At 42.3% G+C, this 57,671-nt stretch carries 33 protein-coding genes (2 of these 33 running past the window's edge); 21 read left to right on the forward strand and 12 right to left on the reverse strand.

Annotated elements, in window-relative coordinates; genetic code table 11:
* The 4 genes from QL995_RS04510 to QL995_RS04525 all read right to left on the reverse strand — a co-directional run.
* Positions 1–534, reverse strand: partial view of a polysaccharide lyase family 7 protein gene (locus QL995_RS04510; RefSeq protein WP_182672508.1) — the 5' portion only. Its footprint begins 339 nt before the window's first position; only the first 534 of its 873 coding nucleotides appear in the window; it begins with the start codon at positions 532–534; its stop codon lies beyond the left edge, outside the window.
* A gap of 315 nt (positions 535–849) precedes the next feature.
* Entirely contained in the window at positions 850–1,782 is a 933-nt protein-coding gene (locus tag QL995_RS04515; RefSeq protein WP_024609032.1) for an exopolyphosphatase, read from the reverse strand.
* Positions 1,783–1,927: 145 nt separating this feature from the next.
* Positions 1,928–3,376, reverse strand: a complete 1,449-nt coding sequence (locus tag QL995_RS04520; RefSeq protein WP_039484710.1) for a dihydrolipoyl dehydrogenase — start codon at positions 3,374–3,376, stop codon at positions 1,928–1,930.
* Between the two features lie 82 nt (positions 3,377–3,458).
* The gene (locus tag QL995_RS04525) at positions 3,459–4,187 is read right to left on the reverse strand and encodes a glutathione peroxidase (protein ID WP_010553231.1); all 729 of its coding nucleotides are present in this window, start codon (positions 4,185–4,187) and stop codon (positions 3,459–3,461) included.
* A 112-nt stretch (positions 4,188–4,299) separates the two neighbouring features.
* On the opposite strand from QL995_RS04525, the gene QL995_RS04530 reads away from it, so the two are divergent.
* Complete coding sequence (locus QL995_RS04530; protein ID WP_010553232.1) at positions 4,300–5,199, forward strand: LysR substrate-binding domain-containing protein; 900 nt, start codon at positions 4,300–4,302, stop codon at positions 5,197–5,199.
* On the opposite strand, the gene QL995_RS04535 is transcribed toward QL995_RS04530, so the two are convergent.
* Complete coding sequence (locus QL995_RS04535) at positions 5,196–6,389, reverse strand: flagellar assembly protein FlgT (protein WP_101217123.1); 1,194 nt, start codon at positions 6,387–6,389, stop codon at positions 5,196–5,198. The genes QL995_RS04530 and QL995_RS04535 overlap by 4 nt on opposite strands.
* 140 nt (positions 6,390–6,529) lie before the next feature.
* On the opposite strand from QL995_RS04535, the gene QL995_RS04540 reads away from it, so the two are divergent.
* The 3 genes from QL995_RS04540 to QL995_RS04550 all read left to right on the forward strand — a co-directional run bounded on the left by QL995_RS04540 (position 6,530) and on the right by QL995_RS04550 (position 9,798).
* Entirely contained in the window at positions 6,530–6,988 is a 459-nt protein-coding gene (locus QL995_RS04540) for an LPP20 family lipoprotein (RefSeq protein ID WP_290293217.1), read from the forward strand.
* Positions 6,989–7,135: 147 nt separating this feature from the next.
* Complete coding sequence (locus QL995_RS04545; protein WP_290293219.1) at positions 7,136–7,843, forward strand: transglutaminase-like cysteine peptidase; 708 nt, start codon at positions 7,136–7,138, stop codon at positions 7,841–7,843.
* Entirely contained in the window at positions 7,843–9,798 is a 1,956-nt protein-coding gene (locus tag QL995_RS04550) for a LapD/MoxY N-terminal periplasmic domain-containing protein (RefSeq protein WP_197188904.1), read from the forward strand. The genes QL995_RS04545 and QL995_RS04550 overlap by 1 nt, the downstream gene beginning before the upstream one ends.
* A gap of 22 nt (positions 9,799–9,820) precedes the next feature.
* Here QL995_RS04550 and QL995_RS04555 read toward each other — a convergent pair whose 3' ends face one another.
* From QL995_RS04555 to QL995_RS04570, 4 genes are all read right to left on the reverse strand, one after another.
* Positions 9,821–10,408, reverse strand: coding sequence for a response regulator transcription factor (locus QL995_RS04555; protein ID WP_010553236.1), 588 nt, complete (start codon positions 10,406–10,408; stop codon positions 9,821–9,823).
* 23 nt (positions 10,409–10,431) lie between these two features.
* Positions 10,432–11,853 (reverse strand): HlyD family type I secretion periplasmic adaptor subunit, encoded by a 1,422-nt coding sequence (locus QL995_RS04560; RefSeq protein WP_024608819.1) that lies wholly within the window; start codon positions 11,851–11,853, stop codon positions 10,432–10,434.
* Positions 11,850–13,988, reverse strand: coding sequence for a type I secretion system permease/ATPase (locus QL995_RS04565; RefSeq protein WP_290293226.1), 2,139 nt, complete (start codon positions 13,986–13,988; stop codon positions 11,850–11,852). Before QL995_RS04565 ends, QL995_RS04560 begins: the two co-directional genes overlap by 4 nt.
* Before the next feature lie 120 nt (positions 13,989–14,108).
* The gene (locus tag QL995_RS04570; RefSeq protein WP_290293228.1) at positions 14,109–16,085 is read right to left on the reverse strand and encodes a TolC family outer membrane protein; all 1,977 of its coding nucleotides are present in this window, start codon (positions 16,083–16,085) and stop codon (positions 14,109–14,111) included.
* 239 nt (positions 16,086–16,324) lie between these two features.
* Between QL995_RS04570 and QL995_RS04575 the strand changes: the two genes are divergently transcribed.
* Together QL995_RS04575 and QL995_RS04580 are read left to right on the forward strand one after the other, a co-directional pair.
* Positions 16,325–19,240 carry a retention module-containing protein gene (locus QL995_RS04575; protein WP_290293231.1) on the forward strand — a complete coding sequence of 972 codons (2,916 nt, stop codon included), beginning with the start codon at positions 16,325–16,327 and terminating at the stop codon, positions 19,238–19,240.
* On the forward strand, positions 19,240–40,119 hold the full coding sequence (locus tag QL995_RS04580) for an Ig-like domain-containing protein (RefSeq protein WP_290293435.1): 20,880 nt from the start codon (positions 19,240–19,242) through the stop codon (positions 40,117–40,119). The genes QL995_RS04575 and QL995_RS04580 overlap by 1 nt, the downstream gene beginning before the upstream one ends.
* Positions 40,120–40,266: 147 nt before the next feature.
* On the opposite strand, the gene QL995_RS04585 is transcribed toward QL995_RS04580, so the two are convergent.
* The 3 genes from QL995_RS04585 to flgA form a co-directional block, all read right to left on the reverse strand.
* Positions 40,267–40,698, reverse strand: a complete 432-nt coding sequence (locus QL995_RS04585; protein WP_165726470.1) for a flagellar protein FlgN — start codon at positions 40,696–40,698, stop codon at positions 40,267–40,269.
* Positions 40,691–41,011: a flagellar biosynthesis anti-sigma factor FlgM gene (gene flgM / locus QL995_RS04590; RefSeq protein WP_007581856.1), complete on the reverse strand. Its 321-nt coding sequence runs from the start codon at positions 41,009–41,011 to the stop codon at positions 40,691–40,693. The genes QL995_RS04585 and flgM overlap by 8 nt, the downstream gene beginning before the upstream one ends.
* Before the next feature lie 76 nt (positions 41,012–41,087).
* Positions 41,088–41,795, reverse strand: coding sequence for a flagellar basal body P-ring formation chaperone FlgA (flgA, locus tag QL995_RS04595; RefSeq protein ID WP_165729499.1), 708 nt, complete (start codon positions 41,793–41,795; stop codon positions 41,088–41,090).
* Positions 41,796–41,935: 140 nt separating this feature from the next.
* On the opposite strand from flgA, the gene QL995_RS04600 reads away from it, so the two are divergent.
* The 15 genes from QL995_RS04600 to QL995_RS04670 all read left to right on the forward strand — a co-directional run.
* Complete coding sequence (locus QL995_RS04600; RefSeq protein ID WP_007581858.1) at positions 41,936–42,868, forward strand: chemotaxis protein CheV; 933 nt, start codon at positions 41,936–41,938, stop codon at positions 42,866–42,868.
* Between the two features lie 20 nt (positions 42,869–42,888).
* The gene (locus QL995_RS04605) at positions 42,889–43,719 is read left to right on the forward strand and encodes a protein-glutamate O-methyltransferase CheR (protein WP_007581859.1); all 831 of its coding nucleotides are present in this window, start codon (positions 42,889–42,891) and stop codon (positions 43,717–43,719) included.
* A gap of 145 nt (positions 43,720–43,864) precedes the next feature.
* Entirely contained in the window at positions 43,865–44,272 is a 408-nt protein-coding gene (flgB, locus tag QL995_RS04610) for a flagellar basal body rod protein FlgB (RefSeq protein WP_002959431.1), read from the forward strand.
* Between the two features lie 5 nt (positions 44,273–44,277).
* Entirely contained in the window at positions 44,278–44,709 is a 432-nt protein-coding gene (gene flgC / locus QL995_RS04615) for a flagellar basal body rod protein FlgC (RefSeq protein WP_007581860.1), read from the forward strand.
* A 13-nt stretch (positions 44,710–44,722) separates the two neighbouring features.
* Positions 44,723–45,403 carry a flagellar hook assembly protein FlgD gene (locus QL995_RS04620; protein ID WP_007581861.1) on the forward strand — a complete coding sequence of 227 codons (681 nt, stop codon included), beginning with the start codon at positions 44,723–44,725 and terminating at the stop codon, positions 45,401–45,403.
* 59 nt (positions 45,404–45,462) lie between these two features.
* Entirely contained in the window at positions 45,463–46,830 is a 1,368-nt protein-coding gene (gene flgE / locus QL995_RS04625; RefSeq protein WP_197183154.1) for a flagellar hook protein FlgE, read from the forward strand.
* A 157-nt stretch (positions 46,831–46,987) separates the two neighbouring features.
* Positions 46,988–47,731 (forward strand): flagellar basal body rod protein FlgF, encoded by a 744-nt coding sequence (locus QL995_RS04630; RefSeq protein ID WP_007581863.1) that lies wholly within the window; start codon positions 46,988–46,990, stop codon positions 47,729–47,731.
* Positions 47,732–47,752: 21 nt separating this feature from the next.
* On the forward strand, positions 47,753–48,541 hold the full coding sequence (gene flgG / locus QL995_RS04635) for a flagellar basal-body rod protein FlgG (protein ID WP_002959420.1): 789 nt from the start codon (positions 47,753–47,755) through the stop codon (positions 48,539–48,541).
* Between the two features lie 16 nt (positions 48,542–48,557).
* Positions 48,558–49,241, forward strand: a complete 684-nt coding sequence (gene flgH, locus QL995_RS04640) for a flagellar basal body L-ring protein FlgH (protein WP_010553251.1) — start codon at positions 48,558–48,560, stop codon at positions 49,239–49,241.
* 11 nt (positions 49,242–49,252) lie between these two features.
* The gene (locus QL995_RS04645; protein WP_024592771.1) at positions 49,253–50,347 is read left to right on the forward strand and encodes a flagellar basal body P-ring protein FlgI; all 1,095 of its coding nucleotides are present in this window, start codon (positions 49,253–49,255) and stop codon (positions 50,345–50,347) included.
* A 166-nt stretch (positions 50,348–50,513) separates the two neighbouring features.
* On the forward strand, positions 50,514–51,530 hold the full coding sequence (gene flgJ, locus QL995_RS04650; protein ID WP_290293277.1) for a flagellar assembly peptidoglycan hydrolase FlgJ: 1,017 nt from the start codon (positions 50,514–50,516) through the stop codon (positions 51,528–51,530).
* Between the two features lies 1 nt (position 51,531).
* Positions 51,532–53,535 (forward strand): flagellar hook-associated protein FlgK, encoded by a 2,004-nt coding sequence (gene flgK, locus QL995_RS04655; RefSeq protein ID WP_290293280.1) that lies wholly within the window; start codon positions 51,532–51,534, stop codon positions 53,533–53,535.
* A gap of 2 nt (positions 53,536–53,537) precedes the next feature.
* Positions 53,538–54,791, forward strand: a complete 1,254-nt coding sequence (flgL, locus tag QL995_RS04660) for a flagellar hook-associated protein FlgL (protein WP_290293283.1) — start codon at positions 53,538–53,540, stop codon at positions 54,789–54,791.
* A gap of 288 nt (positions 54,792–55,079) precedes the next feature.
* On the forward strand, positions 55,080–56,552 hold the full coding sequence (locus tag QL995_RS04665) for a flagellin (RefSeq protein ID WP_290293287.1): 1,473 nt from the start codon (positions 55,080–55,082) through the stop codon (positions 56,550–56,552).
* 306 nt (positions 56,553–56,858) lie between these two features.
* Positions 56,859–57,671 carry the 5' portion of a flagellin gene (locus QL995_RS04670; RefSeq protein ID WP_356947982.1) on the forward strand. Its footprint extends 657 nt past the window's final position, so only the first 813 of its 1,470 coding nucleotides appear in the window; the start codon lies at positions 56,859–56,861; its stop codon lies beyond the right edge, outside the window.

The raw sequence follows: 57,671 nt of genomic DNA on the forward strand, positions 1-57,671 counted from the left end.
CCCTTCAGGTGAATTGTTGTATGCGTCTTTTTGTTCGCCTGCTGCAGCCCATTTAAGTGCGGCTAATGGCCCTTTTTGTCCGCTTTCATCTACGTGCACTTGCGCAAAAATGGCTTTTCCTAGGTTTGATGATTTAGATACAAACTTTGAATTAATTCGGATGTAGCGGCTTGATGATGTATTTTCGCTAATTTTAAACTCGCGTTCCTCACGAAGCTCTGATCTATTACTATCACCCGATTCATAAAAGTAAAGAACGGAGCCATCTGAAGTTGTATAAAAATGGTCGTTTTTCGAACTGCTGTTTTTTATTTGGCTTTGTGAGTAGCAAGTTGTTGAGCTTGGACCAACCTGTAACTTAGCTTTTCGTACTTCTGTACGTTGATTGCCAGAAACATATCCAGGTGCGTAAGAGCCGCTAGGGGCGTTACCACTGTAGTTACATGATGCCATTGCTTTGCCAGATGAAGCACCTAACAAAAGCACGGCGAGTACCGATATTGCAGATATAGTTGTTGTGTATTTGTGTTGCATTGTATTTTCCATAATTGGTAATAATTAATTTTTATTTTTGGTAAGGCTTCAAGTGAAAACCTTACTGTCCAATATGTTAGCTTCTCATTTACAAATTGGCAACAACAAGTTGTTCTTATCTTTGGTACTAAAAATTTTTTGTAAACACGAGTTCATTTATGGCAGGTAGGCAAGGTGCTTGGTCATATTGTACAAAAGTGAGTAAAGTAGGAAGTATACAAAAACAAAATGAAGGAGAAGTAATTGATATTAAATATTACAAAAAAAGCGAGTAAACGTTAATTTACTCGCTTTTACATAATTAAATATTAAAACCTAGCCATCACTTGTAATCGTATCGATTAGCTCACTAAGTACGGCTTCAGATTTACTTGTTTCTACTTGGCAAGTACCTGCATTTAAATGACCACCACCGCCGTATTTAAGGCACAGTTCGCCAACATTCGTGTTTGAGCTGCGGTTAGTGATTGATTTACCAACGGCATACACTACGTTTTGTTTTTTAAGGCCCCACATTTTATGAATCGAGATATTGCAGTCGGGGTACATTGCATAAATAACAAATCGGTTTGTGGCGTAAATAGTTTCTTCTTGAGTTAAATCAAGAACCACTAAGTTTTTATGGACGGTAGCGCATTGAGAAATTTGCTCTTTAGCTTTTTCGTTATGCTCGTTATATAAAGCAACACGCTCGGCTACGTCTTCCATTTGTAGGATTTCTTCGATGCTTTGATCTTTACACGCATCAATCAGTTTCATCATTAATTGGTAATTTGAAATTTTAAACTCGCGAAAACGACCAAGGCCAGTTCGCGCATCCATAATAAAGTTCATTAAGACCCAATCGGTTGGGTTTAATATTTCGTCTTTTGAAAACTGAGCAGCATCGCCTTTATCTACCGCGTCCATCATTTCAACAGAAATATTTGGAAGTTTTTCAGCGCCGCCATAATAGTCATAAACTACGCGAGCTGCTGATGGGGCTTCTGGATCAATAATATGATTTTTTATGTCGCTTGAGTTACGAACGGTTTCGCTAAGGTGATGATCGAATGCGATGTGACAACCTGCAACGTAGGGGAGGTTGGTGGTAATGTCGTTTTCGGTAATGTCTATTTTGCCATCTTGCATGTCTTTTGGATGAACAAACAAAATATCGTCAATTAGGTCTAAGTCTTTAAGCAATACGGCACAAACTAAGCCATCAAAATCGCTGCGAGTGACTAGTCTAAATTTATTATTGGGCATAGCTATTCCATCTTTTTAATTGAATTATCAATTAAGTGTAACAGCTAAATTTTTTTTTGAGAGGTCAGCTTAAAAAAATTATAAAAAAAAGCCAAAACGTTAGTTTTGGCTTTTACTTAGCAAGTTTGTATGTGTAGTAAATAGGTTATGCGCCTGGACCACATTCCATACATGAATTTACAATGTCTGGGCCAAATTTAAGTTTGGCATTTAAGTCGCGAAGGGCGGTACGTAACCCTTCTTCAATTACTGGGTGGTAAAATGGCATATCAAGCATTTCTGGTACGGTCATTTTGTTTTGTACAGCCCATGCTAGTAAGTGAGCGATGTGTTCGGCTTGTGGGCCAATAAACTCAGCACCTAAAAATAAGCCTGTGCCTTGCTCCGCATATACACGCATATGACCTTTGTTTTTAAGCATTACTCGGCTACGGCCTTGGTTTTCAAAGCTGACTTCGCCTACTTCAAAACAACCACATGGGCCTAAACGGTCGGTAATTTGCTTGTAGCTTTCGCCTACCATTGCTATTTGTGGGTCGCTAAATACAGCTGCAATTTTAGCTCTGCGCAGACCTATACGCACATCTGGGAAGCGCCCGGCATTTTGACCTGCAATAGCACCTTGGTCTGATGCTTCGTGTAACAATGGGAGCATGTTACTCGCATCGCCTGCTATAAATATGTTCGATTCACCACACTGCATTGTGTGTGTGTCTGCGTGCGGTACGCCGCGTTCATCAAGTTCAATGCCTGTGTTTTCAAGGCCTAGTTTATCTACGTTAGGTACTCGGCCTGTGGCTGCAAGTACGTAGTCAAACTGTTCGGTGTGTTTTTCACCTTGTTTGTCGGTGTAAGTTAGCTGTGCTTTGTCACCAACTTGCATCATGTCAGATACGTTTGAGTCGGTATCTACAAAAAATTCTTCAGCAAAAACAGTATTTGCATAGTCTTTTACTACTGGATCTGTAAGTGGGCCAATTGCGCCGCCTACACCAAATAGTTTTACATTTACGCCTAGTCGGCTAAGTGCTTGGCCAATTTCAAGACCTATTACACCAGGGCCAAATACAGCGACTGATTCTGGTAGGTCATCCCAATCAAATACGTCGTCGTTTATAATAAGTTTGTCGCCAAAGTTATTAAATACGCCAGGGTACGAAGGGCGTGAACCGGTGGCAATTACAAAGCGTTTTGCTGTAATAATTGTGTGGTCGTCTATTTGTATGCGGTTTGTGTCTAAAAATTTAGCGTAACCACGAATTTTATCACCATCTGGTAATTCATCTACGGCTTCTACTACGAATCCTGCAAAACGATCTCGTTCACTTTTAACGCGTGCCATAACTGCTTTGCCATCAATGATAGGCTTTGAGCTATGAACACCAAATGCAGGTGCCATTTCAATTGCGTGTGCAGCTTCAGCGGCTGCAATCAATAACTTACTTGGCATACAACCAACACGTGCACATGTGGTGCCGTATGGGCCTGATTCGATCATTAATACATTTTGTGTGAACTGTTTAGCATTACGATAAGCACTTAAACCAGCAGTGCCTGCGCCTATAACAACAACATCGGTTTGCAATTCTTTCATAGTATTTTTTCCTCTAATAAATAGGGGCATAAAAGCCCCTATTTTTTACCTACTAACGTTAGGTATTTAATTTACTTATTAATTAAGCAAAGTATTTTTCTAAGTCGTCTGAACCACCGATGTGTTTACCACCAATGAATATTTGTGGAACAGTGTCACGACCAGATACAGCTTTTAGACTTGTTAGTGATGCGCCTGCACCCATAACAATCTCTTCATATGCGAAGCCTTTTTCTGCAAGAAGCTCTTTTGCTTTTTTACAGAAAGGACAGCCAGGTTTAGTAAAGATGCTTACTGGTTCTGGTTTAGCTTGCTTAGGGTTGATGTAATCAAGCATTGTGTCTGCGTCTGATACTTCAAACGGGTCACCTGGTAAATCTGGTTCGATGAACATTTTGTCGATCACGCCATCTTTAACAAGCATAGAGTATCTCCAGCTGCGCTTACCAAAGCCTAGGTCGTTCTTGTCTACTAACATGCCCATGCCGTCAGTAAATTCGCCGTTGCCGTCTGGTAATAAAGTAATGTTTTGCGCTTCTTGATGTTCAGCCCATGCGTTCATTACAAAGGTATCGTTTACTGATAAACATACAATTTCGTCAACGCCGTTTTGCTTAAGTACGCCTGCTAATTCGTTGTAACGTGGTAAGTGAGTTGATGAACATGTTGGTGTGAATGCACCTGGTAGTGAAAACACTACAACAGTTTTACCTTTAAAAATGTCATCTGTTGTTACTGATTTCCAATCGTTATTTTGACGAGTTGCAAATGTAACACTTGGGATTGTTTGACCTTCGATATTGTTTAACATAATTTTTGTTCCTCTTGATTTGTTGATAGCCATTATGGTGAATAATTAAATATAGTTCCAATCGTTTGTTTGTATTAAACTGATAGTTATAAACTATCACGTAGAGCTGAATATGAACTTAAAAGATTTTGAATATGTAAAAGCAATAGCGCAATATAAACATTTTCGCAAAGCTGCCGATGCATGTTTTGTTAGTCAGCCTACATTAAGTGGTCAAGTAAAAAAACTCGAAAATGAGCTTGGCGTTACTTTGTTTGATCGCTCAACCAAGCAAGTTACCTTAACAGCAAAAGGTGAACGTTTGTTGACGCAAATAGAGATTATTTTAGAACAAACGCAAATACTCAAAGAACTTGCTGCTACTTCTAATGAGCCTCTACAAGGTAAATTAACTATTGGTATTATTCCTACCATTGCGCCTTACTTGTTGCCTGCGTTACTAACATCGATGAAAGCGGCATTTATTGATAGCCAGTTTTCGTTTATTGAGATGCAAACAGCAACAATTTTAGAAGCTTTAAACAAGGGTGAACTCGACTTTGCTATTTTAGCCGATGTGCCAGAGCTTATTAATTACCATACGGTTGCTTTATACAAAGAAGATTTTTTAGTGGCGGTATCACACGATAACGCGCTGTCTAAGCATAAAAAAGTAGCGCTGAGCGATCTTCAAGGATGCAGCCTATTAATGTTAAGTGATGGTCATTGCTTTAAAGATCAAGCCCAAAAGTTTTGTTTTTCTGCAGGAGTCGATGTATCTAACCAGTATAAAGGTAATAGTTTAGAAACATTATTAGCGTTAGTGGCCATGGATGACGGTATTACATTTGTACCAAAGTTGGCATGTACCGACCGTGTAGGGATTGATTACTTGCCTATATTCCCTAATCAGCAGCGTAATGTGGTGTTTGCATGCAGAAAGCATTATCCGCATTTATCTGGTGTAGAACAATTGGGCGAGTGGTTATCGGCTCACCCTAATTTAAAAGCTAAATTGAGTAAAAAACTCTAAAGATCTTGGCTGATTATTTCTACTACATCGTTAATTTGCACGCCAGGTAGCGGTTTGTCATCAATACTGACAGCTACTGCAGTTTGCTGATAAAGCTGCTCTACGCGAATTTTATTAAGCGTGGTGATGGTGTGTGGCATAACATTACCTGCCGCGTCGGTTAAATAGTTATGGTGCGCAATGCTTAGCATTTGGCCTTTTTTTAACCCATGAGCTTTACCTAAGTTAATAACGATTTTGCTATTTTCCATATGCATTATTTTACCTTGAGTAGGTAAACACGCCATAGCTGCTTGAATGTCATAACTTACTGATTGGTTGATATCGGTTATGCTTTGCCCATAAGGCGATTGCCAAAACCTATCACTATTAACATCAACTATGGTTGTTTTTTCAAATGGCCAAATTGCTTGAGTATGGTAACTATTTTGCCAAAGTTGTTCATAGGTAGTGCCATCAAACAGTGCAAACTCAATGTTGTAACTGCGCTCATACGCCTCGTCTTGCCAAAATGCATAATCGTTATTGAGTTTGTCGCTAGTCGAAAGGCTGGTTATTTGGCTAAGCAGAACATATTGAGCGTTACTGCGCGAAGATATTTCTTCTAATTGGGCATTTGAATAGTCGTGCTGCTGCGAAAAGTATTTATCAACGCTTATTGCATTATTATAGTAAGCAATAGGTACTGCGCTCATTTTTGATTTTTGCAGGGAAGTAAAAATATTTTTGCTAATCGCTTTGCTTACGTCAAATATTTGACCCATTTTAGCGTGTTCACGATGAACAAGTTGGCTTTGTGTAACGGCCACAAACTTATTAAAACTATTTTGTGGGCATTGCTCTGTTTGAGAAAAAATATCGAGTCGTAATGTAACGGCAAATTTATTGTCGTATTTATTTTCGCTGATCAGTTCAATTTTTTGAATTTCGCCGTGGCTGCTAATTTTTAGCTGATCTTGCATTAACACGCCATCTACCAGGGTTTGTACAGAGCTAACCCGTGCGCCAGAGAACACTAACGCTTGTGTAATCGCATCTTTTATAGCGGCAGATTTAGCTGCGCTCGTATCACCATTTTGAACGTTCGCGTGACCCGTTGATTCATACCACTGTGCTTTAGTAAAAGGGGAGAAGGTTAATAATGCCGTTACACTTAATCCTGCAAATGCCAATGATAAAAACGACTTCATACTTTTACTCCAATTAAACGTTAGCTATTAACTAGGTAGAGCAAGGACTGTACCAATGTTATTTGGTAATTATTAGTAATGCTATAAATGGCATTAAACGTGCATATGTACTGCTAATTACTATACAAGGGCTAGATGCTATGCGAGCAATTTCATTACTTATTACACTTGGGTGTTTAACCTTAGGTGGTTGTAGCAGCGTTTTTGATAAGCATGTTGAATATAAATATGTAGAGCCAAATAATTACCCCGTTTTAAAAGCGATAGGGTATGCACCTATTAGCTTGCAAAAAGGCGCTAACCTGTCGCAAAAGCAACTTATGGCCATTAAAGCTTCTAAGCTTGAGGCTTACCGCGAGCTTACTGAACAAGTATATGGGCAACAAATTACCGCAGGAACAACGGTGGAAGGTTCAATTGCTCAAGACGATTACCTAGAAAGTAAAGTGCAGGGGCTTATTAAAGGTGCACAAATAATTAAAACTTACGCAGTAGATGATACTTACGTGACCGAGCTTGAGCTTAATATGAAGCGTGTGCACGATTTATACATAGGTGAAGTAAAACCACGCGAAGTTAAAAAAGTAACTTATTACTAAATAACCCAGTTGATTAAAAAAGTTATTCAAAATATCTCATCCTCTTATATTGAGTGCTATGCTGTTGTTAGGATTAATTTTTAAGCAGATTGCGTAGTGCTCAACAGATGTATTTTATTGCCACTTATATTAACAGTGGCTCTGTAAATGGCGTTTAAGCCAACTCATTTAAATCCTAAATTATTTATATGGTGCAAAGCCAATTTGCGCTACCTATTACTGTTTTTTGTACTCTCCAGTGGTGTGCTTGCAAGCCGACTAACTATTCAATTTAATACATTTATTGAGCTGATGGGTCAAAAATATGGACCTGCGCGAGCGGCTGTTGCACGTAACTGGCAAAGTATGTTGGTACAAACTCAAAACAAACCAGAGCAACAACAAATTCTTATTGTTAATGATTTTTTTGCGCGTAATTTACGCTATCAAACTGATATTTTGCTATGGAAACAAAACGATTATTGGGCAACCCCTTTAGAAACGTTAGGCAAAGGCTTAGGTGATTGTGAAGATTACGCAATAGCAAAGTATATAAGCTTGAGAGCCCTAGGGGTGAGCGACGACAAGTTACGTCTTATTTATGTAAAAGCAAAAATTGCGGGCACTAACAAAACGCAAGCACATATGGTGTTAGGTTATTTTGCTACACCAAACGCTCAGCCACTTATTTTAGACAGTTTAATAACAAAGGTTTTACCTGCTGCAAAACGTGTAGATTTAAGCCCTGTTTTTAGCTTTAACAGCCAAGGTTTATGGGCTAATAATTCAACCAAAAGTGTAGCCAGCCCAACAGCAAGACTTTCACGCTGGCGTAAAATTTTGGAGCAGACAACCAAAGAAGGAGTTATGTGGTAATGGCATCATTTTCCTTATCTAAGTATCTTAAAAAACGAAAAATAACACTCAGGCAAGAGCTGTGGATTGCATTATTAATTGTTATTTTTGTAGGCTTTATAAGTAGTGTTTTAATTAGCACTAATTCGGCTAAAAGTTATTTTTCGACCCAGCTGTATTTAAAAAATGTAGATAACGCCAGTTCACTCGCGTTAATGATCAGCCAATTAGATAAAGACCCCGTTGAGCTTGAATTATTAGTATCGGCCACATTTGATACCGGTCACTATAAGCGAATAGAACTACAAAACCCTAATGGTGAGGTGATTGTTAAACGCACGTTTACCGATGAACTCGAAGCGACGGCTCCGCAGTGGTTTAGAGCAATGTATGGATTAAATGTACAGCCAGGGGTTGGGCAAGTAAATGATGGTTGGCAGCAGTTTGGTACTTTGTTTATAGAAAGCCACAGTCAATATGCTGAGCAAGCCTTATGGGAAAGTGCGCTTAAACTATTTTTTAGTTTTTTAATTGTCGCTTTTTTTGCTTGTATAGTTAGTGCTTACTTTTTAAGTAGGATATTAAAACCACTAGATGATGTTGTGTATCAGGCTAATGCATTTGGTGAAAAACGTTTTATTAAATCCACCGTCCCTCGTACATTTGAGTTTGCACGTTTAGTGCAATCAATGAACCAGTTATCTACCCGTTTTAGCCGTATTATTAAAGAAGATAATAAACGTTTAGAAGAGCTTAGATTTAAATCGCAACACGATGAGCTAACTGGTTTAGCAAATAGAGAATACTTTGGTGCAACGCTTGAGGCTCACTTACAAAAATCAAAAGATCATGCCCATGGTGCCTTGTTTTTATTTAGGGTTGTTAACCTCGATCGCGTAAGTGAGGAAGTGGGACGAGTAGAAATGGTTAACTTTCTACGTCGATTTTCACAGATGTTGGTTAGCTTCTTAGAAAGCAACCAAGAACACTTTTCTGAAAATTACATTGCACGTATTTCTCACAGCGATTTTACAGTTTTATTTAGTGATATTGATGATATTCAAGCAATCAGTGAACGTATTTTATTGATGCATCAATCGTTTGTTGAAGAGTATAAAAACGTTAAGCTAGCGATACCTCACAGCTGTACTTATATTCAAAAAGACGATACGCGATTTGATGTATTAAAGCGTGCGGATGAACTTTTAAAATCATCGGGTAAACGATCTGATGTACAAGCAAAAGTAGCTCAAATCAAGCAAGAAAGTGAGCTGTTTGATAATGCAACTAGTTGGCAAAATGCCATAGAAGAGGCACTCAACAATAATAATTTAGAAATAAATACTTACCCAGTAACGAGCTTTACGGGGCAGGTAATGCAAAATCAATTAGGGTTGAGCCTAAAGCTTGGTGGGCAAGTATACCGTGCTAGTTACTACTACCAGTGGGCTAACCGATTAAAGTTATTAGCGCGTTTAGATTGGGGTTTAATTAAGGCGTTGGTGGCTCATTATAGTATTGAGCCACCAAGTGAACTGATTTCGGTTGAATTATCTGCTCAAACGTTACTTGATGATGCTGCACTTGCTTCGATTCTTACGTACCTTTCGGCGTTTCCTGATTTAGCCTCTAAAATTTGTTTTGATATTCGTGAAAGTATTGCCGTTAGCGAAATTGAGATATTTAAAGATTTTTGTGAGCAGGCTCGATGTATGGGCGCTAAGGTAGCATTAAAACGTGTGGGCCCTGAATTTACTAAAATTAATAAAATTCAGGAATTTGGTCTTGAAATGATTAAGGTTGATAGCGTTTACGGACACAATATTAGTTACAGCCAAGATAACCAAACATTCCTGCGAGGAGTATGTACATTAGCGCATTCTATTGGCATTAAAGTGGTGGCTCAAGGTGTAACAAGCCAAGATGATATAGATACGCTTATTAACTTAGGTTTTGATGGGGTTATTAAAGAGTAAGTAATAGGCATTAACTGTGCGGTTAATGCCCTTTTACAACTAACATTAATTGAATGCGGTCGCGAACTTTTAGCTTATTAAATATAGAGCTCATATGCTCTTTAATTGTGCGTTCTGTAATATTTAAAGATTCTGCAGCTTGCTTATTAGTTGCACCTGTTACAACAATATCAACTACTTGACGTTCTCGCTTTGTGAGTACATCAAGCTCGCATGTGCTCGCATATTTAAACGGTGTATTTGATAAAGCTCCTACTAAGTTAGATAGTAATTGCCCTGGTAACCATATTCCGCCGGTACAAATTGTCTCAAGTACTTGTTCAATAATTACTTTAGTAGCAAGTGCTTCTACGTACCCCCTAGCTCCTGCTTCAAGCGCACTTCTTAGTTGATTTATTTCTAGTTCGTTGGTCATAACTATAACCAGTAAACGTTGCTGAGAATACTTTTTAACAAGCTCAAGCCAATTAGGTGTGCCGGCTAAAACCCAAATAATACTTGATGCCGTGACTCTGTGTGGTTCTTTTGTGAATATCAAACAACCAGGAAACGCTGTATGCCAGTGTTTCGATTCAAATTCAGGCTGTGTAATAAAAATACTTTGGCGCATTACTTCTCCATTTATAAAATGTTTTAACGCTCTGTCATTGCTTGCGATGTAGCTCTAAGAACTGGTTTTAAAATATACTCAAGTACGGTTTTTTTACCGGTAATAATATCCACTTGAGTGGTCATTCCTGGAATAATAGTCAGCTCTTTTGAAAAATTATTTTTGGTGGTTTTTAGCTGCACCAAATAAAAGGTATTCTCGCGGTCATCTGTAATTGTATCGGCACTTATATGTAATACTTCGGCTTCAAGGCCACCATATACGGCAAAGTCGTAGGCACTAAATTTTATCATTGCAGATTGCCCAGGGCGTAAAAATGCAATGTCTTTAGGCGGGATTTTTGCCTCTACTACAAGTTGATCGTCAAGCGGGACAATTTCCATAACATCACTACCTGGCTGTAAAATACCGCCAACAGTATTAACTAATAATCGTTGTACAGTGCCTTTAACAGGAGAGCGTATTTCAGTTTGAGTTACTTTATCGGCTAAGCCAGATTCAGTTTCTTTAATTGAATCTAGTCGCAGTAGCGCTTCGGAGAGTTCATTGTTCCAGCGGTTAATCATAACGAGCTCAACTTCGGTTACCTTATTTTTAGCTTCGTTAATGGCCGAAAGACTCCTATTTATAACTGCTTTGGTTCTGTTTATCTCGCCGTTTAAATCAACTATTTGACGCTCTAAACGAATAATATCTATATCCGAAATAGCACCGGTGCGTAACAATGGGCGGGTCACTTTAAGCTCCCTGTTTGTTAAGCGTAGCGCGCTGGTATGCTGCTGAAGTGCCGCTTTTGCTTCAATATAATCTTGGTGTCGCTGCTCTAGTTGGCGTTTGTGTATACTTACCTGTTGCTCCAACTCTTGGCTGTTACTCAAATAAAGAGAGCGTTCGTGTTGAACCACCTGAGGTGCATTTTTTATAACATCTTCGTTAAATACGAGCTCCTTTTTTTGAGTGAGCGCTCTGAGCCTCGCAACTTTTGCACTTAACGATTCAACCTTGGATTGATTTTCTCTAAAGCTAGAAATAAAGCGGGTAGGGTCTATTTTAATGAGTACATCCCCCTCGTTTACTATTTGGCCTTCTCGGACATTTATTTTTTCGACCATACCGCCGTCATAAGATTGAATAAGCTGTAATTTATTAGAGGGAATAACACGGCCCTCGCCACGAGCAACTTCATCCAAATTAGCAAAGCCAGACCACACAATAAGGCATATAAACGTTAAACAAATTAGATAAAGTAGTAACCTAGCGCTTGCTGGCTCTTGCTGCATTTTTTCCCACTGTGCATCTACTACCCAGTCTTGAGTATTTGGCGGTGAAATCCATCCTTTAAATAGTTTATTAAATACGGATGGCTTACCTTGTTTTCTTGCTTCTATTGCTTTGCTAACAGATTCAAAAGAGCGTTGTTCAAGTGGTTTTTTGTTATCACTCATGAGGCTTGCTCCACGGTTTTATTATTTAACGCCGCAATTACTTTTTGTTTTGGTCCATCAGCAACTACTTTTCCGTTATCTAAAACTATAATTCGGTCAACAAGCTCGAGTAATGATGAGCGGTGAGTCACTACAATTAGGGTTTTATTTTTAGAATAATTTTTTAAATTGTTAATAATTTTACTTTCACTATTGTGATCTAGCGATGAGGTTGGCTCATCTAGTAATAGTATTGGTGGGTCGTTAATTATGGCTCTTGCCATACCTACAGCTTGGCGTTGCCCTCCTGATAATTGGCGGCCTTGCTCGCCTACTTGTAAATCAAATCCGTCTGGGTGCGAATTAATTAAATCAAATAATTGGCTTCGCTCACAGGCTTCAATAATTTGCTCGTCTTTGGCATGCCAAGCGCTTATCGTAAGGTTGTCTTTTAAGGTCCCATAAAACAGGGCAACGGTTTGCGGTACATAACCAATATTATGGCGAAGCTCTGCAGGGTCAATTTGATGTATATCGTTATTGTCCATCAAAATTGCTCCTGAACAGGGTTCATATAGCCCTAAGATAAGCTTTTCTAATGTACTTTTACCTGAGCCATTACGTCCTAAAATTGCAACTTTTTCACCAGCTTTAATTTTAAAGCTAACGCCGTTGAGTGCATTATGAGATTCGTCAGAGTATTTAAAACATACATCTTTAAATTCTATATCGCCCTTTAAAATAGGGTGGCTTAACCAATGCTTACCAGGTGGGCGCTCGACCTCTTTTTCCATAATCTCATTTAGTGACTGCATTGCTATTGCGGCATGATGATATTGCGCTAAAACAGCGGCTGACTGCCCAATAGGGCCCATAGCACGAGATGATAATAAGTAGGCTGCAATTAATCCGCCTTGAGTTAGCTCACCTTCAATAACGAGGTGTACGCCTATTATCATTATTATCACGCCTACACATTGCTGTATCCACGATGCTGTATTTGATATGGAGCTTGAAACGAGTCGGCTTTGTGCGTTTACTTGCGCAATGTAAATGGTCGACTTTTCCCATACAGATTGTGTTTTACACTCTGAGTGAAAGCTTTTTACATCTTCAATGTTGGTTAAACTTTCTACTAATACTGCATTTCGCATTGAGCTTGCTTTCATTGTTTGCTCTGAAAGAGCTTCAAGTTTGCGGTGTGCGGCTATAGCGTAAGCTAATAATATAAGTGCGCCCGCTATAATGGGTAAACTTAGAGGTACGCCAATAATGGCGATAACAATTAAATATAAAACTACGAATGGTAAGTCGACTAATGCGACAAGCGTTATGGAGCTAAAAAAGTTACGTACAGCTTCAAATGATTGAATATTGCTAGCAAAGGAGCCAGCTGATGATGGACGGTTTTTTAGTTTCATACCTAATACCCGCTCCATAATTACAGCCGATACTTTGACATCTATTCTGCTTGCAGCAAGCTCTACAAAATAGCCTCTTACTAAGCGTAAAACAAAGTCAGCAGTGAGTGCTATTAAAATACCAATGGCAAGTACCCAAAGGGTTTCTGTTGCATGGTTAGGCACTACGCGGTCATATACGTTCATTACAAATAAAGGCATAGCAACCGACAAAAAGCCCAACGCAATAGCTGAAATAATTACGTCTTTATAAAGTGAGCGGCACTCTTTAATTACTCCCCAAAACCATCCGTCTTTTGATAGTTTTTCAAGTACAGGTGTTCGCTCATCAAATGCAAATTCTGGTTGTGCATAAATAATTAAACCAACACTGTTGCCTGCTAATTCATCAATGCTCTGTTCGATAACTGATTCGGTAAGCTCTGGGTAAATTACACTCACCAACTGCTTATCGTAATCAATAGAATTAATAACACAGGCTTGATTGTCTTTTAAAATTAAGATGGCAGGTAGCAGTGCTGTATTAATTTTTTGTAGTGGCTTATTAACTACTTTTGATTTAAAGCCAATGCGCTTTGCTGCGCGCGAAAAACCTGATGGAGTAAGATTTCCATCAGTTAGAGGAAGTCCATTTAATAGTGCTTCTCTTGAAAACTCTTTATCATGATGGCGACATAAAACTGCTAGGCAGTCAACGAGTATGCCACCATGATCAAGTACATCGTTTAATTCCATAAACCATCCAATGTTATGTAGAACTGCATGCGGTTGTTACTACTAAACCTAAACTCGAGAAATAAATTTAGCTTAAATATTTCAAGCCGAGTTTAGGCTATTTACATAACGTTAATTGACTTAGCTATCAGTAATTACAGCTTCGATACGTCGATTCGCAGCATTTGCTCTTACTGATATTTCGTTTACTCGAGGTTGATCAATACCGTACCCGAACGATTTAACACGTTTTGGTTTTATATCGAATTGTTTAATTAGAATTTCAGCAACGGCAAACGCACGTTTTTCAGATAGTTTGCGGTTATATGTTCGATCTCCATCTAGAGAAGCATGACCTTGTATTTCAACCTGCTTATTTGGGTTTTCTTTTAAAAAATCTGCAAGCCGACTAATTTCTTGAATATATTGAGACCTTACATCGCTTGAGTCAGCAGAAAAAGGGATACCAATCTCTATATTCGAGGTTGATGCGCTATAAATTGTACAGCCAGATAAATCAACATTAGTTGACAGTGGCGTACTCGGACAAGTGTCTTGCTCGTTTGGTACGCCGTCACCATCATCATCTAAAAAGCTACTTGGTGTAGTGTCGGTTTCCAACGGTATATCTAAGTACCTTGGCATAGCGGTTACACTCATGTAGGCATTATCTTGCTTCGCTTTTTTTTGTAGAAATGCCTTGCGGCTAAAGGTGGTTGCTACATCGTAACTCGGACAAATATTTTGTGCGTTATGCACAATAGGATCGTCAGTTAGCTCTTTTAATGTAGGGTATTTACCTGACATTACGTCAAGTGCTGGCAATAATTTCCCCATTTCTTTTAGCATAGTTAAAATAGCCGATTGGCGGTCGTAAAGCGCAACTATGTATGAACGTGTTGATTGGAACGATTCGTTTTCGGCATCAAGTACGTCTAGTAGAGTTCGTTGGCCTATATCAAATTGATCTTTATATGCAATTTTAACTTTAGTTGATGATTCGCGGTGTTGATTAAGCGCTGGCAACTTTTGCTCTAGTATAGTTACGTTGTAGTAGGCAATTTGCAGACTTTGACGAATATCAATACAGGCTTGATCTCGTTGATATTTTGCAATGTTTATATCTTGATAAGCTTGTTCTAAATTAGCGCTATCAAGACCACCGTTATACAAGTTATAACTAATATCTATGCCGACTCGCGCTTCTGTTCTGGTTTCATTTTGACCAAGCTCATCTCTATCTTGGCTACCGTAGCGGGCAGATAAATCTACGTTAGGATGAAAGGCCGCTTTTTGTGCTTTGGCGTTCGCTTTTTGCGCTTCAATATTATACAAAGAGGCATAAAATGAAGGGCTGTTTTTGTAGGCGACGTCTAGCGCTTGGTTAACCGAAATTGGTATATTGTTTTCATCAAGGTCAGCTTGCTTTATATCGTTCATAGGTAGCTCACCTACAACTCTTAGGTAGCGAGCGCTTACATCATGTAAATTTGAGTACTCCGTTAATACATTAGATTGCGCTAGAGATAAACGGCCACTAATTTGTTCTAGGTCTGCTGCGCGTGCTACACCGGCGCCTACGCTTTGCTCTATTTGTTGGTATACAGACTCGTGCTCTTGTAAATTAGCTTCTGCAAGTTGTACTAACTCTTTGAACTTTTGTACGTCAAGTAGTGCAATCGAGGCTTCAAGTGCTGTTTGTTCTGTTTGAGAAATAAGCTCAAAGTACCTAATAAGTTGAATACGTTTAAAACGGTCAACTGTATTAGATGTTCTAAAACCGTCATAAAGCATTTGAGTAACGCTTAATTCGGCTGTATTACGGTTATATTCTTCTTCAATACCGTAATTTCTTCTTTCATATCCTGCGCTCGCTGATACATCAACACTTGGTAAATAACCTGAACGGGCAGCATCCACTCCATAAATAGAAGATTTAAAAGCATGCCATGCTTCTTGTACTTCAGGATTGTTTTCAATCGCTTTACTTGAGACGTATGTAAGTGGCATTGCTGATTGTTCGTTTGCATGCACGTAGTTTGATAAAGTTACGGCTGTAATCGCTAATCCGATTAACATAGTCCCTTGATGCTTTTTAAAAGTGTTTTTTATAATCATTTCTTCCTCTTAGATCCTGTTAAGACCGAAAATACTCTTTTAAATATTTAGTAAAGGAGTGCTAATTTTGCAAGTAATCTTTTTGGACAGCATAAAAAAAAATTTCTACCACTTTTTTGTTGATTTTTTATTTTTGAATTTTTCTTCTAAACCTGTACTTGAGTCCAGTATCTATGTGCTTTTTTTGTTCTACCTTTAACTTATTAGATTGTTATTTTAAAAAGTTTGAGGGTACCTAAATGGAAGCAAATCAACTTGTAGTTATTGATATTCAGGGTTCGGCGGGTGTTGTGTTGGATGATGGATCAATAAGAGCGTTAAACGTTGGTGACATTATTACCGTAGGTGATTTAGTTGTTACTGCTATTAAGTCGTCGTTACAAATAGATGTGCAAGGTGAAACCTTATCTATACCCGCAAATCAAAAGGTAAAAATAACACCAGACCTATTAGCTAAAGAAGCAAGAGACTCTAGCGAAACAACTGTTTTTGATGAAAGTTTAGATGAAGCAATCGCAAGCTTAGACTTAGGTACAGAGCAAGACTCATCAACGGCGGCTAATTCAGATGTAACAGATTTTTTAGATGCATTAGAGGGTGATGGGGACATTTTAGATAATTTAGAGGCAACAGCCGCTGGTGGCGGTAATGCAGCTGGTGCAGATGGAGGTAGTTCGTTTGTACAGTTAACCCGAATTTCTGAAAGTGTTGATCCTAGTAGTGTTACTTTTGATTCTTCTTTTGATCAAAACGCTACTGAAGCTTTTAATTTAAGAGATACCTCTGATGGTATTGTGCCTGACGCAACTTCGGCTTCTATTTCACTTAATGAGCTGGGCGTTACTAATTCATCACAACCAACAATTACCGGTACGAGTGAAAACTTAATTGGCGAAACGGTTAATGTGACGGTAACTGATGTTGATGGAAATTCTCAAGTAGTTAGTGTTGTGATTGGCCCTGATGGTACCTTTGAAATAACCCTACCAACTCCGGTTGCTGATGGCCCTGTGACCGTTGTTGTTGAAGCAACAGATCCTGTTGGCAACCCTATAAACGACACTATTTCTATAGAAATTGATACAACACCTCCGCTTATTGCTATTGATCCTGTTGCCGATTCTGCTTCGCAAACAGTGACAGTAACAGGGACTGTATCTGGGTTGAACACTGGGGATAATGTGTCAGTCACGTTAACGGATAGTGCAGGTACGGTACAAACAATTGTTACTCAAGTTGATGCGCTAGGAAATTGGGTTATTACTACTACCTCACCTTTATCTGAAGGAGAGTTTAACGTAAGCGCAGTGGCGATTGATGCCGCTGGAAATCAAGCTGTAGATCAAGCTTTAGCGAATGTAGATTTAACTGCTCCGGTAATCACAGTAAATGTAACTGATGAAACAAATAACGCAACACCACCACTTGTTGGAACAACAAATGGGGTTCCTGAAGGCACGCAAGTAACAATTACTGTTACAGATAGTGCAGGACAAATACAAACATTAACAGCGGTTACTCAAGCCGATGGAAGCTGGAGTGTAGAAGTTGGGACTCCTTTACCTGAAGGTGATTTTACTGTTGATGCACAAGTAAGCGACAGTGTAGGAAACTTAGCATTAGCAAGTGATTCAGGAGTAGTTGATTTAACGGCGCCTACGGTACAAATTAATAATATTAACGACACTCAAGACACCACGCCAACTATTACAGGTAACGCGCAAGATGTACCTGCAGGCTCTATTATTAGTGTGGTTATTACCGATTTTAATGGTCAAACTCAAACATTATTAACCCAAACTAACGCTGATGGTGATTGGTCTATTGACGTAACTACGCCATTGGCTGAAGGGCAGTTTGAGGTTGATGCAAGTGTAAGTGATGCTGCGGGTAATCAAGCCCAAGCAAATAACCAAGGTGTTGTTGATTTAACAAATCCAGATATTACCGTTACTGCAATTGCTGATACTAACGATACTACACCAACATTTGTAGGTAGGGTAGAAGACGCCCCAGCGGGCTCTGTAATTACAGTATTAGTAACCGATATTAACGGTAACGTACAAACTTTAACTACTTTATTAAATGAAGATGGCACATGGAGTGTTGATGCTAATGAAATCTTGCCAGGTGGGGAGTTTACCGCAACTGCGTCAGTTTCAGATGCTGCGGGTAATGAGGCATCTGCGCAAACAAACGGCGAAATAACGTTTGCTCCTATTTCAATTCAAATCGATGCAATTGCTAATACTAACGATACCACTCCATTTTTAAGTGGTAACACCGGTAATGTGCCTGCAGGTACAACCATTACTTTAACTATTACGGCAAGCGATGGGAGTACATTTACATTACTTGCAGTGACGCAAGCAGATGGTTCGTGGACTGCACAAGTAACAACCCCTCTACCTGAGGGCGACTTTACTGTAGTTGCAGCGGTTATAGATGACTCGGGCAATGAGGCGCAAGCAAGTGCAGTAGGTAATGTTGATTTAACTGTAAGCATTAATTTTATTATTGATACTAACGATACAACACCAACAATTAGCGGCTCTACCCAAGACGTAGAACCTGGTGCGTTAGTAACCGTTACATTTACAGGAAGCGATGGCGTAGCAGAAACCGTGGAAGTAGTTACAGGTGCTGACGGAAGTTGGTCAGTTGAGGCAACTAATGAATTAGTTGAAGGTCAGTTTAGTGTAATTGCAACAGTGACTGATGCTGCAGGTAATACAGCTTCTGCAAGTGAAACTGGAGAGATTGATTTAACAGATCCTGCAATCACGATTAATCCTATTGAGGATACGAATGATGTAACCCCATCTGTAAGCGGTAATGTAATTGATGTACCTGCAGGGACCGAAGTTACATTAGTAATAACTGACAATGAAGGCAATGAACAAACACTTACAACAATTACAAATACAGATGGTACATATACAGCGGATATTATTGCAGATCTCAGTGAAGGTGATTTCACAGTAACAGCAAGTGTTAGCGACACTGCAGGCAATAGCAGTACGGCAACTGTTACGGGTACGGTCGATTTAACCGCACCAAGTGTCACTATCAACAATATTGCAGATACAAACGATACAACACCTACTCTTACCGGTTCTACCCAAGGATTAGCATCGGGCAGTGAAGTACTTTAATTGTTACCGATAGTCTAGGAGCAGAGCAACAGTTAGTGACTACTATAAGTGCTGATGGTACTTGGAGTATTGAGATTTCAACTGCTTTAAGTGAGGGGGATTTTACCGTAACTGCTAATGTATCTGATAATGCGGGTAACGCAGCCCAAGATTCACAATTAGGCACAGTTGATACCACCCCTCCTTTAGTTGCAATAAATGACTTTGCTGATTCAAACGACACAACACCTATATTTAGTGGAACAACGAGTGATGTAGCACCGGGTAGCCTTGTTAGTGTTTTAGTTACTGATGCAAATGGTGAGTCTCAAACATTGACGGCGGTTGTGTCAGAAGATGGAACTTGGCAAGTAGGTGCAACTCAAGCTGTTGCTGAAGGCGACTTTACAATTACGGCAACAGTAACAGACGCTGCAGGTAATGAAGCAAGCGATACCGGTACTGGAATAATTGATTTATCAGCTCCAATTATAGCAATTAATGCAATCCCAGATAGCGCCGATACTACTCCAACAATTTCAGGTTCCGTACAAAATGTGCCAGCTGGAACAACGGTTACGTTAACATTGACGGACGCTGCTGGTAATACACAAACAATTACAACACAAACGCTAGCTGATGGTACTTGGACAGCTGATGCTATTAATGAGTTAGTTGAAGGTGACTTTAGCGTTAATGCCATCGTTAGCGATGAAGCAGGTAACCAAAGTGAAACTTTAGCACAAGGAACTATCGATAATACCGCACCAACTATTACGATTGATGCACTCGCTGATAGCAATGATACAACACCAACTATTTCAGGCACTGCGACGGGTGAGCCAGAAGGCACGGTTGTTACTATTACAGTAACTGATGAAGCTGGTAACCCACAAACCATCACTACAGAAGTACTCGCTGACGGCACTTTCACTGTTGATGTACCAGATGAATTAAGCGAAGGCGAATACAGCGTAGACGTATCAATCACTGATACTGCTGGTAACGTAAGCACAGAAGTAACAACGGGTACTATTGATACCTCAGCTCCGGTGATTACGATAGATGCACTGGCTGATAGTAACGACACCACCCCAACTATTTCAGGCACCGCAACAGGTGAGCCAGAAGGCACGGTTGTTACTATTACCGTGACTGATGAAGCCGGTAACCCACAAACTATCACTACAGAAGTACTCGCTGATGGCACCTTTAGTGTTGATGTCCCGAACGAATTAAGTGAAGGTGAATTTACTATTGAGGTATCGGTTACAGATACTGCGGGCAATGAAACCACAGCAACTACGACGGGCGAAGTTGATACTGCCGCGCCAACGGTTATTATTGACCCAGTAGGTGATACTAACGACACCACCCCAACTATTTCAGGCACTGCAACGGGCGAGCCAGAGGGTACAGTTGTTACTATTACGGTAACTGATGAAGCAGGTAATCCACAAATAATTACTACTGAAGTACAAGCCGATGGAACCTTTAGTGTTGATGTACCAAATGAATTAAGTGAAGGTGAATTTACCGTTGAGGTATCAGTTAACGATACAGCAGGGAATGAAACCACAGCAACAACAACAGACGAAGTTGATACTGCCGCGCCAACAGTTATTATTGACCCTGTAGGTGATACTAACAACCCCACCCCAACTATTTCAGGCACCGCAACGGGTGAGCCAGAAGGCACATTAGTTACAATTACGGTAACTGATGAAGCAGGTAATCCACAAATAATCACCACTGAAGTACAAGCCGATGGCACCTTTAGTGTTGATGTGCCGAACGAATTAAGTGAAGGCGAATTTACAGTTGAGGTATCCGTTACTGACACTTCAGGTAATGAAACCACAGCAACTACGACTGGAGAAGTTGATACTTCAGCACCGGTGATCACGATAGATGCACTGGCTGATAGTAACGACACCACCCCAACAATTTCAGGCACCGCAACGGGTGAGCCAGAGGGCACGGTTGTTACTATTACAGTTACTGATGAAGCAGGTAACCCACAAACCATAACTACAGAAGTACAAGCCGATGGCACATTTAGTGTTGATGTACCAAATGAACTAAGCGAAGGCGAATTTACTGTTGAGGTATCCGTTACTGATACCGCAGGTAATGAAACCACAGCCACAACAACGGGAGAAGTTGATACCACAGCGCCAATAGTCACTATTAACGCGTTAGGCGATACGAGTGATACAACACCGACCATTTCAGGTACGGTTAGCGGGGAGCCAGCTGGTTCAACCGTAACTTTAACCGTGACCGATGCTAACGGTGAATTACAAACAATTACAGCACAAGTAATTGCTGATGGAAGTTGGACTGCAGAAGTATCCGCGGCTTTAGCTGAAGGAAGCTACTCTGTAGATGCAAGTATTAGTGATAGCGCTGGTAATGAAGGCACAGCAAGTGCTTCAGGCACAATTGATACAAGCGCATTGACCATTACCATTGATATTATTGGCGAAACTAACGATCAAACACCTCAAATAAATGGTGATACTTTTAATGCACAAGCTGGCTCTCAAGTTGAAGTTCAGATCACTGACTCAGCGGGTGCAATAATTACTTTAACCACAGTTGTTGATGAAAACGGTCTTTGGAGTGTTACTCCGCCTGCAAATTTAGCTGAGGGCACCATTTTAATTAGTGCAACAGTAACAGACATAGGTGGTGGAACGGCTAATGCAGAGCTTGATGCTGTAATTGATATTACGCCTCCAACAATACAAGTTAATGAACTAGAAACAAGTAATGATACAACACCGGTTATTTCTGGTAACACAACTGACGTAGCTTCAGGCACAGTTATAAATTTAACGGTTACTGATTCTCAAGGGGTTGTTCGCACATTTAGCACAACAACAGATGCAGATGGTAATTGGAGTGTTGAACTTTCTCAAGAGTTGGCCTCGGGCGATTATTCTGTAGAAGCTGAAGTATCTGATGCTGCAGGAAATAGCGCTTCAACTACGGCTACCGGTAATATAGACACATCAGGACCTAGCTTAACCGTTGACTTTGAAGCTGTAACCAACGACTCAACGCCTACTATTTCAGGCACTAGTGATGCAGACGTTGGTACCAGTATCACGGTTGTTATTACAGATGAAAATGGAGTTGAACAAACACTTAGCACCACAGTAGGTGCAAATGGTAACTGGGAAGTAACTCCACAAACAGATTTAAATGAAGGTGATAACACCATCGAAGTGAGTGTATCTGACGAAGCAGGAAATACGACAACAGTTACAGATACAATTACGTTAGACACACAAGCGCCAATACTCACCATTCAAAACGTAGGCGATGTCAGCGATTTAACACCTGAGCTGCAGGGCACTAGTAATGAAATTGGCGGCACCGTAACACTGACCATCACCGACAGCCAAGGCGCTGAGCAAACCTTCACCACCACCGTTGAAAGTGATGGCCACTGGAATATTGAAATTCCAGGTGCCCTTGCACAAGGTGACTTTAGCGTTGTTGCCAGCATCACTGATGCTGCAGGCAACGACACCACGACCAACAGTAGTGGTAATGTAGATACTATTACACCGGTTGTCACCGTTGATGCACTGGGTTTAGGCAACGACAGCACCCCAGTGATTAGTGGTACCTCAACAGAGCCTACAGGCACGGTTATCAACATTGTTATTACCGACAGTAACGGTGATGAGCACCCAATCACCGCTACTGTGGATGCAAACGGTGATTGGCAAGCAACCAGCCCTGAATTACCAGATGGGGGCTACACTGTACAAGCTAGCATCACCGATGCGGCAGGCAACACCGGCGGCGCAGTTCAATCAGGCACCCTTGATACCTTAGCGCCGACATTGACACTGGATACCGTAGGAGCGACCAACGACAGCACGCCAACAATCAGCGGAAGCAGCAATGCGTCAGCGGGCACAGTGATAAACATCAGTGTAAGCGATGGCACCACAACCGAAATGTTCACCGCGACAGTACAAGCCGACGGCAGTTGGTCAGCAGATGTGCCGAACGCGTTAACTGATGGTCCACTTACTATCGAAGCAAGCGTTAGTGATAACGCCGGTAATACCACTACGTTAAGTGAAACCGCCATACTCAACACCACAGCGCCAAGCATCAGTATTAATGCACTGGTTGACACCAACGACACCACCCCAACCATTAATGGTACAAGCGATGCGGCAGATGGCACCACCATTAGTTTAACGTTTGAAGACAGTGCAGGGAATATTACGACTGTTGATACGACCGTAACGGGTGGTGTATGGAGCGTCGATGCACCAACTGATTTAGCCGAAGGCGAATATACTGTCACCGCAGAGGTAGACGATGGTCTAGGTAATATCGGCACCGCCACCGAAACAGGCGAGATTGACTTAACCGGACCAAGCCTTGTTATTACCAACAACGGTGTAGGCAACGACACTACGCCAACGATTGCAGGTACTAGCGATGCACCGCAAGGCAGTGAAGTAACCATTGTTGTCACCGACAGCAGCGGCGCAGCGCAAACAATGAGCGCCACCGTACTAGCCAATGGTACGTGGTCAATCCCTGTACCGATAGCACTTGCAGAGGGCGCATACACTATTAGCGCGAGTGTTGAAGATGCGGCAGGCAACGACACCACCGCCACAGGCGCAGGTGAAATAGATACCACTGCACCGACACTTGTACTTACCAGCCCAGGCTCAAGTAATGACATCACCCCGACACTCAGTGGAACAAGTGATGCGGTTGAAGGCACGGTTATTAACTTCACGGTTATGGACGATCAAGGCAATACACAAACCTTTACCACCACGGTGGATGCCGATGGCAACTTCTCAGTCGAAGTGCCAACAGCACTGGCAGAAGGGCCGTACACGATCACCGCCAATATCAGCGATGTGGCAGGTAACAGCACCGATATTACCGGCAACGGCACCATTGATACCACAGCACCAAGTGTGAGTGTAGATGCGCCAGTATTAACAAACGACAGCACGCCCACGGTTGCGGGCACCAGTGATGCACCTAACAGCATCATCACGGTTACGTTTACAGATGCAGCAAATGCCACTCAAAGCATTGATGTACAAACAGATACTAACGGTAACTGGAGTGCGACACCAACAGGTACATTAGCTGAAGGTAATTACAATGTCAGCGCCAGCATCACTGATGCTGCAGGCAACACAGGTACAGGTACAGATACAGGCGAAGTAGATATAACACCGCCAGATTTAGCGTTTACACCTACCTTCTTATTAGGTTCATTGGTGTTATTAAACGGTACATCTGATTTACCGGCTGGCAGTGAAATTACCATTACTGAGCAACTTGTTGGCGGCGGTGTGGGCGTAAGTTACACCACAACCACTGACGCCAATGGTAACTGGTCACTGACTGGTATTGATATCTCATTACTGAACTTAGGCTCGGTGATCGCAACAGCGACCGATGCCGCAGGTAATACCCGTACAATTAGTTCAGATGACTTTGATAATACGCCACCGACACTCACTGTTGATGTTGCAGCACAAAGCGACAGCAACACGCCAATCATAAGCGGCACAAGTGACGCAGGTGAGGGCGCGCAAGTGACCATAGTGGTTACTGATAGCGCAGGCAACCCACAAACCATCACCGCGCTTGTGGATGCAAACGGTGATTGGAGTGCCACACCAGCGACACCATTAAGTGAAGGTCAAAGCACCATTGAAGTGAGTGTACGCGACAGTGTCGGCAATGAAACCACCGTGAGTGATACCACCACCATCGACACGCAAGCGCCAACACTCACCATTCAAAACGTGGGCGATGTTAGCGATTTAACACCCGAGCTTCAGGGCACCAGTAATGAAATTGGTGGCACCGTTACACTCACCATCACCGACAGTGAAGGCATCAATCAAACCCTTAGCACCGTTGTAGGCAGCGATGGTCACTGGGCAATCGAAGTATCGACAGCTCTTGCACAAGGTGACTTTAGCGTTGTTGCCAGCATTACTGATGCGGCAGGCAACGAGAGCACCGCAAACAGCAGTGGTAATGTAGATACCATCACACCAATCGTCACTGTTGACGCATTGGGTCTAGGTAACGACAGCACCCCAGTTGTTAGTGGTACCTCAACAGAGCCTGAAGGCACGGTTATCAACATTATTATTACCGACAGTAACGGTGATGAGCACCCAATCACTGCCACAGTTGATGCCAGCGGTAATTGGCAAGCAACCAGCCCTGAATTACCAGATGGCAGCTACACCGTACAAGCCAGTATCACCGATGATGCAGGCAACACAGGTGGCGCAGTTCAATCAGGCACTCTAGATACCTTAGCACCGATATTAACACTGGATACCGTGGGCGCTACGAACGACAGCACCCCAGCAATTAGCGGGACATCGAACGCGCCAGCAGGGACTGTTATTAGTATCAGCGTGAGCGATGGCACAACAACCGAAGCGTTCACCGCGACAGTGCAAGCTGATGGTAGCTGGTCAGCGGATGTACCGAATGAATTAACGGATGGACCGCTTACGATTGAAGCAAGCGTTAGCGATAACGCCGGAAACACCACCACATTAAGTGAAACCGCGACACTCAATACCACTGCGCCAAGCATCAGTATTAATGTACTGGTTGACACCAATGACACCACCCCAGCTATTAATGGTACAAGCGATGCGGCAGATGGCACCACCATTAGTTTAACGTTTGAAGATAGTGCAGGAAATATTACGACTGTTGATACAACCGTAACGGGTGGTGTATGGAGCGTCGATGCACCAACTGATTTAGCCGAAGGCGAATATACTGTCACCGCACAGGTAGATGATGGCCTAGGTAATATCGGCAGTGCCACCGAAACAGGTCAGATAGACCTTACTGGCCCGAGCCTTGTTATTACCAACAACGGTGTAGGCAACGACACCACGCCAACGATTGCAGGCAGTAGTGATGCACCGCAAGGCAGTACGGTAACGGTTATAGTGACAGATAGCAGTGGCACACCGCAAACAATAAGCGCCACCGTACTTGCCAATGGCACATGGTCAATCCCTGTACCGGCAGCACTTGCAGAAGGTAACTTCACCGTAAGCGCAAGCGTGAGCGATACGGCAGGCAACGAAGCCACCGCCACAGGCACTGGTGAAATAGATACCACCGCACCGACACTTGTACTTACCAGCTCAGGCTCAAGTAGCGACATCACCCCGACACTCAGCGGCACAAGCGATGCCGTTGAAGGCACCGTTATTAACTTCACGGTTGTGGACGATCAAGGCAATACACAAATCTTTACGACCACTGTGGATGCCGATGGCAACTTCTCTATAGAAGTACCGACTGCCTTGGCAGAAGGGCCGTACACGATCACCGCTAACATCAGCGATGTAGCAGGTAACAGCACCGATATTACCGGCAACGGCACAATAGACACGTCCGCGCCAAGCATTACCGTTGATGCGCCAGTATTAACAAACGACAGCACGCCAACAGTGACAGGCACCAGTGATGCACCTAACAGCACCATCACGGTGACGTTTACAGATGCAGTGAATGCAGTGCAAACTATTGATGTACAAACCGATGCTAATGGTAACTGGAGTGCGACACCAACAGGCACATTAGCTGAAGGGAACTACAGCGTCAGCGCTAGCATCACCGATGCCGCAGGCAACACAGGTACCGGTACAGACAGTGGCGAAGTGGATGTAACTCCGCCAACCCTTGCCTTTACGCCAACGTTTGAGCTTGGCTTATTAGTCACATTAAGTGGTACGTCTGACTTGCCAGCAGGTAGTGAAATTACTATTACCGAGCAACTTGTTAACGGGGGTATTGGTGCAACTTATACCACTACAACCGATGCGGATGGCAACTGGTCATTAGTCGGATTAGATGTATCGTTACTTGATGTTGGCTCAGTGATCGCAACAGCGACCGATGCCGCAGGTAATACCCGTACAATTAGCTCAGATGATTTTGATAATACGCCACCGACACTCACTGTTGATGTTGCAACACAAAGCGACAGCAACACGCCAATCATAAGCGGCACAAGTGACGCAGGTGAGGGTGCGCAAGTGACCATAGTGGTTACTGATAGCGCAGGCAACCCACAAACCATCACCGCATTTGTGGATGCAAACGGTGATTGGAGTGCCACACCAGCGACACCATTAAGTGAAGGTCAAAGCACCATTGAAGTAAGTGTACGCGACAGTGTCGGCAATGAAACCACGGTGAGTGACACCACCACTATCGACACGCAAGCGCCACTACTCACCATTCAAAACGTGGGCGATGTCAGCGATTTAACACCAGAGCTTCAGGGCACCAGTAACGAAATTGGCGGCACTGTTACACTCACCGTGACCGACAGCGACGGCGTAATGCAAACCATTACCACCACCGTTGAAAGTGATGGCCACTGGGACATTGAAATCCCAAGTGCGCTTGCGCAAGGTGACTTTACTGTAAGCGCCAGCATTACTGATGCTGCAGGCAACGACACCACCGCGAGCAGCAGTGGTAACGTAGACACCATTACACCGGTTGTCACCGTTGACGCACTGGGCCTTGGTAACTACAGCACCCCAGTGATTAGTGGTACTTCAACAGAGCCTGAAGGCACCGTTGTAAACATTGTTATTACCGACAGTAACGGTGATGAGCACCCAATCACCGCTACTGTGGATGCAAACGGCGATTGGCAAGCAACCAGCCTTGAATTACCAGATGGAAGCTACAACGTACAAGCCAGTATCACCGATGATGCAGGCAACACCGGCGGCGCCACACAAACAGGCAGCTTAGATACTTTAGCGCCGACACTGACGTTAGACACAGTCGGTGCCACGAATAACAGCACACCAACAATTAGCGGGACATCGAACGCGCCAGTAGGCACGGTTATAACGATTAACGTCACGGATGCAAATAATACAGAAACGTTCACTGCAACAGTGCAAGCCGATGGCAGCTGGTCAGCGGATGTACCGAACGCGTTAACTGATGGTCCACTCACTATCGAAGCAAGCGTCAGCGACAGTGCAGGCAACACCACCATGTTAAGTGAAGGCGCAACATTAGATACCAACGCACCGAGTATTAATATCGATGCATTAATGGACACAAATGATACAACACCGAATGTGAGCGGTACCAGCAGTGCAGCAAATGGCACTATTATCACCGTCAGTATCACGGACAGTAATGACATAACAAACACGGTACAAACAACCGTTACAGACGGTATCTGGAGTGTTGAAGCTCCTGTTGACTTAGCTGAAGGCAGTTATGAAGTTGAAGCGAGTGTTACAGATGGAAGCGGCAATACAAGTACAGCAACAGAAAATGGTGTAGTGGATACGACCATTCCTAATATTGCCGTAAATGATGTAACCGTGACTGATGACACAACACCTACGATCACCGGCACAGCGAATGCGCCACAAGGTAGCACCGTAAGCGTTGAAATCACCGACAGTAATAATATTACTCATACCGTAACGACCACATTAGGGGTTAATGGCACATGGAGCGTAGCAGCCACGCAAGTACTGGCTGAAGGCACCTTTACAGTGAGCGCCAGTGTGAGCGATGCCGCAGGCAACGAAGCCACTGCCACAGGTGCTGGTGAAATAGATACCATTGCACCGACACTTATACTTACCAGCCCAGGCTCAAGTAACGACGTAACCCCAACCTTAAGCGGCACCAGTGATGCGGTTGAAGGCACCGTGATCACCTTCACCGTAGTGGATGATTTAGGCAATACACAAACCTTCACCACCACTGTGGATGCTGATGGTAACTTCTCTATAGAAGTACCGACTGCCTTGGCAGAAGGGCCGTACACGATCACCGCCAACATCAGCGATGTGGCAGGCAACAGCACTGATATTGCGAGCAATGGCACCATTGATACCACAGCACCAAGTGTGAGTGTAGATGCGCCGTTACTAACCAACGACAGCACGCCAACTGTGACTGGCACCAGTGATGCACCTAACAGCACCATCACGGTGACGTTTACCGATGCAACAAATGCCACTCAAAGCATTGATGTACAAACCGATGCAAGTGGTAACTGGAGTGCGACACCAACAGGTACATTAGCTGAAGGTAATTACAGCGTCAGCGCCAGCATCACTGATGCTGCAGGCAACACAGGTACAGGTACAGATACAGGCGAAGTAGATATAACACCGCCAGATTTAGCGTTTACACCTACCTTCTTATTAGGTTCATTGGTGTTATTAAACGGCACCTCTGATTTACCGGCTGGCAGTGAAATTACTATTACTGAGCAACTTGTTGGCGGCGGTGTGGGCGTAAGTTACACCACAACCACTGACGCCAATGGTAACTGGTCACTGACTGGTATTGATATCTCATTACTGAACTTAGGCTCAGTGATCGCAACAGCGACCGATGCCGCAGGTAACACGCGTACAATTAGCTCAGACGACTTTGATAACACACCACCAACGCTTACTGTTGAGGTTGACGCACAAAGCGACAGCAACACGCCAATCATAAGCGGCACAAGCGATGCAGGTGAGGGTGCACAAGTGACGATTGTGGTTACCGACAGCAACGGCAACCCACAAACTATCACCGCCCTTGTGGATGCAAACGGTGATTGGAGCGCCACACCAGCGACACCATTAAGTGAAGGTCAAAGCACCATTGAAGTAAGTGTACGCGACAGTGTCGGCAACGAAACCACCGTGAGTGACACCACGACTATCGACACGCAAGCGGCAACGCTCACCATTCAAAACGTAGGCGATGTTAGCGATTTAACACCTGAGCTGCAAGGCACCAGTAATGAAATTGGTGGCACTGTCACACTCACTATCACAGATAGCGCAGGTGCTGTGCAAACCATTGATACAATAGTTGACAGCGATGGCCACTGGGTTATTGAAGTATCAAACGCGCTTGCCCAAGGTGACTTCACAGTTGTTGCGAGCATTACCGATGCCGCAGGCAACGAGAGCACCGCAAACAGCAGTGGTAATGTAGATACCATCACACCAGTTGTCACCGTTGATGCACTGGGTTTGAGTAACGACAGCACTCCAGTGATTAGTGGTACCTCAACAGAGCCTGCAGGCACGGTTATAAACATTGTTATTACCGACAGTAACGGTGATGAACACCCAATCACCGCTACTGTGGATGCAAACGGTGATTGGCAAGCAACTAGCCCTGAATTACCAGATGGAAGCTACACCGTGCAAGCCAGTATCACCGATGATGCAGGTAACACCGGCGGCGCAACACAAACAGGCACCCTTGATACCTTAGCGCCGACATTGACACTGGATACCGTAGGAGCGACCAACGACAGCACCCCAACAATCAGCGGAAGCAGCAATGCGCCAGCGGGCACAGTAATAAACATCAGTGTAAGCGACGGCACCACAACAGAAACGTTTACCGCAACAGTAAAAGCCGATGGCAGTTGGTCAGCAGATGTACCGAACGCGCTAACTGATGGTCCACTCACTATCGAAGCAAGTGTAAGCGACAGTGCAGGCAACACCACCACGTTAAGTGAAGGCGCAACATTGGATACCAATGCACCGAGTATTAATATTGATGCATTAATGGATACAAATGATACAACGCCGAATGTGAGCGGTACCAGCAGTGCAGAAAATGGCACTATTATCACCGTCAGTATCACGGACAGTAATGACATAACAAACACGGTACAAACAACCGTTACAGACGGTATCTGGAGTGTTGAAGCTCCTGTTGACTTAGCTGAAGGCAGTTATGAAGTTGAAGCGAGTGTTACAGATGGAAGCGGCAATACAAGTACAGCAACAGAAAATGGTGTAGTGGATACGACCATTCCTAATATTGCCGTAAATGATGTAACCGTGACTGATGACACAACACCTACGATCACCGGCACAGCGAATGCGCCACAAGGTAGCACCGTAAGCGTTGAAATCACCGACAGTAATAATATTACTCATACCGTAACGACCACATTAGGGGTTAATGGCACATGGAGCGTAGCAGCCACGCAAGTACTGGCTGAAGGCACCTTTACAGTGAGCGCCAGTGTGAGCGATGCCGCAGGCAACGAAGCCACTGCCACAGGCACTGGTGAAATAGATACCATTGCACCGACACTTGTACTTACCAGTCCAGGCTCAAGTAGCGACATCACCCCGACACTTAGCGGCACAAGCGATGCCGTTGAAGGCACCGTTATTAACTTCACCGTGGTGGACGATCAAGGCAATACACAAACCTTTACGACCACTGTGGATGCCGATGGCAACTTCTTTATAGAAGTACCGACTGCCTTGGCAGAAGGGCCGTACACGATCACCGCCAGCATCAGCGATGCAGCAGGTAACAGCACCGGTATTACAGGTAACGGCACAATAGACACGACCGCGCCAAGCATTACCGTGGATGCGCCAGTACTCACCAATGACACCACACCCACAGTGACTGGTACCAGTGATGCACCTAATAGCACTATCACAGTTACGTTTACAGATGCAGCGAATGCCACTCAAAGCATTGATGTACAAACCGATGCAAGTGGTAACTGGAGTGCAACGCCAAGCGGCGATTTAGCGGAAGGTAATTACAGCGTCAGCGCCAGCATCACCGATGCTGCAGGCAACACAGGCACAGGTACAGACAGTGGCGAAGTCGATATAACACCGCCAGACTTAGCATTTACACCTACCTTCTTATTAGGCTCATTGGTGTTATTAAACGGCACCTCTGATTTACCGGCTGGCAGTGAAATTACCATTACTGAGCAACTTGTTGGCGGCGGTGTGGGCGTAAGTTACACCACAACCACTGACGCCAATGGTAACTGGTCACTGACTGGTATTGATATCTCATTACTGAACTTAGGCTCAGTGATCGCAACAGCGACCGATGCAGCAGGTAATACCCGTACAATTAGCTCAGACGACTTTGATAATACGCCACCGACACTCACTGTTGATGTTGCAGCACAAAGCGACAGCAACACGCCAATCATAAGCGGCACAAGCGATGCAGGTGAGGGTGCACAAGTGACGATTGTGGTTACTGATAGCGCAGGCAACCCACAAACCATCACTGCGCTTGTGGATGCGGATGGCAATTGGAGTGCCACTCCAACCACACCGCTAAGCGAAGGTGAAAGCACCATTGAAGTGAGTGTACGCGACAGTGTCGGCAACGAAACCACCGCGAGTGATACCACCACCATCGACACGCAAGCGCCAACGCTTACGATACAAAATGTAGGTGATGTAAACGACCTAACACCGACATTACAAGGCACCAGTAACGAAATTGGTGGCACTGTCACACTCACTATCACAGATAGCGCAGGTGCTGTGCAAACCATTGATACAATAGTTGACAGCGATGGCCACTGGGTTATTGAAGTATCAAACGCGCTTGCCCAAGGTGACTTCACAGTTGTTGCGAGCATTACCGATGCCGCAGGCAATGAGAGCACAGCGAATAGGAGTGGCAATGTTGATACGGTTACACCAATCGTCACTGTTGACGCATTGGGTCTAGGTAACGACAGCACCCCAGTTGTTAGTGGTACCTCAACAGAGCCTGAAGGCACGGTTATCAACATTATTATTACTGACAGCAACGGTGATGAACACCCAATTACAGCCACAGTCGATGCAAACGGCGATTGGCAAGCAACTAGCCCTGAATTACCGGATGGAAGCTACACCGTGCAAGCCAGTATCACCGATGATGCAGGCAATACTGGCGGTGCAGTTCAATCAGGCAACCTAGATACCTTAGCGCCAACTCTGACGTTAGACACAGTCGGCGCCACGAACGACAGCACCCCAACAGTCAGCGGAAGCAGCAATGCGCCAGCGGGCACAGTAATAAACATCAGTGTAAGCGAAGGCACCACAACAGAAACGTTCACCGCAACAGTACAAGCTGATGGCAGCTGGTCAGCGGATGTACCGAATGCACTGAGCGATGGTGAGCTCACCATTGAAGCTAGCGTGAGTGATAACGCCGGTAATACCACTACATTAAGTGAAACCGCAACACTCAACACCACGGCCCCAAGCATTAGTATTAATGCATTGGTTGATACCAACGACACCACCCCAACCATTAATGGTACAAGCGATGCGGCAGATGGCACCACCATTAGTTTAACGTTTGAAGACAGTGCAGGGAATATTACGACTGTTGATACGACCGTAACGGGTGGTGTATGGATCGTAGACGCACCAACTGATTTAGCCGAAGGCGAATACACCGTCACAGCTACCGTGAATGATGGGCTGGGCAATATAGGGAGTGCAACAGAGACAGGTCAGATAGACCTTACTGGCCCGAGCCTTATTATTACCGACAACGGCGTAGGCAACGACACCACCCCAACGATTGCAGGTACCAGTGATGCAGTGCAGGGAAGTGAAATAACGATTGTTGTCACTGATAGCAGTGGCACACCGCAAACAATAAGCGCCACCGTACTTGCCAATGGCACGTGGTCAATCCCTGTACCGGTAGCACTAGCAGAAGGTGCATACACCATTAGTGCAAGTGTTGAAGATGCCGCAGGCAACGACACCACCGCCACAGGCACCGGCGAAGTAGACACCACCGCACCTACACTTGTACTTACCAGCCCAGGCTCAAGCAACGACGTAACCCCGACACTGAGCGGCACAAGCGATGCGGTTGAAGGCACCGTTATTAACTTCACAGTTGTGGACGATTTAGGTAATACACAAACGTTCACCACCGCTGTGGATGCTGATGGCAACTTCTCAGTCGAAGTGCCAACAGCACTTGCAGAAGGGCCGTACACGATCACCGCTAACATCAGCGATGTGGCAGGTAACAGCACCGATATTACCGGCAACGGCACAATAGACACGTCCGCGCCAAGCATTACCGTTGATGCGCCAGTATTAACAAACGACAGCACGCCAACAGTGACAGGCACCAGTGATGCACCTAGCAGCACCATCACGGTGACGTTTACAGATGCAGCGAATGCAGTGCAAACTATTGATGTACAAACCGATGCTAATGGTAACTGGAGTGTAACGCCAAGCGGCGATTTAGCGGAAGGTAATTACAGCGTCAGCGCCAGCATCACCGATGCCGCAGGCAATACAGGCACGGGTACAGACACTGGCGAAGTCGATATAACCGCTCCGGATATTGAAATTATTCCATCGTTTTTATTAGGAAATTTGGTTTCTCTTTCGGGGGATTCTGATCTACCAGGGGGTTCTGTGATCACTATCACAGAGTACCTAGTTGGTGGGTTAGTTGGCGCAACTTATACAGCGACAACAAATCCTGATGGTACGTGGGGGCTTGCAAACATAACAGTACCTTTACTAAGTCTTGCTTATGTAACAGCCAGTGCAAGTGATGCCGCTGGTAACGTCAGAACAATCAATACACTTGATTTTGATAACGTAGCGCCAGAACTAACCGTTAGTGTTGATGCTTTATCGAATGATAGTACCCCAGTAATTAGCGGAACCACCGATATGGGGCAAGGCACTGTAATTGATGTGACTGTCACCGATAGTGCAGGGCAAAACCAAGAGTTTACGGCGATTGTTCAAGCCGGCGGTGGCTGGTCTGCTGCTGTACCAGCAGAGCTAGCGCAAGGTCAGTATACTGTTGTTGCAGAGGTTCGAGATGGTGTTGGTAACTTAACATCGAAGCAAGTGCAAGGAGAAATAGACAGCGCTGCTCCTTCATTAAGTGTAAATGAAGTTAATTCAACAACTAATACAACTCCTACAATTTCGGGTACGAGTGACGAAATTGGTGCTGATGTAACTATTATTATTGGTGGTCAAACACTAATAGCAACTGTGGGTACTGATGGTAATTGGCAAGTAGATGTCCCCGTAGCACTTGTTGATGGTGATTATACGGCGCAAGTAAGTATTAACGATGACGCTAATAATATCAGCAGCACGACTATTGATTTAACAATTGATACCCAAGTACCTGTTATTGTATTTAATGATATAACTGTATTTAACACTAATACACCAATTGTAAGTGGTACTTCAACTGAACCACAGAATACGGTGGTCGATATAGTCATTACAGATAGCAACGGTGATATACATACTTTAACCGCAATAGTTGATGCTAGCGGCGATTGGCAAGTTACAGCGCCAAGCTTGCCAGATGGCAATTATGATGTAGAGGTAAGTATTACCGATGATGCTGGTAATACAGGCTCTGATACAGGTTCGAGCTTTATTGATACTCAAGCACCAAGTATTACTATAAATGCATTAGGTACAATTAATAACAGCACGCCAACTATTTCAGGCACATCCAATGAACCTGAAAACACAAATATTACAGTAACTGTGACCGATGGAGATAGTACCGAGACTTACACAACTGTTGTTGGTGCAGGAGGTGCTTGGAGTGTAGATATAACAGACGCACTGACTGATGGTGAAGTTACAGTTTCTGCAAGTGTTACTGATGCCGCAGGGAATGAATCAGTTGCAAATAGTACCGCAACGTTAAATACCAATGCGCCTACAATTAATATTAATACAATTGTTGATACGAACGATCAAACACCAGAAGTATCAGGCACAAGTAGTGCGGCAGATAACACAGAAATCACAGTCGTTATAACTGACGTTAATAACATTTCACATACTGTAACTACTATGGTAGTAAGCGGGGTTTGGAGTGTTGATGCGACAAGTATTCTTCCTGAAGGTGAGTTTACTGTTTCGGCAATTGTGACTGAAGGTGGTTTAACAAGTAATGCAACTGGTGAGGGAGTGATAGATTTAGCTCCACCAGCACTTAATATTACACCGCCGGTAACTTCTAACGACACTACGCCTACAATTTCAGGCACAACTACAGCTCCACAAGGCGCATTAGTTATTATTTTAATTACGGATAACTTAGGTGCAGAGCAAACGGTTAATGCTACTGTTGGTGCAAATGGCACATGGTCAGTCGCTGCAAGTACAGAGGTGAGTGAGGGCACTTACACGGTTTCAGCTTCAACCACAGATACTGCCGGTAACCCTGTAAACACAAGTACTACAGGGGTAGTTGATATAACAGCGCCAGTTGTAACTATTAATAATATTGCTGGAAGTACCGATCTAACTCCAAGTATTTCAGGAAGTGTGACAGGTGCCAATGTGGGTGATGCTGTTGCTGTGGTATTCACCGATGCACAAGGTAATGAGCATACTGTAAATACAACGGTTCAAACTGGAGGTATATGGTCTGTAGAGGCAAGTAGCTCTCTTTCACAAGGCGATTATTCAGTTGAAGTATTTGTTACTGATAGCGCGGGTAATACCGGGGACGCAACAGATACAGCAACCATTGATACAATTGCTCCTGAAATTAGTATTAATCAAAGTTCATTAATACTAACTCAAGATAGCACTCCATTGATTACAGGTACGTCTAACGAGGAAAATACAAACGTTATTGTTACCTTTACTGATTCTGCTGGAGTTTCTCATCAAATGACCGTTCAAACCGATGGCAATGGAGACTGGCAAGCGGCCGCTAATAATATTTTAGCTGACGGTGTTTACAGTGTTAGTGCAACTATTAGCGATGCTGCGGGCAATACTTCGGTCGACAATAAAACCGGTGGTGAGGTTGATACCGTGGGACCAGAGCTAACAATTGTGCCTTCGTTCCTATTAGGTCGGTTGGTTTCTTTATCTGGTACATCTGATTTGGGCGAAGGTAAAACCGTTACGGTTACTCTAGAGCTTGCAGGTGATTTACTCGATTTAACATACGATGTAACCACAGATGCAAATGGTGATTGGGAGCTATTAGGCCTAGCCGTTAATGTTATTGGTCTATCAGTTGTTGAAGCCTCTGCAACCGATGAAGCGGGTAACACCACCACTATTACGACTGCAGATGTAGATGCTTCAACGCCGTTACTTAATGCGGTGGTTGACTTTGCTACTGGTGAGGGCGATTTACCAATAATTAGCGGTACGACCGACCAAGCCCCAGGCACCGAAGTGCTAGTGAGAGTGGTAGATAGCGAAAATGTAGTACAAGAGCTTACGGCTATAGTGCAAGCCGATAATACGTGGGCTGTACAAGTTCCTCAATCATTGGCTGAAGGAGTGTTTAAAGTCACTGTTAATGTGTTAAGTGAAGTAGGTATTACTACGACGCAGTTACTTACGGATGTGGTGGATACAATATCGCCAACACTTGGCTTAGAGGTTATTGGCACAACATCAGATTCAACGCCAATTATCCAAGGTACCAGTGATTTAATTAATGGTGTTGTTGAAATACAACTTGATGGTGGTTCAGTTTTAACCACTACGGTTAATGCAGCTGGGTTATTTTCACTCGAGGTAGATGCATTATCTGAAGGGCAACACGTTGCTAATGTGAGTATTACTGATAATGCAGGTAATGTAGTTACCGATACGCTTGAATTCGTCGTTGATACGCTAGTACCAGTGGTTGGAATTTTACCACTGAGCATTAGCAATACCGATTTATTAGAAATTTCAGGTACATCGGAAGAAGAACCAGGTACAGATATTGACGTAACTGTTATTGGTAGTAATGGTGAAAAAACGGTATTTAATACCTTAATTGGTAGCGATGGCAAGTGGTCTTTAGTAACTACTAGCTTATCAGATGGTATATATACTGTTTCTGCAAGTATAACTGACGCCGCAGGCAATACTGGGCAGTCGGCCATTGAGCAAGTAACCATAGATACTATAGCGCCAGCGCTAGGGATTGATGCGTTTGGTGTACTTAATACGCTAACACCTACTATTGAAGGGACAAGCGATGAAGAGGTAGGAAGTTTAATTACCGTAAATATTACTGACTCTACAGATACATTATATGTAGTTACCACTTCGGTATTAGGAGACGGAACATGGCTTATTGTTACTCCTTTACTTGCTGAAGGTGACTTAACAATTGAGGCAATAAGTACCGATGATGCTGGGAATATAACAACAGTTACGCAAACGGGCACTATTAGTACAACCTTACCAGGTTTGTTAATTAATCAAATTGTAGATACAAGCGATACAACGCCAACAATTACAGGTACCACAGATATATTAGCAGGTGACGTACAGGTAGTTATTACCGATAGTAGCGGTACAGCAACGACATATAACACCCAAGCTATTGCAGGTGTATGGACTCTAATACCTACAACACCATTAGCTGAAGGTGCCTTTACTGTAAGTGCTACAGTTGAAAACTTAGGGCTTACAAGTTCTACAAGCCTAGGTGGCATTATTGATTTAACACCACCAACAGTTGAAGTTAACCAGTTACCTGTTACTAATAACCCGTTACCAACAATTACAGGTATAAGTGATGCACCAGCAGGTACAAATGTAAGTGTTGTTATTACTGATGCTAATAACGATTCACAAACTATTACCGCTCAAGTTGCAGGCAATGGCACATGGTCAGTAACAGCTACTACCGCACTGAGTGAAGGTAGCTTTAGTGCAACAGCATCAATAAGCGATACAGCGGGTAACTCTGCTAACGATACTATGGTGTCAAGCACAGACTACACAGCGCCAACTGTAGTCATAGATCCAATATTGGTAGGGCAAGATACAACACCTACTGTTACGGGGTCAGTAATTGGAAGCTTTGCAGGACAAAATGTTATAGTTATGTTTACTGATTCAGCTGGTGCCACTCATAATGTTCAAACAACAGTTGGGCCTGATGGAACTTGGAGCGTGACCTCTACACAAGTACTTCCTGAGGGTAATTACAGCGTAGATGTAAGCATTGCTGATAGCGCAGGTAATACAGGTACGCAATCATCAAGTAGCGCAATTGACTCAGGTATTACAATTGATTCAGGATTGGTACTAACTACAGATCAAAACCCAGTTATAACAGGTACAGCCGCTCCAGGTGAGTCAGTAACGGTGACCTTTAGTGGCGCTACAGAGGCAACTGAAACAGTATTTGCTGATGCATCTGGTGAGTGGAGCGTAACAGCTAATACTACCTTAGCTGATGGGGCTTATACAGTAACAGCTGTAGCGACCGATAGTTCTGGAAACGCAACATCAAGCGGTAGTTTATCTGGATTGGTTATTGATAATACACCGATCAACTTTACAGTAGAACCTGAGTACTTACTTAATTTATTGGGTATAGGGATATTGGTTGGTTACGAAGGTACATCTGATGGCGGTGAGGGAAGTAAGGTCTATATTTTCGACTCATTAGTTTTAGGCATTGATTTAGTATTAACTTCAGCGCCATATGCAGTTGTAGATGCTCAAGGTAATTGGGACTCTACTAATTTAGATCTGAATCTTTTAGGTTTACTGGGTACAGGTCTTGAAAACACGCATTTCTATACTGTGGACGAAGCTGGTAATTATCAAGTTAAAAATGGAAATGATGTATTTATAGAGTCAGGCAATATTTACGATAATGGAGCAAGCGCTGCTTCTGGCGACACAATCCCTGCATCATTTAGCGAAGAGTCGGCTTTAGGCGATACAACCCCTAATGAAGTTTCAAGCAACAACTTATTAAGCACTGAAACGATTGATTTAGGCAACTTGAGTGGTCTATCAGCACCTGAGCAAACTATGCAAGTGAGTTCGGCGGAGCCGCTTAATATTGATGACGTTATCATTAACGAAGATGCAGAGCAGCTTATAGCGCTAAATACACTGATTGAAGACGAAGGCTCTGCAATTGCTTATACTCCAGCTCAAAGTGGGGGAAGCATTGATGCAGCAGCATCTGCGGTTGATGTACAAAATCAATCGGAAGAGATGATTAAACACTTAATTGAAAGTAGTAATAATCAAACGGATATTTAATATTAATAGAGCCCTCTTAATTATTTATTAAGGGGGCTTACATTATTAAGAAAATTGATATTATTTATAACGAAATTTAAGCATAAAGGACATTAAAAAAGCCTTATTGATAAATCAATAAGGCTTTTTTAATGTGAAATTTTGGGCTTACGCTTTTAAATTACGAACCAGTTTACTCTCGGTATTTACAGACTTACCGGCTTGGTCGTAGGTCATTGACGTTGGTGCGCCAATTAATATCTCTTTTAATTGTTTAACACTTAGTTGCGCTTGGCGAGCGGCATGAGCATTAACATTATTTTGTTTTTGGCACTGCGCAAGTTGAGTTTTAACTTGGCTTATTAGCTCAGATATTTCAGGGTTTTGTGTATCGTTACTGGCAATTAGCTTACTTAGCTCTTTATCTAGAGTGCTTAACTTAGTTAAAAAAGACATTTTTTGTTGGGTAATTTCTTTTAAACCAGCACCACGTCGTGAGGCAATAGCAGTAAGCTCGTCGTTTAATAGCGCGTGCAAAGAGTCTAAACAACTTACTTGTTGGTTTAGTTTTACGCTAATTAAACTATTATGATCAGCCATACACGTTAAACTCAAAATCAGCTAAGTTTTTAGCAAGCTTTTCACTGTCCACTTGATATTTACCTTCGGTAATTGCTTTTTTAAGCTCAGCAACTTTATCGCTATCAAAGCCAGACGATTGCTGTGCTTTATCTTGAAGCGTTTTTAATTGCTGCGCTTGCGGCGTCAAGCTTACAGAGTCACTTGCTGCTTTAGGCGAAGGAGTCTGCGTCGCTTGTGTATTTGCGTTATCTTTTTTTAAATCAACTTGTTGTTGCTTTGCATTTGTTAACGCATTAGCTTGTTGATTACTGCCATTAACTTGATTAACCATAATAATAAACCCGTATATTACCCAACTTATGCCATGTTATCGGCATATACGTAGGATACTTTAGTATAAATCTAAATTAAATATTCACCTGAACAGACTCTACACCATCTACTCGCGCATTTAAAACTTTACCTGATTTTTTGTTTTTTATTTGTATCTGTTCGCCCAAAGTACCGTCTTCTAAAGCAATACCTGTGGTTTTAATTCTAAGGCCTCTAAGGTTAGCGTAAATATTAACAGAGTCACCTTTACACACCATACAAATTTGGTTTAGTAATACTGGCATACCACTTCTAATATTTCGTTTACTTCTGCTGCCTATTAGCATTGTGGGGTCATCTAAGTACTGTATTCGTACAAAGTGAGTTGGTTTCATTTCAATACTTAAATGCGATTTAGTTATTACTTCACCGCGGGATAAATTAGCGGTGGCAACAACAACTGGAGCCATTTCAACAACTCTTACATGAACGTATTGAGCCCACGTTTGCGCATCATTGCACTTGGCTTGTAAGGTTACTTGGCGGTTAAATGGTGGCTCATCGGATGTTGATAATTCAAGTTCAGTATTACAGACACGATCAGGAATGCGACTATCTAAAGGCAGTGCACTTAATTGAGTATTAGTATTTTGCAATGTACCAATCTGCTTAGCTATATAAGCAACGGCCATGTCTTGTAATAAATCTTTACTAAACACTTTAGCTTGCAAAGGGAATACAAAGCACAAGCTAGTAACAAAATAAAAAACACTGTATCTTCTGATTTTTTTTAACAAACTCATAATGTTTCGACTATGCTTATGGTTTCAAACAGGGTATAAATATTTTGCGTCAAAAAGTAGACGCACCCGCGATGTTATGTAGCTTTATAAATAGAAAGCAATTATCGTTCCGTATTATTTGTTTTCTTTAGGAGATTTGAATGGCAGGCATTTTAGACTCAGTAAACCAACGCACACAGTTGGTTGGGCAGAACCGCCTAGAATTACTTTTATTTAAGCTCAGAGGGCGTCAGCGTTTTGGTATTAATGTATTTAAAGTGAGAGAAGTGCTGCAATGCCCTCCACTAACAAGCATGCCAAAATCTAATCCGTATATTCGTGGTGTTGCACATATTCGTGGTCAAACCATTTCGGTTATTGATTTATCAATGGCTGTAGGTGGGCGCCCAATCGACAACATTAAAGACAGCTTTATAATCATTGCTGAATACAATCGCTCTGTGCAAGGGTTTTTAGTGGGCGGAGTTGAACGTATTGTAAATATGAATTGGGAAAAAATAATGCCACCGCCATCAGGTGCCGGACGTTATTCATACTTAACAGCAGTGACCGAAATCGAAAATGAATTAGTCGAAATTCTCGATGTAGAAAAAATTCTCAACGAAATTTGCCCAGTGAACACAGAAGTAAGTGCTGAAGTTGCACAAAGTGGCGATATTCAAAAAGATTTAGGCGAACGTATCGTATTTATAGCAGACGACTCTGCTGTTGCGCGTAATCAAGTTAAACGTGCCCTAGAGCCGTTAGGCGTGCAAACAGAGCTTGCCAAAAATGGTAAAGAAGCACTTATAAGATTAAAAGAAATAGCAGAGCTTGATTGTAAAAACGATATTACTGAGCGAGTAGCGTTACTTATCTCAGACGTTGAAATGCCAGAAATGGACGGCTATACCTTAACAGCTGAAATAAAAGCAGATCCCAAACTTGCACCTTTGCATGTTATTTTGCATACCTCTTTGAGTGGTGTTTTTAACCAGGCTATGATTGAAAAAGTCGGGGCGGATGACTTTATTGCTAAATTTAACCCAGACGAATTAGCAACAGCGGTTAAAAAGTGGGTTCATTGTGATTAACAAAAATAGGTGCTACTAACTTGAATAATAAAGATTTGCAGCAAAGTGAATACGACCAGTTTCGTTCGTTTTTAGAGCAGCAATGCGGCATTGTTTTAGGTGAAAACAAACAGTATTTAGTTAAAAGCCGACTTGCTCCGTTAATGACTCGATTTAATGTGGGATCTTTATCGGAGTTGGTTAGTAAAACTCTCGGGCCTCACGAGCGGCAATTAAGAGCCGCTGTGGTTGATGCAATGACCACAAACGAAACGTTGTGGTTTAGAGATCAATACCCGTTTGAGTTGCTCCAAAATAAGCTTTTTCCTGAGTTTAAAGACTTAAGAAGGCCTTTAAAAATTTGGTCTGCTGCCAGCTCATCAGGCCAAGAACCTTATTCAATAGCTATGTCAGTAGCTGAATTTAATACTAAGCAACCTGGTGTGCTTCGTATGGGTGCACAAATTATTGGTACCGACATATCTAATACCATGCTTGATATGTGTAAAAATGCAGAATATGACGCGCTTGCACTTGCCAGAGGGTTATCTGCAGAGCGTCGTAAAAAGTTTTTTAAAGACAGCGGCAATGGTATGGCACAAGTAAACGATACAATAAAAAAACAAGTTAGTTTTAGGCACCTGAATTTGCTTGATTCTTACGCGTTAATGGGCAAGTTTGATATTATTTTTTGCCGAAATGTACTTATTTACTTTGCGCCTGAAATAAAAGCTAAAATTATTAATCAGTTTGCACAAGCATTAAACCCAAAAGGGTACTTATTTTTAGGGGCGTCAGAGTCTCTAACTGGCCTAAGTACTGAATTCGATATGGTTAGATGCAACCCCGGTATTATTTACCAAAAGAAATAACTAAGTTAATTCATTTCCCTAAAACGACGCACCAAGCGTCGTTTTTCTATTTAGATACATAGTCTTATAAAAATATAACACTTCCTAATATTAATGGCTTATTTTTTGCTTTATTCATGGGTAAGTCAATTTTTTGGAGAAGGTTATGGCTATCAGTTTTGATAAAGCATTAGGTGTGCATCCGCAAGCCATGTTGATCCGTTCACAGCGAGCTGAATTAATTGCAACTAATATAGCTAACGCTGATACGCCTGGCTATAAAGCAAAAGATATTGATTTTGCCTCTGCATTAAAAGCGGCAAGGTCAACCCAGCAAAGCGGCAATACTATGGTAAGAACTAATGATAAACACATTGGTGGAGGTACTCATAGTATGGGCAGTTCAGAATCATTTCGTTTGCCAAATCAATCAGATACAGGTGATGGTAACTCGGTTGATATACAAGTGGAACGAAACTTGTATACACAGAATGCTATGGAGTATCAGGCCAGCTTGCAATTTTTAAGCGGTAAATTTAAAGGCCTGAATAAAGCTCTCGGTAGTCAAGGATAAAAATTATGAGTTTATATAATGTTTTCGATATTGCAGGTTCGGGTATGAGCGCACAAAACGTTCGCTTAAATACTACAGCTAGTAATATTTCTAATGCTAATACCATTAGTTCATCTCAAGACAAAACGTACCGAGCGCGCCAACCTGTATTTGCGGCTGAGCTAACAAAGGCTTCAGCATCAGTAAGTAACCAACAGGGCTCCGCAGTTGGTGTTAAGGTTTTGGGCATTGTTGAAAGTAATGCACCATTACAAATTGAATATAACCCAAACCATCCAAGTGCGGATGAAAATGGCTATATCTATAAACCCAACGTCAATGTTGTAGAGGAGATGGCAAATATGATTTCTGCCTCTCGTTCTTACCAAACAAACGTGCAAGTTGCTGATGCAGCAAAGCAAATGCTAAGTAAAACACTGTTGCTAGGGCAGCGGTAACCGAGGGTAGGTTATGAGTAACGATATTAGTACATCTTCATCCTATTTAGACTCTATACGCTGGCAAGAATCGCAAGTAGCGACCAGCGACAATGAGAGTGATGCGTTAACACAAGAAGACTTTTTCTCTTTGTTAACTCAGCAATTATCGTTTCAGGATCCCAGTAACCCTGCGGATAACGATCAAATGATTGCGCAAATGACCAGCTTTACAATGGCGCAAGGCATCAGCGATTTAAATTCAAATTTTGATAGCTTAGCGTCTTCTATGACATCAAATTCAGCATTGCAAGCATCAACACTTGTTGGCAAGCAAGCTTTACTTGAGTCAAACACCCTGGATTTAAATGAAACGGGTGATGCCAGAGGCTCGGCAGTGGCAGAAGAAGCCGTTGATAACTTAAAAATTAAAGTAACTGATGCATCAGGTCAGCTAGTGAGAACTATTGATATGGGTTCTCAATCAGCAGGTGCAGTACGTTTTGCGTGGGATGGCAAAAATGAAGCTGGTGAGCGTTTACCTGAAGGTGAATACTCAGTAACCGCCGAAGGAAGTACTGACGGCGAATTTTCAAGCTTGCCCATTGCTACATTCAAGAACATTGAAAGCGTTAATATTAATGGCTCAAGTGGCATTATTATTAACACTAAAGAAGGTGCGGTTAGGCTGACAGATGTAGCAGAAATCGCGTAGTAAATTTTAGTATTTTTCGCCTGCTAGCAGGCCACAGACTAACAGGTTAGAGGTGAATTATGAGCTTCAATATTGCATTAACCGGCCTTGCTGCCGCGCAAAAAGATTTAGACGTAACGGCAAATAATATTGCAAACGTTAATACCACAGGTTTTAAAGAGTCACGCGCTGAGTTTGCCGATGTTTACGCTTCATCAGTGTTTAGCTCTGGTAAGACTAAAAATGGTGACGGTGTGCAAACAACCATGGTTGCGCAGCAGTTTCACCAAGGCTCACTGCAATTTACAAATAACTCACTTGATTTAGCAATCACTGGTGAAGGTTATTTTGCGATGACCGACGATTTATCTTCGCAAGATTTAACATATACACGTGCGGGTGCATTTAAGCTTAACCAAGATAACTTTATGGTTGACGCAAAAGGTAACTTTTTACAAGCATTCCCAGTTGATTCATCTACAGGTGATACAACGTCGGTAAGTTTGAGCACAACTGATCCAATTCAAATCCCTGATTCGTCTGGTTCTCCTCGCGCAACAGAAAATGTATTTTTGTCGTTTAACTTAGATGCAACGGCGGATCCATCAGGTCTAGATTTTGACCCTGCTTCTAGTGGTACTTATAACTCATCTACGTCAACAACAGTATATGACTCTTTAGGTGAGCCGCACATCTTACAATACTTTTTTGCTAAAGAAGATGATGCCGCAGCAGGTGGTACAGATAACAGTTGGGAAGTATACGCAACACTCGATGGCAAAGTAGTTGATGGCACAACTGGTGGAGAACAAACCGCACCTTATACACCACTGACTACCCTAGGTTTTAACTCGAGTGGTTTGCCATCAACAACAGGTGGTGTGGCAAATACAAATACAACTACTTTTGATGAAATACTACTACCAGCGGGTTCTGGTGCTGGTTTATCAACATTACTAGACAATGGTGCAACTTTCCCAGGTACTGGTATTGAGCTTAACTGGCGCGATGAAAATAACACGGCAGGACGTATCCCAACTCAGTATTCAAGTGGTTTTGAAGTAAAAGCACTCGATCAAGATGGCTCAACGGTTGGTCGTTTAGCCGGAATTGATATAGGAACAGACGGTAAAATTGTCGCTTCTTACAGTAATGGTGACTCAACATTCCTAGGCCAAGTGGCTATGGTACGTTTTCCAAATTCACAAGGGTTATCACAAGTGGGTGATACAAGCTGGAAGCAAAGTATTGATTCAGGTGAACCTGTAGCGGGTGAAGCTGGTTCGGGTACATTTGGTGGAATTAACTCATCAGCGCTTGAGCAATCAAATACAAACCTTACAAACGAGCTTGTAGACTTAATTACTGCACAGCGTAATTACCAAGCAAACTCACGTGCGCTTGAAGTTAACTCAACTATTCAGCAAAGTATTTTGCAGATTCGATAAGCTAAACCCCATTAAATATATTAGGCTGCATTTTTGCAGCCTTTTTTATAAGTCCTCTTTGTAAGCCCTTCTAAATACCTCTCAATGTTGCGTCAAATTTAATCTGGCATCTATTTTGCATTTGTAAGTTCAGAGATTTTTTATGTGAGTCGATACTATGGACAAAATGGTCTACATTGCGGCCTCTGGCGCTAAGCAAAGCCTACAGGGGCTTGCTTTAAAAGCCAATAATTTGGCAAATGCAAATACAACGGGTTTTAAAGCTGACTTTGCGCAGGCGCGTTCTATGCAAGCGTTTGGCGAAGGTTTGCCTACACGTGTATTTTCAATGCAAGAGCGTCCGGGTTCAAACATGGTATCGGGTGGCATTGTTCAAACCGGGCGAGACTTAGATATCGCGATGAGCGATAACGCATGGCTTGCTGTGCAAGATGCCTCCGGTAATGAAGCTTACACAAAAGTGGGTACGTTAAACGTTACTGCTCAAGGCATGCTCGTAACCAGCCATGGTCGTCAAGTTATTGGCGAAGGGGGACCTGTTATTTTACCCGTCCCAGTCGAAAAAATAGGGTTTAGCCAAGATGGCGCTATTCAAGTTCGACCACAAGGCGCTCCCGCTAACTTTTTAGAAGAAATAGACACGCTTAGAGTGGTAGAAGCAAATAGCTCACAGCTCGAAAAAGGTAACGATGGTTTATTTAGACCAAAAGCAAATGTAACAGTAGATACCTCTGCCAATGTAAAAGTTTTAAGTGGTTCGCTTGAAATGTCGAATGTGAACCCTGTTCACGAAATGGTCGACATGATAAGCCACCAGCGCCAATTTGAATTACAAGTGAAATTAATGAAAACAGCTGAAGAAATTGACGAGCGTCAAGATCAGTTATTACGCATAGTTTAACTTTAAAATGAGGACACGATTATGAATCCAGCATTGTGGATCAGTAAAACTGGGCTAGACGCTCAACAAACCGATATATCGGTTATCTCAAATAATTTAGCGAATGCGAGTACCGTAGGTTACAAAAAAAGCCGCGCTATATTTGAAGATTTACTTTATCAAAATATTAATCAACCAGGTGGTCGTTCATCGCAAGATACCGAAATGCCATCGGGCTTAATGTTAGGTGCGGGTGCTAAAGTTGTAGCTAACCAAAAAGAGTTTACGCAAGGCAACATGTTAACCACCGAAAACTCACTAGATTGGATGATTTCTGGTGAAGGCTTTTTTGAAGTACTGCAACCAGATGGCAATATTGCTTACTCGCGCAACGGCCAGTTTACTACCGATGGCGATGGACGCATTGTAACATCGGGCGCAGGTTACGTTATTCAGCCAGAAATGAATGTACCTGATGACGCGCAATCAATTACGGTTTCGCAAGACGGCGAAGTATCTGTACGTGTTGCAGGCCAAGCCGATAACGTGGTCATTGGTCAGCTAACAATTAGTGATTTTATTAATCCATCGGGCCTTGAGCCAATTGGTCAAAACCTTTATACCGAAACCGCTGTAAGTGGTGCGCCGGTACAAGGTAACCCGGGTGTTGAAGGGTTAGGTAGCATTATTCAAGGCTCACTCGAAACTTCAAACGTAAATGTGACTGAAGAGCTGGTAAACCTAATAGAAACTCAGCGTATTTACGAAATGAACTCAAAAGTAATTTCGGCCGTTGACGAAATGATGAGTTATATCAATCAACAGCTTTAATAGAGTAGGGGGAATTATGCGTAATATTATTTTATTTACAGCGGGCACATTATTTTTAAGTGGCTGTATGTCTACGCAAAATAGTGAAGTAGTGCAGGACGACCCTTACTACGCACCTATGTACCCCGAGCCTATTTTAGAGCCGCTGGTAGCCACAGGTTCATTGTTTAATACTCATACATCAAACGACTTATATTCTGATAAAAAAGCGCTACGTACTGGCGATATAATTACGGTTAAATTGCAAGAGTCTACTCAAGCAACAAAAGCCGCTAAAACAGAAACAGACAAAGAAACCGACGCAAGTTTAGACCCCGTTATTGGATTAGGTGGTCTACCTGTAAATATAGGTGGCGATAGTATTCAGTTTGGTATTGGTAGCGATTCGTCGTTTACGGGCGATTCAAAATCAAACCAATCAAACAGCTTAGTGGGTGATATTTCGGTTAATGTAATGCGCGTTTTACCTAACGGTAATTTAGTTATACGCGGCGAAAAATGGCTAACGCTTAATACCGGTGAGGAGTTTATTCGTTTAGAAGGGCTAGTACGCCCTCAAGACGTAAGCGCCGATAATACGGTTGAATCAAACCGTATTGCTAATGCACGTATTCAATACTCAGGTAAAGGGCAAACGCAAGAAGCGCAAAGTCCTGGTTGGCTTACACGTTTCTTTAGCAGTTCGCTGTTTCCATTTTAGAGGGTAGCAACATGAATAGCCTTAAAGCTTTATGTTTAGTTGTGTTATTAGGTTGGCAGTTTACTGCCAGTGCTGAGCGCATAAAAGATGTGTCTATGGTTGAAGGCGTACGCTCTAACCAATTAGTTGGTTATGGCTTAGTGGTTGGTTTACCAGGCACTGGCGAGCAAAACTCATACACACAACAAAGTTTTAGAGGCATGTTGAACAGCTTTGGTATTACGCTACCTTCAACTCAAAGTCCTAAAATTAAAAATGTTGCCGCTGTTGCTGTGCATGCAGAATTACCTGCATTTAGAAAGCCCGGACAAACAATAGATATTACGGTTTCTTCTATTGGTAGTGCAGGCAGTTTACGTGGCGGTACTTTACTACAAACCTTTTTAAAGGGTGTAGACGGTAACGTGTACGCTATTGCACAAGGTAGCTTAATTGTCGGTGGCTTAGGCGCACAAGGCCTTGATGGTAGTAAGGTTGTAATTAACACCCCTACAGTTGGTCGTATACCAAATGGCGCAACAGTTGAACGCACTGTAGAAAGCCCATTTATGCAAGGCGATTACATTACCTTCAATCTAAACCGCCCAGACTTTACAACGGCAAAACGCCTAGAAAAAACAATTAATGACTTAGTTGGCCCAAATAGCGCACAAGCAATAGATTCTGTTTCTATTCGTGTTATAGCACCACGCGATGCATCCCAGCGTGTATCGTACTTATCGACACTCGAAAACTTAGAATTTAAACCAGCTGACATGGCCGCTAAAATTATAGTTAACTCGCGCACCGGTACAATTGTCATTGGCAAAAACGTTAAGCTTCAGCCTGCGGCTATAACTCATGGTGGCTTAACAGTAACAATTGCAGAACAACAAAACGTGTCACAACCAAATCCGCTAGCAAACGGTGATACAGTTGTCACACAGCAAAGTATTATTGATGTAAACCAAGACGACTCGCGCGCCTTTGTATTTAATCCAGGTGTAAGCCTTGACGATTTAGTTCGCGCAATTAACGAAGTAGGCGCAGCGCCTGGTGACTTAATGGCTATTTTAGAAGCACTAAAAGAAGCCGGCGCAATTAACGGACAGTTAGTTGTTATATAAATAACCCAAGCCAATAAATAACGTATTACTTAAGCCCTATATTTTTGAAGTTAGGGCTTTTTATTTACAGCAACTTAAGTTTATTATTTTTATCTTCCTTGTTTTATCGGTAGTGGCTCAATTTTTGCATTTTTAACTGCATTATTCATTTTGTGTCAAAAAGCCGATGGAAACTAATCACCTCGATAAACAAAACTTTTTTGATTTAGGCAACTTAGATTCACTTCGTAAAGAAGCCTTAACCAGTGGCGATGCATCAACTGATGCTTCCAAAGCTGCGCTCAAAAAAGCGGCCGCACAATTTGAAGCTATTTTTACGCAAATGTTGCTAAAAGGAATGCGCAAAGCTAACGAAGCATTTGAAGACAAAGACAGTCCATTTAATTCAAGTGGCGTAAAGTTTTTTGAAGAAATGCACGATCAGCAACTTTCAACAGAGCTTTCATCAAATGGCTCGTTAGGCCTTGCCGATTTAATTGTTCAGCAGTTATCGCCTGAGTCTAAAAACTTTATGCCAGGCTCTGTACTTAGAACAACCAACGATATTTTTAGCGATACGCAAGTCGGATCCGCTCTTCCTCATGAGCAAAAAAATAAGCAATCCGATCTTATCGTTAAGAGTACTAAAGCCGATATTGCTGAGCCTAAGGTTAATACAGCAGAGTCTAAAACCGATAGCCCAACATTTAAAAATGCAGAAGAGTTTGTAAGTTCAGTGTGGGAACACGCTAAAACTGCAGCGCAAAAAATAGGTTTAAACCCAGCTGTAATGGTTGCACAAGCGGCACTTGAAACCGGTTGGGGCAAGCACATTATTAATAAAAGTGACGGTGGCAGCTCAAATAACTTATTTAATATTAAGTCAGATAAAAGCTGGGAAGGCGATAAAGCAAGCAAAGTAACGCTTGAGTTTGAGCAAGGCACACCCGTTAAAAAACAAGCCAGCTTTAGAGCCTACGATTCAATTAAAGATAGCGTGAACGACTTCGTTGATTTTTTAACGCAAAACCCACGCTACAAAGAAGCATTACAAAATACAGCAAAACCAAACGACTTTTTAGATTCATTACAAAAAGCAGGTTATGCAACCGATCCAAATTATGCCAGCAAAATAAAAAAAGTGCTCAATAGCAGTCAGCTAAAAGACATTGCGGCAAACGTGATCCGCCAAGGAGTAGAGTAACATGTCGTTTAATTTATTGAACATTGCCAGTTCTGGGGTTAGAGCAAGCTCGGAGCTACTGCAAACGACAAGTAAAAATATCGCCAATGTAAATACCGAAGGCTATGTGCGTGAGCGTACAGAGTTTACCACTATGGTTGATAACCAAGTGGGGCGAGGCGAAACATACCGATTATTAAACGAGTTTGCTCAGTCACAGCTAAATCGTGACACCTCTAATAAATCGTTTTTCGATCAGTTTATTACTGAGGCTAATCGAGTTGATACTATTTTTTCTGAAGAGTCGAACAACCTTTCGACCGGAATTAACTCTTTATTTAATAACGTGCAAGAAGCGCTAAATCAACCGTCATCTACCGTTGCCCGCTCATTAGTAATGACAGATGCGCAAAGCTTAATTGATCAAATGGATAGGCTTTCGGGCATCGTGCTTGATCAAAAAAGTGTAGTGAACGAGCAGCTCGAAATATTTTCAGATGAAGCAAACTCACTAATTCAAAGTATTAGCACGCTAAATCAAAATATTGCAGCAGTTAATGGCACTAATAACGCCGCAGATGCGAGCTCTACCTATAACGAACGCGATAAAGCAATACGCGATTTGTCAGAGCTAATAGACATAGAAACGCTTGATGGTCCAAATGGCGAAAAACTCGTTTTTATGGGCACAGGCGAAGCAGTGGTTATGCAAAATGGTGCATTTAACTTATTTTCGATGACAGGCGACCCCGATCCTAATTTTAAAGAATTCACGCTTGACGTTAATGGTGGCAAAGCAGTGCCGCTTGAAGTTGATGTAAGTAAGCTTAAAGGAAAAATTGGCGGCTTACTTGCTTTTAGAGATGACATATTAGTTCCTGCGCAAAACCAAATTGGTCAAATGGGCTTAGCGATAGCTGATGCATTTAACGAACAAAACAAATTGGGTATGGATGCAACAGGTCAGCTAGGGGGTAATATTTTTAATATTCCTACCGTTGGCGCTTATGCGTATCAAGCTAACACAGGTACTGCCGGTATGACTGCAACGGTAGAGCCAGGTAAAGGTAGTGAACTTCCTGCCAGTGACTTTATTATTACCTATACAGGCAATGCTAATGAAGTAAGTATTCAGCCTATAGATAACAAAGGGGATCCGCTGGGACAGCCTTCACTTGCTGATATATCGACAGGTGTTATTGATTCATCGACTATAACCACCGGCGAATCATTTGGTCTTCAAGTAAATGTATCTGGGGCAGGTGTTGAGGGTGATCAGTTTCAAATAAAGCTTAATTCAGATGCCGCTTCAAGTATTACACTTGCAACAGGGCGCGCAGAAGATTTAGCACTAGCATCGCCAATCCGTACTGCTAACGATTTAAATAATATAGGTACCGCTACTATTTCAGCGGGAGAAGTAACAAGTGTTACCTCCGGTGGATTTACTTCAACACCAAGCTTAACAAACGGTGAAATAACGCTTGTTAAAACAGGTAATGCTAACGAATATCAAATTACAGATAATAGCGGAACGAGCACTTTTACTATTACGCCTCCTGCAAAAGGAATGTTATCGCAAGCGGGTGCCCCATTCGATACCTACGGATTCGATTTTGATATAGAAGGCACACCTGCAACAGGCGACACCTTTACACTTGAGTTTAACGAAGGCGGCTTTGATGATAACCGTAATGGTTTAAAATTAGCTGATTTACAAAATGGTGAGTTAGTCCGTTTAAATGTAGAAACAACAGCAACGGCCGACAACCATAAAACGTTCAACCAAGCTTATTCAGGATTAGTGAGTGATATAGGTGTTATAACTGGCCAAGCAATCACAAGTGGGGCTGCATTTGATGCTCTAGCACAGCAATCTGAGGCATGGTACGAGTCGTTATCGGGTGTAAACCTTGATGAAGAGGCCGCAAATTTACTGCGTTTTCAACAATCATATTCAGCATCAGCACAAGTTTTAGCAGCAGCTCAAGAAATTTTTGACACCTTATTAAATGCGGCGAGGTAATTATGCGTTTATCAAATAATTTAATGTACCAAAACAACATAAATAAAATACTCGACAACCAACAAGGTGTTGCAAATGCTCAAGAGCGAGTAACAACAGGTGAAAAGTATTTAACCACCTCAGAAGCGCCAGCTGCTATTTCGCAAGCTATGCTGTATTCAAATAAAATACAAACAAATGAGCAATACACTAAAAATATCGATCAGCTAAATGGCCGCCTAGAAACTGAAGAAAGCGTATTACAAAGTATAAATAGTAATATTCAACAAGCGCAAGAGCTCACTATTCAGGCTGGTAATGGTGTTTATACTAAGGACGATTTAAAATCGATTGCATCAGAACTTAGTGGCATTCAACAAACGTTAGCTAACTTAATGAACACCCGATCAGAAGACGGAAAGTTCATATTTTCAGGATACCAAGACAGCACGCAGCCTTATCAGTTTGATTCTGCAGCGGGTGAGTACACCTATAATGGCGACCAAGGGCAACACCAAATAACTATAGCTGAAGGTGTATCAATTAAAGCGAGTGATAACGGCTTTGATACGTTTGAAAAAACTAACGCGCGATTAAATGTAGAATCTAACACGGCAAGTGTTTCAGGCTCTATTACAGCGGCAAGTGTATATGTAGACGGCCAAGCTGAGTTTGATAAGTTTCATCAAGCAAATTACAACGCAGACCCAACAGCTCTAGCAACAGCAAATACTTATAGTGTATTAGTAAGCCCGGGGGCTACGGCAACAGATCCACAAACTTACGAAATATACCGAGATGGCGCAGCACTAACCCCTGCAGTAATAGGTGAAGTTACTGATGAGTCTATCGATTTTGCAGGTATGAAAATTGAATTTGAAGGCACAGCACCAGGTCAACTCGATTTTAGCCTTGAAAAACCAGGCAAAGAAAACGTACTTAATACATTGCAAGCACTTATTACCGGCCTTAACGATGGCACACTTGAAGGTGGTGACTTTCAGCAAGTACTTGCTGATGGCTTAGTGCAATTACAAAACGCCAGTGAGCAAGTCGTGTTTACCCAAGCAAGTTTAGGTGGGCGTATGAACGCACTTGAAAGAGTAAGCGATTCTAACTTAGCACTCGATATTCAAAATAAAAGTAATCGCTCTAACTTAGTTGAAGTTGATATGGCAGAAGCTATTAGCGAACTGACTAAACAAGAAACGGCACTGCAAGCATCGCAAGCCACTTTTGGCCGTTTAACTAACCTCTCGTTATTCGATTACTTATAAGCTGATTATAAGCAGAAATACCTTGCCGCTTTACCCACTTTAAAGCGGCAATACTTTGCGGCAAAAATTGGCTACAAAATCGCGGCAAAAAAATGTCACTCTCTTCTAAATAACTTCACTCTTTATTTACAATTCAACGGTATCTATTTTTGTTAATTAAAAACAATAACTTAAAAATAAATTAAAGTTGGCACAGTAAATGCCTTTCTTATTATAAGAAATTATCGAACAGTGGTTCCTGTTAAATCGTGTTGAACCACACTCTGTTTAAACCTAGGAGATGGTAAAATGGCATTAACAGTAAATACTAATGTGTCGTCACTAAACGCACAACGTAATCTAACTAAATCTGGTGAAGGCTTAGCTACTTCAATGGAGCGTTTATCATCAGGTATGCGTATTAATAGCGCAAAAGATGATGCCGCAGGTCTACAAATTTCAAACAGATTAACATCGCAAATAAATGGCTTAGCCGTTGCTCAACGAAATGCTAATGATGGTATTTCAATGGCGCAAACAGCTGAAGGTGCGATGGCTGAGTCAACCAACATATTACAGCGTATGCGTGAGCTTGCCTTGCAATCTGCAAATGGCTCGAATTCAGATAGCGATCGTGATGCACTTCAAAAGGAAGTAACGGCATTAAAAACCGAGCTAACAAGAATTGCGGAGACAACAAGTTTCGGTGGTCAACAGTTATTAGATGGTTCTTTTGGATCGAAATCATTCCAAGTAGGTGCCAATGCAAATGAGACAATTGATTTAACATTGAGAAATATGGCTGCTGATAATATTGGAGCTTTTGAGGCTACTTTATCAGGTGATGTAGCAAGTGCTCTTGGTTTAGGTCGAGCATCAGTCGCAGCTGATACTGCAACTGCATCTTTAAATGGTGTTGCTGGTGGGGCACTGAGCGTTAACGGAACTGCTTTACCTGCAAATATTGGGACTAATGCTCAAGCAAGCACAATTGAAACTTCAATTAACGAGCTTACAGGCACAACAGGTGTTACAGCCGATGCTCGATCTCAAGCTGAAATAAAGTTAACGGCTCCAGACTCTGTTACATTTCAACTAAATGGTACACAAATTTCTGCATCAGTGGCAGATACAGCAGATTTAACTGATTTAGCATCAGCTATAAATGCTGAAACAACTAACACAGGGGTTACTGCTTCAAGTAAAGATGGCAAATTAATACTGACAGATGAAAGTGGTAAAGATATTGAAATTGCTGATTTTTCAGCCGCCTCTGCAGATATGACAGTCGCGGGTATTTCTCAAGATGGTAACACTCAAACAACTCCAATTACACTGGATGGTCCAGGGACAACAGCTGACAGCACGACTGTGGCAGGAAGTATAAAATTATCTTCAGAAAATAGTTTTAGTGCAGTGACAGGAGTTGATGCCGATTTAGGTGGTGATGCAGTTTCTATTCTAAACAAAGTATCATCTCTTAATGTAGAAACCCAAGATGGCTCTCAAAATGCTCTCGCAGTTATTGACAAAGCTCTATCACAAATAGATTCTCAAAGAGCCGACTTAGGTGCCATACAAAATCGTTTTAGCTTTACTATTAGTAATTTAGCTAATGTTGAAGAAAATGTTTCTGCTTCACGAAGTCGTATCCAAGATACTGATTTTGCAACTGAAACAGCACAAATGACTAAAAACCAAATACTACAGCAAGCGGGCACTTCCATTTTGTCGCAAGCCAACCAAATACCACAAGCAGCCATTAGTTTATTAGGTGGCTAATTATTTAGTTTACTAATAACTAAATATATAAACGCACTTTATTAAGTGCGTTTTTTGTTTTTAGGTTATTTAAATCATCTAAAGCATAATATTCAAACTGTATTTTAAACTCATTTAAAATAACTAATCTTTTAAAACAGTCGGTTAGCTTTTTTTAAGTAAATAAACCAATTTATTTCTAAAATACTTCTAAAGATAATTTATCTCCTGCCGTTAACTTAATCAGTACGGAGCTGAGCATACATTTGTGACAGCTCTTGGTTAAATTAAAATAGCAACATTACGAAAGTAATCAGGAGTTTTATTATGATTTCAGTAAACACAAATGTATCTTCATTAAACGCTCAACGTAACCTATCGCAATCAGGTTCAGACTTAGCGACTTCAATGGAACGTCTATCATCGGGTATGCGTATTAATAGCGCAAAAGATGATGCGGCAGGCCTACAAATTTCAAACCGTTTAACATCACAAGTAAATGGTTTAGCAGTAGCACAGCGTAACGCTAACGACGGTATCTCAATGGCACAAACTGCTGAAGGTGCTATGAGTGAGTCTACCAATATTTTACAGCGTATGCGTGAATTAGCGCTTCAATCTGCTAATGGTTCAAACTCAGATACAGACCGTGATGCTCTTCAAAAAGAAGTGACAGCACTTAAAACTGAGCTTACACGTATTTCAGAAACGACATCATTTGGTGGCCAACAACTTCTTGATGGCTCATTTGGCTCCAAGTCATTTCAAGTTGGTTCTAATGCAAATGAAACTATAAACGTATCACTTAAAAGCATTGGTGCAAGTGATATCGGCTCATTTAATAAAACCTTAGCTGGGGGTGTTGGAGCTGCACTAGGCTTGGGTCGAGCCTCAGCAGCAGCAGCTGATAATACATCTGCAAATGGTCTAGCAGGTTCAGCTTCTGATGCACTTTTCATTAATGGTGAAAAACTTGATGTAATCGCTGCAGGAACTGAAGCAAGTACTCTGGCTAACTCAATTAATGAACTATCTGGGGAAACGGGCGTTACTGCAGACGCAAGATCTCAAGCTGAAATTTCTCTAGATGTAGCGGGTTCTGTATCATTTGATTTAAATGGGACTCAAGTTTCAGCAACA

It is taken from the genome of Pseudoalteromonas sp. APC 3358 (assembly GCF_030408075.1).
GTDB lineage: Bacteria > Pseudomonadota > Gammaproteobacteria > Enterobacterales > Alteromonadaceae > Pseudoalteromonas > Pseudoalteromonas arctica.

Coding starts and splice junctions, on each gene's coding strand:
- QL995_RS04515 (WP_024609032.1), bottom strand. CDS start 1,782: ATGCCCAATAATAAATTTAGACTAGTCACTCGCAGCGATTTTGATGGC.
- QL995_RS04520 (WP_039484710.1), bottom strand. CDS start 3,376: ATGAAAGAATTGCAAACCGATGTTGTTGTTATAGGCGCAGGCACTGCT.
- QL995_RS04525 (WP_010553231.1), bottom strand. CDS start 4,187: ATGTTAAACAATATCGAAGGTCAAACAATCCCAAGTGTTACATTTGCA.
- QL995_RS04530 (WP_010553232.1), top strand. CDS start 4,300: ATGAACTTAAAAGATTTTGAATATGTAAAAGCAATAGCGCAATATAAA.
- QL995_RS04535 (WP_101217123.1), bottom strand. CDS start 6,389: ATGAAGTCGTTTTTATCATTGGCATTTGCAGGATTAAGTGTAACGGCA.
- QL995_RS04540 (WP_290293217.1), top strand. CDS start 6,530: ATGCGAGCAATTTCATTACTTATTACACTTGGGTGTTTAACCTTAGGT.
- QL995_RS04545 (WP_290293219.1), top strand. CDS start 7,136: ATGGCGTTTAAGCCAACTCATTTAAATCCTAAATTATTTATATGGTGC.
- QL995_RS04550 (WP_197188904.1), top strand. CDS start 7,843: ATGGCATCATTTTCCTTATCTAAGTATCTTAAAAAACGAAAAATAACA.
- QL995_RS04555 (WP_010553236.1), bottom strand. CDS start 10,408: ATGCGCCAAAGTATTTTTATTACACAGCCTGAATTTGAATCGAAACAC.
- QL995_RS04560 (WP_024608819.1), bottom strand. CDS start 11,853: ATGAGTGATAACAAAAAACCACTTGAACAACGCTCTTTTGAATCTGTT.
- QL995_RS04565 (WP_290293226.1), bottom strand. CDS start 13,988: ATGGAATTAAACGATGTACTTGATCATGGTGGCATACTCGTTGACTGC.
- QL995_RS04570 (WP_290293228.1), bottom strand. CDS start 16,085: ATGATTATAAAAAACACTTTTAAAAAGCATCAAGGGACTATGTTAATC.
- QL995_RS04575 (WP_290293231.1), top strand. CDS start 16,325: ATGGAAGCAAATCAACTTGTAGTTATTGATATTCAGGGTTCGGCGGGT.
- QL995_RS04585 (WP_165726470.1), bottom strand. CDS start 40,698: ATGGCTGATCATAATAGTTTAATTAGCGTAAAACTAAACCAACAAGTA.
- flgM (WP_007581856.1), bottom strand. CDS start 41,011: ATGGTTAATCAAGTTAATGGCAGTAATCAACAAGCTAATGCGTTAACA.
- flgA (WP_165729499.1), bottom strand. CDS start 41,795: ATGAGTTTGTTAAAAAAAATCAGAAGATACAGTGTTTTTTATTTTGTT.
- QL995_RS04600 (WP_007581858.1), top strand. CDS start 41,936: ATGGCAGGCATTTTAGACTCAGTAAACCAACGCACACAGTTGGTTGGG.
- flgB (WP_002959431.1), top strand. CDS start 43,865: ATGGCTATCAGTTTTGATAAAGCATTAGGTGTGCATCCGCAAGCCATG.
- flgC (WP_007581860.1), top strand. CDS start 44,278: ATGAGTTTATATAATGTTTTCGATATTGCAGGTTCGGGTATGAGCGCA.
- QL995_RS04620 (WP_007581861.1), top strand. CDS start 44,723: ATGAGTAACGATATTAGTACATCTTCATCCTATTTAGACTCTATACGC.
- flgE (WP_197183154.1), top strand. CDS start 45,463: ATGAGCTTCAATATTGCATTAACCGGCCTTGCTGCCGCGCAAAAAGAT.
- QL995_RS04630 (WP_007581863.1), top strand. CDS start 46,988: ATGGACAAAATGGTCTACATTGCGGCCTCTGGCGCTAAGCAAAGCCTA.
- flgG (WP_002959420.1), top strand. CDS start 47,753: ATGAATCCAGCATTGTGGATCAGTAAAACTGGGCTAGACGCTCAACAA.
- flgH (WP_010553251.1), top strand. CDS start 48,558: ATGCGTAATATTATTTTATTTACAGCGGGCACATTATTTTTAAGTGGC.
- QL995_RS04645 (WP_024592771.1), top strand. CDS start 49,253: ATGAATAGCCTTAAAGCTTTATGTTTAGTTGTGTTATTAGGTTGGCAG.
- flgJ (WP_290293277.1), top strand. CDS start 50,514: ATGGAAACTAATCACCTCGATAAACAAAACTTTTTTGATTTAGGCAAC.
- flgK (WP_290293280.1), top strand. CDS start 51,532: ATGTCGTTTAATTTATTGAACATTGCCAGTTCTGGGGTTAGAGCAAGC.
- flgL (WP_290293283.1), top strand. CDS start 53,538: ATGCGTTTATCAAATAATTTAATGTACCAAAACAACATAAATAAAATA.
- QL995_RS04665 (WP_290293287.1), top strand. CDS start 55,080: ATGGCATTAACAGTAAATACTAATGTGTCGTCACTAAACGCACAACGT.